The sequence below is a fragment of the Clostridium sp. AM33-3 genome (assembly GCF_003480315.1).
GTDB lineage: Bacteria > Bacillota > Clostridia > Lachnospirales > Lachnospiraceae > Brotaphodocola.
The window spans coordinates 1429-51311 of sequence record NZ_QUIV01000014.1 but is presented as its reverse complement, the minus strand read 5'-3'; the positions used below and the strand labels follow the sequence as shown (position 1 = coordinate 51311).

General features: G+C 49.4%; 43 protein-coding genes and 1 other annotated feature. Of the genes, 36 read left to right on the top strand and 7 right to left on the bottom strand.

Features of this window, described 5'->3' with window-relative positions; all coding sequences use genetic code 11:
- The first annotated feature begins 427 nt into the window (after positions 1–427).
- From DW819_RS09635 to DW819_RS09625, 3 genes are all read left to right on the top strand, one after another.
- The gene (locus tag DW819_RS09635) at positions 428–814 is read left to right on the top strand and encodes a metalloregulator ArsR/SmtB family transcription factor (protein ID WP_118533400.1); all 387 of its coding nucleotides are present in this window, start codon (positions 428–430) and stop codon (positions 812–814) included.
- An 86-nt stretch (positions 815–900) separates the two neighbouring features.
- The gene (locus DW819_RS09630) at positions 901–1125 is read left to right on the top strand and encodes a cation transporter (RefSeq protein WP_118733107.1); all 225 of its coding nucleotides are present in this window, start codon (positions 901–903) and stop codon (positions 1123–1125) included.
- A gap of 19 nt (positions 1126–1144) precedes the next feature.
- Positions 1145–3004, top strand: coding sequence for a heavy metal translocating P-type ATPase (locus DW819_RS09625; protein WP_118733106.1), 1860 nt, complete (start codon positions 1145–1147; stop codon positions 3002–3004).
- A 146-nt stretch (positions 3005–3150) separates the two neighbouring features.
- Here DW819_RS09625 and DW819_RS09620 read toward each other — a convergent pair whose 3' ends face one another.
- On the bottom strand, positions 3151–3885 hold the full coding sequence (locus DW819_RS09620; protein WP_118733105.1) for a GntR family transcriptional regulator: 735 nt from the start codon (positions 3883–3885) through the stop codon (positions 3151–3153).
- A gap of 265 nt (positions 3886–4150) precedes the next feature.
- On the opposite strand from DW819_RS09620, the gene DW819_RS09615 reads away from it, so the two are divergent.
- The 11 genes from DW819_RS09615 to leuS all read left to right on the top strand — a co-directional run bounded on the left by DW819_RS09615 (position 4151) and on the right by leuS (position 15446).
- On the top strand, positions 4151–5242 hold the full coding sequence (locus DW819_RS09615) for an SIS domain-containing protein (RefSeq protein WP_207665305.1): 1092 nt from the start codon (positions 4151–4153) through the stop codon (positions 5240–5242).
- A complete protein-coding gene (locus DW819_RS09610) occupies positions 5239–5652 on the top strand; it encodes a PTS sugar transporter subunit IIA (RefSeq protein WP_118733103.1) in 414 nt (137 codons plus the stop codon). Before DW819_RS09615 ends, DW819_RS09610 begins: the two co-directional genes overlap by 4 nt.
- Before the next feature lie 36 nt (positions 5653–5688).
- Positions 5689–6186: a PTS sugar transporter subunit IIB gene (locus DW819_RS09605; RefSeq protein ID WP_118733102.1), complete on the top strand. Its 498-nt coding sequence runs from the start codon at positions 5689–5691 to the stop codon at positions 6184–6186.
- Between the two features lie 12 nt (positions 6187–6198).
- A complete protein-coding gene (locus DW819_RS09600; protein WP_118733101.1) occupies positions 6199–6966 on the top strand; it encodes a PTS sugar transporter subunit IIC in 768 nt (255 codons plus the stop codon).
- A 2-nt stretch (positions 6967–6968) separates the two neighbouring features.
- Positions 6969–7787, top strand: coding sequence for a PTS system mannose/fructose/sorbose family transporter subunit IID (locus DW819_RS09595; protein WP_118533384.1), 819 nt, complete (start codon positions 6969–6971; stop codon positions 7785–7787).
- A 34-nt stretch (positions 7788–7821) separates the two neighbouring features.
- Positions 7822–8544, top strand: coding sequence for a putative N-acetylmannosamine-6-phosphate 2-epimerase (locus DW819_RS09590; protein WP_118733100.1), 723 nt, complete (start codon positions 7822–7824; stop codon positions 8542–8544).
- A 34-nt stretch (positions 8545–8578) separates the two neighbouring features.
- The gene (locus tag DW819_RS09585; protein ID WP_118733099.1) at positions 8579–9664 is read left to right on the top strand and encodes an SIS domain-containing protein; all 1086 of its coding nucleotides are present in this window, start codon (positions 8579–8581) and stop codon (positions 9662–9664) included.
- Positions 9665–9847: 183 nt separating this feature from the next.
- Positions 9848–11188, top strand: a complete 1341-nt coding sequence (glnA, locus tag DW819_RS09580; RefSeq protein WP_118733098.1) for a type I glutamate--ammonia ligase — start codon at positions 9848–9850, stop codon at positions 11186–11188.
- A 50-nt stretch (positions 11189–11238) separates the two neighbouring features.
- Positions 11239–11781: an ANTAR domain-containing protein gene (locus tag DW819_RS09575; protein WP_118533376.1), complete on the top strand. Its 543-nt coding sequence runs from the start codon at positions 11239–11241 to the stop codon at positions 11779–11781.
- A gap of 67 nt (positions 11782–11848) precedes the next feature.
- On the top strand, positions 11849–12670 hold the full coding sequence (dapF, locus tag DW819_RS09570; protein WP_118733097.1) for a diaminopimelate epimerase: 822 nt from the start codon (positions 11849–11851) through the stop codon (positions 12668–12670).
- A gap of 69 nt (positions 12671–12739) precedes the next feature.
- Positions 12740–12980, top strand: a binding site (T-box leader).
- A gap of 54 nt (positions 12981–13034) precedes the next feature.
- The gene (gene leuS / locus DW819_RS09560; RefSeq protein WP_118733095.1) at positions 13035–15446 is read left to right on the top strand and encodes a leucine--tRNA ligase; all 2412 of its coding nucleotides are present in this window, start codon (positions 13035–13037) and stop codon (positions 15444–15446) included.
- Positions 15447–15466: 20 nt separating this feature from the next.
- Here the strand turns inward: leuS and DW819_RS09555 are convergent, their stop codons facing one another.
- Both DW819_RS09555 and DW819_RS09550 read right to left on the bottom strand, forming a co-directional pair.
- Complete coding sequence (locus DW819_RS09555) at positions 15467–15754, bottom strand: hypothetical protein (protein ID WP_118733094.1); 288 nt, start codon at positions 15752–15754, stop codon at positions 15467–15469.
- On the bottom strand, positions 15751–16080 hold the full coding sequence (locus DW819_RS09550; RefSeq protein WP_118733093.1) for a hypothetical protein: 330 nt from the start codon (positions 16078–16080) through the stop codon (positions 15751–15753). The genes DW819_RS09555 and DW819_RS09550 overlap by 4 nt, the downstream gene beginning before the upstream one ends.
- A 166-nt stretch (positions 16081–16246) precedes the next feature.
- On the opposite strand from DW819_RS09550, the gene DW819_RS15690 reads away from it, so the two are divergent.
- Positions 16247–16396, top strand: coding sequence for a hypothetical protein (locus DW819_RS15690; RefSeq protein ID WP_177304230.1), 150 nt, complete (start codon positions 16247–16249; stop codon positions 16394–16396).
- A gap of 69 nt (positions 16397–16465) precedes the next feature.
- Here the strand turns inward: DW819_RS15690 and DW819_RS09545 are convergent, their stop codons facing one another.
- Both DW819_RS09545 and DW819_RS09540 read right to left on the bottom strand, forming a co-directional pair.
- On the bottom strand, positions 16466–16687 hold the full coding sequence (locus tag DW819_RS09545; protein ID WP_118733092.1) for a chorion class high-cysteine HCB protein 13: 222 nt from the start codon (positions 16685–16687) through the stop codon (positions 16466–16468).
- 107 nt (positions 16688–16794) lie between these two features.
- Positions 16795–17031 (bottom strand): polya polymerase, encoded by a 237-nt coding sequence (locus DW819_RS09540; RefSeq protein ID WP_118733091.1) that lies wholly within the window; start codon positions 17029–17031, stop codon positions 16795–16797.
- A gap of 303 nt (positions 17032–17334) precedes the next feature.
- Here DW819_RS09540 and DW819_RS09530 point away from each other — a divergent pair, with 303 nt between their 5' ends.
- Positions 17335–19281, top strand: coding sequence for a VanW family protein (locus DW819_RS09530; protein WP_118733089.1), 1947 nt, complete (start codon positions 17335–17337; stop codon positions 19279–19281).
- A gap of 317 nt (positions 19282–19598) precedes the next feature.
- Complete coding sequence (gene nifJ, locus DW819_RS09525) at positions 19599–23138, top strand: pyruvate:ferredoxin (flavodoxin) oxidoreductase (protein ID WP_118733088.1); 3540 nt, start codon at positions 19599–19601, stop codon at positions 23136–23138.
- 227 nt (positions 23139–23365) lie between these two features.
- Here the strand turns inward: nifJ and DW819_RS09520 are convergent, their stop codons facing one another.
- Positions 23366–23875, bottom strand: a complete 510-nt coding sequence (locus DW819_RS09520) for a small multi-drug export protein (RefSeq protein ID WP_118733087.1) — start codon at positions 23873–23875, stop codon at positions 23366–23368.
- Positions 23876–24176: 301 nt separating this feature from the next.
- Between DW819_RS09520 and DW819_RS09515 the strand changes: the two genes are divergently transcribed.
- On the top strand, positions 24177–26072 hold the full coding sequence (locus DW819_RS09515; RefSeq protein ID WP_118733086.1) for an LTA synthase family protein: 1896 nt from the start codon (positions 24177–24179) through the stop codon (positions 26070–26072).
- Positions 26073–26112: 40 nt separating this feature from the next.
- Positions 26113–27702 carry a cardiolipin synthase gene (gene cls, locus DW819_RS09510; RefSeq protein ID WP_118733085.1) on the top strand — a complete coding sequence of 530 codons (1590 nt, stop codon included), beginning with the start codon at positions 26113–26115 and terminating at the stop codon, positions 27700–27702.
- Between the two features lie 3 nt (positions 27703–27705).
- Here the strand turns inward: cls and citC are convergent, their stop codons facing one another.
- On the bottom strand, positions 27706–28779 hold the full coding sequence (citC, locus tag DW819_RS09505) for a [citrate (pro-3S)-lyase] ligase (protein WP_347560195.1): 1074 nt from the start codon (positions 28777–28779) through the stop codon (positions 27706–27708).
- A gap of 125 nt (positions 28780–28904) precedes the next feature.
- Between citC and DW819_RS09500 the strand changes: the two genes are divergently transcribed.
- The 17 genes from DW819_RS09500 to DW819_RS09420 form a co-directional block, all read left to right on the top strand.
- Positions 28905–29564, top strand: a complete 660-nt coding sequence (locus tag DW819_RS09500; protein ID WP_118733084.1) for an ATP-dependent Clp protease proteolytic subunit — start codon at positions 28905–28907, stop codon at positions 29562–29564.
- Positions 29565–29680: 116 nt separating this feature from the next.
- Complete coding sequence (locus DW819_RS09495; protein WP_347560194.1) at positions 29681–32692, top strand: DNA translocase FtsK; 3012 nt, start codon at positions 29681–29683, stop codon at positions 32690–32692.
- Positions 32693–32727: 35 nt separating this feature from the next.
- Positions 32728–34398, top strand: coding sequence for a formate--tetrahydrofolate ligase (locus tag DW819_RS09490; protein ID WP_118733083.1), 1671 nt, complete (start codon positions 32728–32730; stop codon positions 34396–34398).
- 80 nt (positions 34399–34478) lie between these two features.
- Positions 34479–35936 carry a UDP-N-acetylmuramoyl-L-alanyl-D-glutamate--2,6-diaminopimelate ligase gene (locus DW819_RS09485; protein ID WP_118733082.1) on the top strand — a complete coding sequence of 486 codons (1458 nt, stop codon included), beginning with the start codon at positions 34479–34481 and terminating at the stop codon, positions 35934–35936.
- A 26-nt stretch (positions 35937–35962) separates the two neighbouring features.
- A complete protein-coding gene (murF, locus tag DW819_RS09480; protein WP_118733081.1) occupies positions 35963–37339 on the top strand; it encodes a UDP-N-acetylmuramoyl-tripeptide--D-alanyl-D-alanine ligase in 1377 nt (458 codons plus the stop codon).
- A gap of 24 nt (positions 37340–37363) precedes the next feature.
- Positions 37364–39385: a primosomal protein N' gene (gene priA / locus DW819_RS09475; protein ID WP_118733080.1), complete on the top strand. Its 2022-nt coding sequence runs from the start codon at positions 37364–37366 to the stop codon at positions 39383–39385.
- A gap of 26 nt (positions 39386–39411) precedes the next feature.
- Entirely contained in the window at positions 39412–39891 is a 480-nt protein-coding gene (gene def / locus DW819_RS09470; protein ID WP_118733079.1) for a peptide deformylase, read from the top strand.
- 3 nt (positions 39892–39894) lie between these two features.
- Positions 39895–40836 (top strand): methionyl-tRNA formyltransferase, encoded by a 942-nt coding sequence (fmt, locus tag DW819_RS09465; protein WP_118733078.1) that lies wholly within the window; start codon positions 39895–39897, stop codon positions 40834–40836.
- 2 nt (positions 40837–40838) lie between these two features.
- A complete protein-coding gene (locus tag DW819_RS09460; RefSeq protein WP_118733077.1) occupies positions 40839–41561 on the top strand; it encodes a zinc metallopeptidase in 723 nt (240 codons plus the stop codon).
- A complete protein-coding gene (rsmB, locus tag DW819_RS09455) occupies positions 41554–42894 on the top strand; it encodes a 16S rRNA (cytosine(967)-C(5))-methyltransferase RsmB (RefSeq protein WP_118733076.1) in 1341 nt (446 codons plus the stop codon). The genes DW819_RS09460 and rsmB overlap by 8 nt, the downstream gene beginning before the upstream one ends.
- A gap of 9 nt (positions 42895–42903) precedes the next feature.
- Positions 42904–43956, top strand: a complete 1053-nt coding sequence (gene rlmN, locus DW819_RS09450) for a 23S rRNA (adenine(2503)-C(2))-methyltransferase RlmN (RefSeq protein ID WP_118733075.1) — start codon at positions 42904–42906, stop codon at positions 43954–43956.
- Between the two features lie 3 nt (positions 43957–43959).
- Positions 43960–44703, top strand: a complete 744-nt coding sequence (locus tag DW819_RS09445; protein WP_118733074.1) for a Stp1/IreP family PP2C-type Ser/Thr phosphatase — start codon at positions 43960–43962, stop codon at positions 44701–44703.
- A complete protein-coding gene (gene pknB / locus DW819_RS09440) occupies positions 44700–46919 on the top strand; it encodes a Stk1 family PASTA domain-containing Ser/Thr kinase (protein WP_118733073.1) in 2220 nt (739 codons plus the stop codon). The genes DW819_RS09445 and pknB overlap by 4 nt, the downstream gene beginning before the upstream one ends.
- Positions 46920–46933: 14 nt before the next feature.
- Complete coding sequence (gene rsgA / locus DW819_RS09435; protein ID WP_118733072.1) at positions 46934–47815, top strand: ribosome small subunit-dependent GTPase A; 882 nt, start codon at positions 46934–46936, stop codon at positions 47813–47815.
- Positions 47816–47839: 24 nt separating this feature from the next.
- The gene (rpe, locus tag DW819_RS09430; RefSeq protein WP_118733071.1) at positions 47840–48505 is read left to right on the top strand and encodes a ribulose-phosphate 3-epimerase; all 666 of its coding nucleotides are present in this window, start codon (positions 47840–47842) and stop codon (positions 48503–48505) included.
- A complete protein-coding gene (locus DW819_RS09425; RefSeq protein WP_118733070.1) occupies positions 48502–49158 on the top strand; it encodes a thiamine diphosphokinase in 657 nt (218 codons plus the stop codon). Before rpe ends, DW819_RS09425 begins: the two co-directional genes overlap by 4 nt.
- 134 nt (positions 49159–49292) lie before the next feature.
- A partial coding sequence (locus DW819_RS09420) for an ECF transporter S component (protein ID WP_118733136.1) occupies positions 49293–49883 on the top strand: 591 nt, incomplete at its 3' end.

Below are 49883 nucleotides of genomic sequence, written 5' to 3'. Positions count from 1 at the left end.
AACGCAGCCAGAACGCTACTATCAGATAAAAGCTGGATTACAGGCTTTCGTCAGCAACGTTCTGGCTGCGTTTATTATTATCGTAGAATAACCAATACAGCAGAAGGTTCGGTCAGACCCTGCAGAATCAGCAGATGCGTTGGAATTTTCTTCATGAGCGAGCATAGCGCCAGACCGGAGAGCATTGTCTGAGCGTGCAGCGCACGCGAGTTTTGCTCGCAGGTCTGGCAATAGGCGGCGGAGCGAATGAAGTACAAAATTTCACAGCATCTGCTGATTCTGCAGGGTCTGACCGAACCTTCGGACCTTATTGGTTGTTCTCTAAATTGCAATTTTAGAAAAGTTCGCCTACGCTCTTGACAATATTGTATGATATGGTAATATAAACATATGAATAGATGTTCATATAAAGAAACGGAGGAGTGCTATGACAGAGGCGGAAAAAATCCAGATTGAGCAGGAAGTGGAAGATGGTTCCTGTGAGTTCATGCATGTCCATGAGGAAATTGTGGAAAAGGTAGAAGGCGTGATGCCGGACGAGCAGCAGCTTCTGGATCTGTCGGAGTTTTTTAAGATATTTGGAGACTCCACCCGGATCAAGATTTTGTATGTGCTCAGCCAGTCGGAAATGTGTGTCTGCGATATTGCGACGCTTTTGCAGATGGGCCAGTCCGCTATTTCCCATCAGCTCAGAGTCTTAAAGCAGATGCGTCTGGTGTCTTTCCGGAGGGACGGAAAAACCGTATTTTATAAGCTGGCAGATGCCCACATCCAGACGATTCTGGCTCAGGGCATGGAGCATATCAGCGAGTAAAATTCTGCCGGGAAGCTGTGAATGGGAATAAAAACTCTGCGTCAGCATGGCACGGAGCATATTAAAAAGTAAAAGGAGAGAATATCATGAAGAAGATCATCAAATTAGAGGGCTTATGCTGCGCAAACTGTGCTGCAAAGATTGAGGAAGGCGTTAAGAAATTAGATGGTGTGAACAGTGCGAGCTTAAGCTTTATGACCCAGCGCCTCATCATGGAAGTGGAAGACGGAAGAGAAGATGAGCTGGTTGAGGCTGCAAGAACTGTAGCTGCAAAGGTTGAGCCGGAGGCAGAATTTAAGGTACTTCGCTAGTGCCGGAAAGGTATTTTCTATGACCAAGAAGCAGAAAAAAATGGTGGCCCGTCTTGTGGGCAGTGCTGTTTTCTTTATCGTCGCCATGATGCTGGAGAAAAAAACATTCTGGGCGTGGATCCCGTTTGTGCTTTCCTATCTGGCAGCGGGGTATGATATTCCGCTGAGAGCCTGTCGTAACTTAAAAAACGGTCAGGTGTTTGATGAAAACTTTCTGATGACCATTGCAACGCTCGGCGCGTTTGCCATTGGTTCTCTGGAAGAAGCCGTGGCGGTCATGCTGTTTTACCAGATTGGTGAGCTGTTCAATGATTATGCGGTCAACAAATCCAGAAAATCCATCACCGATTTGATGGATATCAACCCGGAATATGCCAATCTTCTTCGGGACGGAGAAGAAGAGCAGGTAGATCCTTACGAGGTGGAAATCGGCGACACCATTGTCATCCGACCGGGCGAAAAGGTGCCGTTAGACGGCATTGTCCTGGAGGGAAGATCCACACTGGATACAAAAGCATTGACGGGCGAATCTGTGCCGGTTGAGGTGGAAGCAGGGGAGAACATTGTGAGCGGTTCCATCAACCTGACAGGCCTTTTGAAGGTGCAGACCACCAGACTGTTTGACGATTCTACTGTGGCAAAGATCCTGGAGCTGGTAGAAAATGCAAGCTCCAGGAAGGCAAAGGCGGAGGCTTTCATCACCCGCTTTGCCCGTGTATACACTCCGGCTGTGGTAATTCTGGCGGCGATGCTTGCTGTGGTTCCTCCGCTGATCCTCGGCGGATGGAGCACCTGGATCTATCGCGCCTGCAGTTTCCTGGTTGTGTCCTGTCCGTGTGCACTGGTGATTTCCGTGCCGTTAAGCTTTTTTGGCGGTCTGGGGGCAGCTTCCAGACATGGTATTCTTATGAAGGGCAGCAACTATCTGGAGGCTATGGGAAGCCTGGATACAGCTGTCTTTGATAAGACGGGAACCCTGACTACCGGTAAATTTGAGGTAACTGATGTTTCACCGGTACAGGGAAGCAGGGAAGAACTTCTGGAGCTGGCGGCGCTTGGCGAACACAATTCCAATCATCCGATCGCACAGTCTGTGAAGCAGGCATATGGAAAAGAAGCTGATACCGGCCGCATTGGCCGGGTGGAAGAGATTTCCGGTCACGGCATTCATGCACAGGTTCAGATAAATGGTGAGTGGAAGGAGATCTACATCGGGAATCAGAAGCTGATGGACCGGCAGGGTGTTACCGTAAGCACGCCTGCGGCAGTACTGGGAACTACCCTGTATCTGGCAGAGGGAACCACTTACCTGGGTTCTATCGTCATTTCCGACAGTGTGCGTCCGGACGTTCCGGCCATGCTGGCAGGTCTGAAAAAGCAAGGCGTGAGCAGACTGGTGATGCTGACCGGAGATAAGGAAGAGGTTGGAAAGAAGGTTGCGGAGTCTATCGGCATTACCCATGTATTCGGCAATCTGCTTCCGGGTGACAAGGTAGCCAAGGTGGAGCAGCTGCTGGCAGAAAAGCCAGAGGGAAAGACCCTGGCTTTTGTGGGTGACGGCATCAATGATGCTCCGGTTCTGGCCCGCGCGGATGTAGGCATTGCCATGGGCGGTATTGGTTCTGACGCAGCCGTTGAGGCTGCGGATGTGGTCATCATGGATGATGAACCGTCCAAGATCGTGGATGCGATCTGCATTGCCAGAAAGACGGTGCGTATCGTAAAGCAGAACATTATCTTTGCGATTGCGGTTAAGATCGCGGTTCTGATCCTGGTAGCATTTGGCTGCGCGACTATGTGGGCGGCAGTGTTTGGAGATGTCGGAGTTTCTGTGCTGGCCATCCTGAATGCGATCCGTGCACTGAGCTATAAAAAATAACAATTACAAAACAAATAATAATAAACGACAATCAGAAGATGGCTGATAAAGCCTAAAAAACTGGCTTTTCCAGTTAGTACTGATTGTCGTTATTTTTTGTAGTGCAGACAATAGAAGTTCCGGGGCGGTATACAGAACAGGCATTTTTATATTCTGTTTTGTTTTGTAACATTATATGTATAAGTGTAAATATCACCGTTATAATAAGTTTCGATATATTCATAAGGATGCAAATATCCATCAATATGAGTATATGTGATGTGGGCCGAACAGAGCAACGCAATGTTATTGGCTGCTAGAAGTTCTTTTTGCCGGTCTGTTGGAAGCGTTGCTTTCAGTTCCAGTTGTTTTAATTCACGTTCCAGCCCAAGTGAATCAACAAATTCATAAAAGGATGCATTCAGACAATCGACATTGATGGCAGGAATGATTTTGGCCGAAACATAGGTGTAGCTGATTGCGATGGGCTTATCATTTCCTGTGCGTAAACGGACAAAATAATGAATGAAATCATTTCCGCTCAGTTCCAGCTTTTTGGCAATTGTAGGGATATCATCGGCACGGAGCAGCTCGTAGGATAAAAGCCTGGCCCCTGCTTTCACTCCAATGCTTTTCATATCCTCTGTGAAACTGGAACCGGTGCCGAGATTTTCTTTTTGAATATGTGGGGCAGTAACGAAGCTGCCGCGACCTGGAATTCGTTCAATATATCCGAGTGTGCTCAGATGGTTTAATGCTTTATTGATGGTCATTCGGGAAAAATTAAAACGTTGGCAAAGCTGTTCTTCTGTCATAATCTGATCGCCAATCTGCAAATTCTTTCTGGAAATTTCCTGCTTGATATAATCTTCAACCTGTTTGTATTTTGCTGTTTTCTGCATAACATCACATTCCTTTTGTCTGTTCATTGATATTGATCTATACATATAGTCAGTATATCACATTTAGTAAAGAAAATGAAGTTTGAATATGAAATATATTAGAAAATACTGATAAAAATATATACAAATAAACGAGAAAAGTATTGATTTTATCAAAATAATGTAGTAATATATGTATATATAAAGTATAAAACGACGAATAATAGAAAAGATATTTGCAAAAACGCAACAAAATGAACAGGAGGAAATTATGGAGACACCAAGCATGATTGGTTATATTCAGGACCAGGGGCGTGCCTTGAAGGCCACATTTGAAAACAGAGCAGTTTATTGTAATCCGTTTTGTCAAATTTTTCAGGAACGTGATATTCGGAAAATCTATCTTCTGGGTTCTGGAACCAGTTACAATGCCGCAACGGCAATTAAACAGTATCTGGAAATGTATCTTCCTGTGGAAGCAGAAGTGATGATTCCTACAGTATTTACGAACCACGCGAAAATTAATCGAAATTGTATATACAATCAAGATGAGATATTGGTGGTCGGTATTTCTCAGTCAGGCACCAGCGTATCAACCATTGAGGCCATGAAAAAGGCGAAACAGGAAGGGTACTATACAGTTGCCATCACTGAGGCAACAGAAAGTCTGATTACCAGAGAGGTCGATCGAGTTGTAAAGCTGACGTGCGGAAAGGAAGAAATTCCGGTTGAGACGAGAGGATATAGTGTAACATTGCTTCAAGGGTATCTGACAGCATTGGAAGTTGCACATTCTAGAAAAAAACTGGATGATACAGATTTCGAATTGCGGATCACCAGAACAGCAGAATTTCTGGAACATTATCCGGAAATTATGGAGCAGACAGAGAAATGGTATTTGGCAAATCAGAAAGAGCTTCTTAACATGAGAAAGGGCTGTGTTGCCGCCTATGGCCTGAATTACTGTACGGCCATTGAGGCAGAATTGAAGCTGTTTGAGACGTTTAAACATCCAGTACGTGGGTATGAAATGGAAGAAATGATCCATGGTCCACAGATGGCATTTGATGAAGATACTTATGTTTTTCTTGTCGCCTCCGAAGAAAAAGAATTGGAGCGGGTACCACGGTTCATTCAATTCTTTGAGGAGAATCACATTACAGAACATGTTTTTGTAATCACTGCGAATGAGATGAAACTGAAAGAAAAAGATTTATGCTTTTATGCACCGATTCCGGCAGAATTAAGCCCACTTGTTTTTACGCTTCCGTTTCAGATTATGGCTGCGAGAAATTGTATTGCAGTGGGTATCGATACAGCAAAACGTCCCAAGAATAGAAAAGCATTTGCGCATATTTATATGGAGGAACAGTCATGAACCAGTTCATTATTGTAACACATGCAACACTGGCAGGAGGATTTGCAGATGTTGTGAGGTTTTTTAAATCAGATTTGGAGAATGTTCAGTTTATTAATGCTTATGTGGAGTCGCAGGAATTTGAAAAAGAGTTTCGGACTGCACTGGAAAAGGTAAAGGGCGAGAATGTGATTGTTCTTAGCGATATCATGGGAGGAAGTGTCAATCAGGTGGCAACAAGGCTGATGCAGGAATTTTCTTATCAGCTGATTACAGGGATAAATCTTCCACTTCTGATTGAACTGACCTTTATGCCAGATGGAATAACCGCGGAGCAGATTCGGAACAGCGTTGTCAATGCAAGAGAACAGATTGTATATGTCAATGATTTTGTCCGGCAGGAAGAAGTGGGCGGTGAAGAGGAATTGTAATGAGATAAATAAGATAAAAAGTAGGAGGGAATGCGTATGATTATTATGGTAAGGGCAGATGATAGGCTGATTCATGGAATGGTGGCGGTGTCCTGGACATCCCATTTGCAGCCTCAGACGATTCTGGTGGCCAACAATGTGGCTGCGAAAGATTCCTTTAAAGCCATGACGATGAAAATGGCAAAGCCGGCGGGGGTGAATCTTGTAATCAAATCTCTGGATGATTCTGTCAAAGCACTGAATAATCCAATCAATGACAAAAAGAAAATTTTTCTTGTAACGGAAACAGTCAAAGATGCGGCTTATATTTATGAACGCACTGCTGGTTTCGGACATCTGAATGTCGGAACGGCAGGAGTAAACAAAAAGGAGGGAGAAACCTACATAGCAACATTGCCTCAGGTGTTTATGACGGAGGAGGAATTTCGGTTTGCCAAAAAGATGGCAGACAGAGGCGTGGAGATTTTTGCACAGATTACTCCGACCAGGGAACGGATGGAATTTAAAGACATTGAGAAAATTTTCGGCAAGTAGGAGGGATATGTTATGATTCAGGGATTTTTGGTAGCATTAGTAGCAGCACTTGTGTATATGGAATCCAGAATTGGAGGCCAGCATATGCTGGACCGTCCGATCATCATTGGACCACTGGTTGGTGTGATTCTTGGAGATCCGGTGACAGGCCTTATGGTAGGTGGCTCACTGGAACTGGTGTGGATGGGTCTTGTTGGTATTGGAACATCCACACCACCGGATGTAGTAGTTGGTTCCGCATTGGCTACGGCATTGGCCATCAAGACAGGAGCAACTTATGAAACGACACTGGCGCTGGCTATTCCAATTTCTCTTCTGGCTCAGGTCGGAGCAATCGGTGTCTGCATTCTGAATACTGTTTTTGCACATCGTGCAGATGCATGCGCGGAGAAAGGTGATTACCGCGGAGTAGAAATTTCAAACTGGATGGGATCTGCACTGTATTTTATTTTTAAATTTTCCATGGTATTCATCGGGTTTATGATTGGCTCCGATCTGATCACAAAGCTGGTAAGCAATATCCCGGAGATTATTCAGAAAGGTCTTGGGCAGTCGGGCAACCTGCTTCCGGCACTTGGTGTTGCTATGCTGATTCAGATGACATGGGATAAAAAGTTTGGAGCGTTTCTGTTCCTTGGGTTTGCCCTTGCTGCATTCTTAAATGTAAGTACCATTGGTGCTGCAATATTTGGTGTGGTATTCGCAGTCTTATACTTTATGCTGTCTGGCAATATGGGACATACAGCAACTGTAAATTCAGATGAAAGTGAGGAGTTATAGGCATGGGGGAAGAAAAGAAATTAAGTTCAAAAACATTAAAAAAGGTATTTAACCGTCATTATCAGCTTCTTGGATGCTTTAACTATGAACGTCAGATGTCGACTGGATATGCATGGACCATGATGCCAGCTTTGAAAGAACTTTACAAAGATAATCCAGAAGAAATGAAGTCAGCAGTCAAACGCCATTTGGAATTTTACAATTGCGCGACCACTCCAAGCCCGTTCATCATCGGCATTTCCTGCGCAATGGAAGAGCAAAATGCCAGTGCGGAACCGGGGGAATATGATCCGTCATCCATTACATCGGTTAAGGCTGCTTTGATGGGACCGCTGGCTGGTATCGGTGACAGTTTCTTCTGGGGAACGTTTCGCGTGATTGGTGCCGGTATTGCAGCTCCGCTGGCTGTAGCCGGAAACTTTATTGGACCTCTTTTGTATTTTCTGATTAATGTGATACCATCTGAAGTTGTCCGCCGTTTTGGTTTTAAGATTGGCTACGAGGGAGGTAGCACATTCCTGACTCAGATTTCAGAGGATGGAACTCTGCAGAAATTGACGGAATCAGCCAGAATTATGGGACTTGTTGTGATCGGAGCCATGATTCCGGCCATGGTAAAATGTGACATTGCCACTGTGCTGAACATCAATGGGGCTGAGATTGTCCTGCAGGATATGATTGATCAGGTATGTCCGAAACTTCTTCCAATGCTGTTGGTATTTATTTGCTATAAGCTTTTAAAGAAACGTGTATCTGGAACTGTGATTATGATCGGTCTGCTGCTCTTTGGCATCATTGCTGTAGCTCTTGGAATTTTATGATACTATTCAATTTTTGGAAAGACAGGTGTGAAAAATGGAAAAGAAAGAATTGATTGACAGTTTAAAAGATGGACTGATTGTTTCCTGCCAGGCTGTACCGAGTGAACCACATTATATGCCTGGAATCACAACCATGTATGCGGAATGCGCAAAATGGGCTGGTGCAGTTGGTCTTCGTGTGAATTCTCCGGATGATATCCGGGCCATCAAGGCGAAGGTAGACCTGCCAATTATTGGCATCTGGAAAATTGACCGCAATATCAAGGATGTGTATCTGACTCCAAGTCTGGAAGCTGCGCAGGCAGTATGGGATGCAGGTGCTGAGATTATTGCGATTCAGGCAACGAATCATTACCGGGATGATGGAAAATTGGCTTACGAGACCATCAGGGAAGTGAAAGAACATATTCCGGATGCCCTGATCTTTGCAGATGTTGCTACTGCAGAAGATGCTCGGATTGCAGCTTCTTATGGAGCGGATTTTGTTGCTCCTACATTATATGGATATACAAAAGCTGGATGCTTTGACAAACTGGAAATTAAGGACGCGCCGGATTATATCCTGTTAAGGGATATTGTAGATGCGGTGAAAGGAACTGATACAAAGGTAATTATGGAAGGAAAGGTATCAACACCGGAGATTGCAGTTCAATGCCTGTATATGGGAGCTCATGCTGTTGTTGTTGGAAATGCAATTACCAGACCACATATTACAGCAAAGAGATTTGCGCGGGCACTTGCCAGATTTCATGAATAGACAGCAGAGAATAGTAGAATAAGGGGAGTATAAAATGGAATATAGAGAATGGGACATGTATGATTATATTCTGGAGTCAAAAGCAGCAGTGAGAAATATTGTAGAAAATCAGGATACAATTTTTGAACAGGCTTTGAATTACTGTAAAGAAAAAAAATTTGAGCAGATTTATATTCTGGGATCTGGAACCAGTTATCACGCATCTGTAGCTGCAAAGAAAATTGTAGAAGACAAACTCGGCGTAAAAGTAATCAATATGTATCCGATGGAGTTTGTTGATAATGAACAGGTTTTTAATCCGAATACTCTGGTGATTGGTGTGTCTCATGCAGGAAGAAGCAGCAGCACAATACGGGCCCTGGACAAGGCGCGTGAACTTGGCTTTCTGACCATAGCTATGACGGCCGAGAGGGAGCGGCCGATTACGGAGCATGCAGATTGTTGTGTTTATATTGAAATCGGAGATGAATTTGCAGGACCAAAGACAAAGGGATATATTGGTTCTATCGCAACCATCGCAATGCTGGGATTGAAACTTGCAGTACAGAATGAGAAAATTGAGGAGAAAGAAAAGCAGGATCTGGAAAAACGGATGCTGGATACATCCGATCAGATCCCGGATATCGCAGAGCGTGCATGGGCCTGGTACCGAGAGAATGCAGAGAATTTGAAAAAATGCCGGCGCTTGATTGTGCTTGGATATGAATCCTGCATGAGCGCAATGCTGGAAGGAACCTTAAAGATTCTGGAGGCAGTCCGCTACAGCGTAGTTGGCTATGAAATGGAAGAATTTATGCACGGAGTATATCATTCTATTGACCAGGATACGTATCTTCTGTATCTGGGGTGTCCGGGAAAACATTACCAGCGGATGGTCAATATGATGAAGTACTTTGGGGAAAGAGACCACGCTCATAATTATATGGTGACTTCGGAAAAAGAGCAGGAGAGCAAAGAAAATTTTGTTTATCCGTTCCAGAATGATCCGTATTTTGCATCCATGGAGTATGTTGTCCCATTGCAGGTAATTGCACGCAAGCTTTCCCTGGATCTTGGAATTGACTGTAATATTTCCAGCGATCCAAATTTCCATAAAAAAATGGGAAGTTATACCTACTAAGTGAAAATGATATCGTGAAACGTAGTTGACATCAGTTGACAAAAAATGATGAAACTGCTATCATCAGTTACATGATGAAACAAGGGCGTTTCAGGAAAGCTTCGCAAGGAGCTTTCTTGACGCTCTTGTTTTTTTATTATAATATGAATGATATATCTCATTACAGTATGGAAGGAGATTGACATGAGCAGATATACGAAAAAAGATATCATCCGTATGACAGAGGAAGAGGATGTGGAGTTTATCCGTCTTCAGTTTACGGATATTTTTGGAATGCTGAAAAATGTGGCGATTACAGCAGGACAGCTGGAAAAGGCATTAAATAACCGCTGCATGTTTGACGGTTCCGCAATTGAAGGCTTTGTGCGCATTGAGGAATCCGATATGTACCTGTATCCGGACCTGGATACCTTTGCAATTTTTCCATGGAGACCGCAGCAGGGCAAGGTGGCACGCCTGATGTGTGACGTATACCATCCAAACGGCGAGCCGTTTGAAGGCGATCCGCGTTATGTGTTAAAGAAGGTTCTGAAAGAGGCTGCGGATATGGGCTATGAGTTCCACGTGGGACCGGAGTGTGAGTTCTTTTTATTCCATACAGATGAGGAAGGACGCCCGACCACCAATACCCACGAGAACGCCAGCTATTTTGATGTGGGTCCCATCGACCTGGCTGAGAATGTACGCCGCGATATCGTTCTGAATCTGGAGGATATGGACATTGAGGTGGAGGCATCCCACCACGAATTATCTCCGGCCCAGCATGAGATCGATCTGGAGTACACGGAGGGACTGGCTGCGGCAGACAACATTATGACCTTCAAGATGGCTGTAAAGACCATCGCAAAGCGCCATGGTCTTCACGCAACTTTCATGCCGAAGCCGAAGGCAGGCATGAACGGCTCCGGCATGCACATCAACATGTCTCTGGCTGATGCCCGTGGAAAAAATCTGTTCGTAGATGACAATGACAGTCTTGGTCTGAGTAAGGTGGCGTATCAGTTTATGGCAGGGATCCTGGCACATATCCGGGAGATCACCCTGCTCACCAATCCTCTGGTCAATTCCTATAAGCGTCTGGTTCCTGGGTATGATGCGCCGGTCTGCGTGGCATGGTCTGCCCATGCAAACCGCAGCGCACTGATCCGTATTCCGAGTTCCCGCGGGGAAGACAGCACCCGCATCGAACTGCGCTGCCCGGATTCCGCAGTAAACCCGTATCTGGCACTGGCAGCCTGCCTGGCAGCAGGTCTGGACGGCATTAAAAAAGAAATGACACCTCCGGCCAGTGTGGACTGCAATGTATTTGCCATGACAGATGAAGAAATCCGCACTCTGGGGATTGAACAGCTTCCTCAGACCATGGGTGAGGCCCTGGAAGCTTTTGAGGGCAGCACATTCGCAAGAGAGGTGCTCGGAGATCATATTTACACGAAGTATCTGGAAGCAAAGAGTGCAGAGTGGAAGAAGTTTCGCGCGGAAGTAACGGACTGGGAAGTGCAGGAATACCTGTACAAGTTCTAGCGGAGCAGTTTTCAGAAGTTCCCTGATATCAAAACCCGGAGGTGAGCGTTTTGGCAAATATTATTGTGGCATTTTCTAAGCCGGAAGACGCAAAAAGCATAAAAAACATATTGATGAAAAACGGGTTTGAGGTGGTCGCTGTCTGCACATCCGGAGCACAGGTTCTTTCCCAGATGGAAGATTTAAATGGAGGGATCGTAGTGTGTGGCTATCGTCTGACAGATATGCTGTACTCGGAACTGAGGGAATGTATGAGCGCGGAGAATGCCATGCTGATGATCGCGTCTCCAAATAAGTGGTCTGCGGACGCACCACAGGATGTGGTGTGCCTGCCCATGCCATTAAAGGTACATGATCTGGTGGGAACCCTGGAGATGATCGTGCAGGCCCAGGCGAGAAGAAAAAAGAAGCTGCGCCAGCAGCCGAAGCAGAGAAATGAGAAGGAGCGCGCTGTTATTGATCAAGCCAAGGCACTTCTCATGGAGCGCAACAGCATGACGGAGGAGGAAGCACACCGGTACATACAGAAATGTAGCATGGACAGCGGAACCAATATGTATGAGACAGCCCAGATGGTCATCAGTCTGATGTAAGGTGAAGGTATCATGGAATAAATCAGCAATACAGGTAACGTAAACAAATATAGAAATGGAGCGGTTTATGAAATTTACAAAAATGCAGGGAATCGGAAACGATTACGTCTATGTCAATTGTTTTGAGGAGCATGTGGAGGATCCGGCGCGCGTAGCGCAGCTTGTGAGTGAACGTCATTTTGGAATCGGGTCAGACGGCCTGATCCTCATCTGCCCGTCCGAGGTGGCAGACTGCCGCATGCGGATGTTCAATGAGGATGGAAGTGAGGGCAGCATGTGCGGCAACGGTATCCGCTGCGTGGGAAAATATGCTTACGATCACGGTATTGTTGACAAGCCGCAGATTTCGGTTGAAACTCTTGGCGGCATCAAATATCTGGATATGAGGATAGAAGGCGGAAAAGTGAAAACCGTAAAAGTTGATATGGGCATTCCGCAGCTGACCAGTGAGCTGCCGGAGAAAATCCAGGTGGATGGAAAAAAACTTGAGTTTACCGGAATTGATGTTGGAAACCCGCATGCCGTTTATTATGTGGATGATGTAGACAGTCTGGATCTGGAAAAAATCGGTCCGGCTTTCGAGATGCACGAGCGCTTTCCGGACCGCGTCAACAGCGAGTTTATCCGGGTTATTGACCGCAGACACCTGCAGATGCGTGTGTGGGAGCGGGGCAGCGGCGAGACCTGGGCCTGCGGGACCGGTGCAACGGCCAGTGCTGTGGCCAGCATGATGCTGGGCCTGGTGGAAAACACCGTGGAGGTGCAGCTGATCGGCGGAAATCTGGAGATTACCTGGGACCGTGAGAGCGGGCATGTCTATATGACCGGTCCGGCTGTGGAGGTTTTTACCGGTGAGATCGACCTGACACAGTATGAAGAGAAAAATTGAATCTAAAATCCACCCCTTGACACGGATTTCCAATTATGCTAGATTAAAAAGCAGTGGTAATATACAATCTTAAATGCGATGAAAAGAAAAAGTATGCGTGATGAGGTTTTCAGAGAGCTGTCGGATGGTGCGAGGCAGCAACAGCGGGCGCAGAAACTGGTCTTGGAGCAGCCCGCCGAACACATTTTTAAAGCAGTAAGTAGGCCGGGACGGATATCCACCGTTATCGGAATCAAGCGCATGCGAACGCATGAAGCAGAGTGGTACCGCGCAAGGAGCAAAAAGTGGAAGAATATCCTGCGTCTCTGACAATATCAGGGATGCAGGTTTTTTATTTCTTAAATTGCAATCAGGAGGAAGAATCATGGCAAGTTACAACCATAGCGCTATTGAGAAAAAGTGGCGTGAAAACTGGGCTCAGAACCCGATCAATGTCAATGATGGCAAAAAACCGAAATATTACTGTCTGGATATGTTCCCATATCCGTCCGGAAGCGGACTTCATGTAGGTCACTGGAGAGGTTATGTGATCTCTGACGTATGGAGCCGTTACCAGATGTTAAAGGGTCATTATGTCATTCATCCGATGGGCTGGGATGCATTCGGCCTTCCGGCAGAGAACTATGCAATCAAAATGGGTGTGCATCCGGCAAAATCTACCGCTGAGAATATCAAGAACATTAAGCGCCAGATCAACGAGATCGCAGCTATTTATGACTGGGATATGGAAGTGAATACCACCGATCCGGGATTCTATAAATGGACCCAGTGGATCTTTGTACAGATGTTTAAAAAAGGCCTGGCTTATGAGAAAGAGTTCCCGATCAACTGGTGTCCGTCCTGTAAAACCGGTCTGGCAAACGAAGAAGTAGTAAACGGCTGCTGCGAGCGCTGCGGTTCTCCGGTTACCAAGAAGAACCTGCGTCAGTGGATGTTAAAGATCACCGCTTACGCAGACCGCCTGTTAAACGACCTGGACAAGCTGGACTGGCCGGAAAAGGTTAAGAAGATGCAGAGCGAGTGGATCGGCAAATCCTACGGTGCCGAGGTGGATTTCCAGGTCGAGGGAAGAGATGAGAAGATCACCGTTTACACTACCCGCCCGGATACTCTGCACGGCGCAACCTTTATGGTACTGGCTCCGGAGCATGCTCTGGCTAAGAGCCTTGCAACTGACGAGACCAGAGAGGCTGTTGAAAAATATATCTTTGATTCCTCCATGCGTTCTAATGTGGACCGTATGCAGGATAAGGAAAAGACCGGCGTATTTACCGGAAGCTATGCCATCAACCCGTTAAATGGCGCAAAGGTTCCGATCTGGCTGTCTGACTATGTACTGGCAGATTATGGTACCGGTGCGATCATGTGCGTACCGGCACATGATGACCGTGACTTTGAGTTTGCAAAGAAATTCAATATTCCGATCATCCAGGTTATCGCAAAGGATGGAAAAGAAATTGAGAATATGACCGAGGCTTACACCGAGGCAGTCGGTACCATGATCAATTCCGGTGACTGGAATGGCATGGAGTCTTCTGTATTAAAGAAAGAGGCTCCGGCTATGATCGAGAAGATGGGCTTTGGCAAGAAGACCGTCAACTATAAGCTTCGTGACTGGGTATTCTCCAGACAGCGTTACTGGGGCGAGCCGATCCCGATCGTACATTGTCCGAAATGCGGCAACGTGGCTGTTCCGGAGGAAGAGCTTCCGTTACGTCTCCCGGAGGTCGAAAGCTACCAGCCGACCGGTACCGGCGAATCACCGCTGGCTGCAATTGACGAGTGGGTAAACTGCAAGTGTCCGCAGTGCGGCGGCCCGGCAAAGAGAGAGACCAACACCATGCCGCAGTGGGCAGGTTCTTCCTGGTACTTCCTGCGTTATGTGGACAACCACAACGACAAAGAACTGGTTTCCAGAGAGAAGGCTGACAAATATCTGCCGGTTGATATGTACATCGGCGGCGTAGAGCACGCAGTCCTGCATCTTCTGTACTCCCGTTTTTACACGAAGTTCCTGCACGATATCGGAGTGGTAGACTTTGATGAGCCGTTCAAGAAGCTGTTCAACCAGGGCATGATCAATGGCAAGAACGGCATCAAGATGAGTAAATCCAAAGGAAACGTGGTTTCCCCGGATGACCTTGTAAGAGATTATGGCTGTGATGCTCTGAGAATGTATGAGCTGTTTGTAGGACCGCCGGAGCTGGACGCAGAGTGGGATGACCGCGGCATTGAAGGCGTTTCCCGCTTCTTAAGCCGTTTCTGGAACCTGGTTCAGGACAGCAAGGACAAAGATATCGCAGAGACAAAAGAAATGGTCCGCCTGCGCCACAAGCTGGTATTTGACATTGAGCAGCGCTTCAACCAGTTCAGCTTAAATACCGTTGTATCCGGCTTCATGGAGTACAACAACAAGCTGATCGAGCTGGCTAAGAAGACCGGCGGCATCGACAAAGAGACCTTAAAAACCTTTACCGTCCTGCTTGCTCCGTTCGCACCGCATATCGGTGAGGAAATCTGGCAGCAGCTTGGCGGAACCGGCAGTGTGTTCCATACCCAGTGGCCGGAGTGCGATGAAGAAGCCATGAAGGACGATGAGATCCAGATCGGTGTTCAGGTCAACGGCAAGGCAAGAGGCGTTGTGACCATCCCGGCAGATGCCTCCAGGGATGTTGCCCTTGCAGCAGCAAAAGAGGCTGTGGCTGACAAGATCACCGGAACGATCGTGAAAGAGATTTATGTACCGGGCAAGATCATCAACATTGTCTGCAAGTAATATATGAATATGGCTGGCTGTCAGGAAGACCTGGCAGCCAGCTTTTTTGCGAAAAAATGAAGCATTTCTACCTTTTTCTTTTCATCCGGCGGCATGCCGGAGGTGATGATGGAGATCAGGAGAGCTGTTTCCTGGTCAGTGAAGGTGATATAATTTTTCCGGGCATCGGCCTGAAGTGAGAGCAGGGCAGGCAGCAATTCGGATTTCGACCGGGCAGAAATCTGTGCCGCGATTTTTTCTATGTACTGAAGTTTGACCGGATCCATCCCGGCCAGTCTCGGATCATTTTTCCATTCGTCTGGATTCATAATACCTCCTTCATGATCTGAAAGTTTTCCAGCATCTCAATCATTTCCCGTTCTCTTGGACCGGCATAGGGCTTGATAATCTGCAGAAGCTGTATGGGGGTAGCGGGCTTTGGCGTGGAGGGAGAAAGACCCATGGCAGAAATCTCCTCGCCGTCAAAGAGAGACTGGGCACGCTGCAGCTCCTGTATCTTAACCAGGAGAGAGACTGCACGCTGCTGGGAAACCGGAAGATAGGGGATTGCTGCTTTCAGCATCTGAAGCTTCGGATCAGCAGTCAGATAATCAAAGTCCGTCAGCTTGAACTGGTTTTCATTCTTTTCCTTCATGGAAGGGATCCTTGTTCTTTTTGAAACAGTATATGCGGGGGCGGTTCATATCATGCTGCGGTTGGCGCGCATAGTATAAAGTGTAAGACGAAATGCCGTAAAGAAGGCTGCGTGTTACTGTCTGCATAGCGGCCTCAAAGAAAAACGGCGACAGGAGCGAGGTAACATGAAAACAAGACTGGTCATAGATGGAAATGCGGTATATGAGATCGATGAGGAATGTGAGGCATGTCTCTGCCGGGAAAGCTCACACGCGGAAACGGATAAGCGGATTGGAAAAATGGAAAAGCGAGAAACGGAGGAGGCAGACTCCTGAAATCGGATGCTATAGATAGAAAAAACTCCCCCTCAGTCTGTGAGGGGGAGTTTTGCGTATCTGCACTGTTTAACAGAAGCTGCCGCATCCACTGTTGCCGCCGCAGCAGCATAACAGCAGAATGATCCAGATCCAGTTACAGCTGTTATTATGTTCGCATCCACATCCGGAACCAAAACCGTTGCCGCCGCAGCAGCACAAAATCAGGATCAGCCAGATGATGTTGCAGCCGTTTCCTCCTGAATTGCAGTCACATCCGCATCCGCAGTTTGTAGCAGCCAGATCGCTCATATGAAAAACCTCCGAAAAGATATTTACAATCCATCATATGAACGGCGGCCTGTCAGTGTTTCCGCTTTTTGAAAAAGAATGTTCCGTGGAATATCCCGGCGGAAAAATTATTCACCCTGATACATGTATTTGATCAGGCGCTCAATGTCGTCCTTATCCTGTGCTACGATATCAAGCTCCTTAATGAAACCGTTGGAGAACATGGTAGCCATGGAAAGGTACTGGGACAGCTTGGATTTTAAGTTGATGCGGTCGCCCTCCGGAGATACCAGCTCAACCGGTCCCTTGCACTGATCTACAATCTTAAAGAAGCTTTCTACATCGTTGATATTCTGAATTTTCATTTAGGATTCCTCCTTTGTTTGATGAATGACTTGGTTATCTTTTTGACAAATAAAAGTATAGCAAAAGTTTAACAATCCTGCAAGCGCCAGAATTTCCAAAAAATGTATGAGATAAAATACAGATTCAATGCAGAAATACAAGGGCGGGACAGAGGACAATGAAAAAACATCGTCAAAAAACATAATAAAAATTTCACTGTTTTTTCAAAAAATTAGTGGTTCTTTTTTTGAATGGATATGCTATACTGTTTTAGTGCATATTTGCGATGAGATTAATAATATAGAAGAAACACAGGTGAAATCATGAATCAGTATGAGAATGGCAGAAATTCCGGAACAGGGCGCTCCAGGGCCAGGAGTACATCTTATTCCGGCAGCGGAAGAAGTACTTCTGCTGGGAGACAGACAAGAACAGCGGCCGGAAGCGGGAAAGGCAGCGCCTCATCTTCCCGGAGTACTTCCACAAGGAGCACTGCCGGCAGAGGCAGTTCAGGAAGCAGTGTAAGGCGGACTTCAGGAAACAGCAGGTCTGCTTCCTCACGCTCCGGATATTATTATAATGAAGCAAGGCCTTCTTCTTCCGGCCGGCATGGAGGAAGACGCGGCGGTCCGGATTTTGGAAAACTCGCGATTGGCGGCGTGATCCTGATCCTGGCAATTTTCTGCGTTACATTTCTTATAAAGAAAGCAGCCGGTTCCGGAAAAGCGGATACAGAACAAGAAACAGAAATCACGGTTCCTGAGACAGAACTGGAAAAAGAGGTTACGGTAGACGGCATCAACATCACCGGCATGTCCAGAGATGAGGCTAAAGCGGCAATCCTTAAGGATTTTCCGTGGGGAATGAAGGTTACCTGGCAGGATCAGAGCTATGATGTGAATGACCTTATGGCAGAAAAGGTGGATTCCCTGCTGCAGGAAATTTACACCGGTGAGCCGAAGGAAAGCTATACGCTGGATACGGCAGGCCTGGAAGATGCGGCAGCAAAGGAAGCGGAAACGGTTGCCGGTCTCTGGAATAAGAAAGCAAAGAACGGCAGTATTTCCGAGTATGATGCATCCTCTGACAAGTTCTTATTTAAGGGAGCAGAAAACGGACTGGCCGTAGATCAGGAAAAGTTAAAGACAGATATTATTGCAGCTTTAAGCCGCAAGGACTTTACGGCCACCATTGCCGCAACGGTTAATGAGGTGGAGCCGGAGTTTTCTGAGGCAGCTGCAAGAGAAAAATACAAGACCATCGGAACCTTTACCACCAATACTACTTCTAATCAGAAGCGAAACACCAATGTGAAGCTGGCGGCTAAGGCTATCAATGGAATTGTACTTCAGCCGGGTGAAGAATTTTCGTTTAATAACCGTGTCGGCGAGCGTACAGAGGCAAAGGGCTATCAGGCAGCTGCTGCATATAACAATGGTGAGGTTGTACAGGAAATCGGCGGCGGTGTATGCCAGGTTTCTTCCACAATGTACAATGCAGTAGTAAAGGCAGGACTGAAAACAACCATGCGCCGATCCCATACCTTTGAACCATCCTATGTAACTCCGGGAACAGATGCAACGGTAAGCTGGGGTGGTCCGGACTACAAGTTTGTGAACAATTCCAGTGCAGCCATCGGTATCCGCGCAAGCTATTACAACCAGACCTGTACCGTATCCATTTATGGAATTCCGGTTCTGGAAGACGGTGTGACTCATTCCCTGAAGTCCACCAAACTCAGCGAGACGGACCCGCCTGCCCCGACTTACGAGGAAGATCCGACACTGGCTCCGGGAGCAGAGAAGGTAAAGAGCAACGGCAGCAAGGGCAGCAAGTGGGAAACCCGCCTGATCGTTGCCAAGAATGGTGAGGTGGTAAGCCAGGATGTGGATCACAGCGTTACTTATAAGGGACATACCCCTGTTATCTTAAGAAACAGTACCGGAACCACTGCGGCAGGAACTACCATGGAAGGAGATAGTTCTGCTGCATCCTCCGCAGAACTGACAGGAGAAACTACGGTGGCTGAGAACCACAAGACAAGTGAGTCTGCGACTACGGCAGCTTCTCATGGCGCAGCAGCTGATAAGACCACGGCAGCAGACAAGATCACAGCGGCAGAGACGACTGCAGCGGCAGCTACAACAGCGGCTTCCCAGCAGCCGGGTTCCCATCCGACTGCGGCAGGTTCCGGTAATAGCTCCGGCAATGCGCCGACTGCGGCAGACAGCGGAAACGCGCCTACCATCGCGCCAAATCCGGGTGCCTGAAATCGAAATCAGGTTTATTGAGAAAATGTAAATTATTTCACAAAACAGGAGTGCTTTTCGCAGGCACTCCTGTTTCTTTTTCTGACAAAAGCAGCACAAATAAGCGCTTGCTAACTTACATTTTGTGCGGATTGTATGCAAAATAATACGCGGATTTTCTGTTTTCGTGTTTGCAAAACGATAAAAAGTTGCTATAATAAACACAGGTCAGTCTCCTTATGCGGGGAGACTTCACTTTCCGGCGCAATTTTTGCCTGGAAACTTCCTGGCTTTTTGCCAGGTTAAAAGCATATTCACATTTGTAGGAGGATAATCAAATGGCAAGAAAAATGAAAACCATGGATGGTAATCAGGCCGCTGCTCATGCTTCATATGCATTTACTGAAGTTGCTGCTATGTACCCGATTACTCCGTCTTCCGTAATGCCTGAGCATACGGATGAGTGGGCTACTGAAGGCAGAAAGAACATCTTCGGCCGTACAGTACAGATCACTGAGATGCAGTCCGAGGCTGGTGCAGCTGGTGCTGTTCACGGTTCTCTGGTAGCAGGCGCTCTGACCACTACCTATACCGCTTCCCAGGGTCTTCTTCTGATGATCCCGGATCTGTACAAAATCGCTGGTGAGCAGTTACCGGGCGTTATCGATGTATCTGCACGTGCAGTATCTTCTCACGCTCTGAACATCTTCGGTGATCATTCCGACGTTTATGCATGCCGTCAGACCGGCTGCGCTATGCTGTGTGAGTCCAGCGTACAGGAAGTTATGGACTTAACTCCGGTTGCTCATCTGTCTGCAATCAAGGGTAAGGTTCCGTTCATCAACTTCTTCGATGGATTCCGTACCTCTCACGAGATCCAGAAGATCGAGGAGTGGGATTACGATGATCTGGCTGAGATGGCTGACTGGGATGCAATTGCAGAGTATCGTGCAAAAGCATTAAACCCGAACAACCCGTCCCAGAAAGGTTCTGCACAGAACCCGGATATCTTCTTCCAGGCTCGTGAGGCATGTAACTCTTACTACGATGCTCTTCCGGGCGTTGTACAGATGTACATGGACAAAGTTAATGCTAAGATCGGTACCGACTACAAACTGTTTAACTACTACGGTGCTGAGGATGCTGAGCAGGTTATCATCGCTATGGGTTCCGTTAACGATACCATCGAGGAGACCATCGATTACATGAGAAAGACCACCGGCGCTAAAGTTGGTGTTGTAAAAGTTCGTCTGTACAGACCGTTCTGCGCAGAGGCTCTGATCGATGTTATCCCGGATACCGTTAAGAAGATCACTGTTCTTGACAGAACCAAAGAGCCGGGTTCCTTAGGCGAGCCGTTATACCTGGATGTTGTTGCAGCATTAAAGGGCAGCAAGTTCGACCAGGCTGAGATCTTCTCCGGCCGTTATGGTCTTGGTTCCAAAGATACCACTCCGTCTCAGATCGTTGCTATTTATGAGAACAGCACCATCAAGAGATTTACCACCGGTATCGTAGATGATGTTACCAATCTGTCCCTGCCGGTAGGCGCTCCGCTTGTTACCACTCCGGAAGGAACCACCAACTGTAAGTTCTGGGGTCTGGGCGCAGACGGTACCGTAGGTGCTAACAAGAACTCCATCAAGATCATCGGTGACAATACCGATATGTACGCACAGGCTTACTTCGATTATGACTCCAAGAAATCCGGCGGTGTTACCATGTCTCACCTTCGTTTCGGTCATAAGAAGATCAAATCCACCTACCTGATCCATCAGGCAAACTTCGTAGCATGCCACAACCCGGCATACGTTCGTAAGTACAACATGGTTCAGGAGCTGGTTGACGGCGGTACTTTCCTGTTAAACTGCCCGTGGACTCACGAGGAGCTGGACAAGCACCTTCCGGGACAGATGAAGAAATTCATCGCTGACCACAACATCAACTTCTACACCATCGACGGTGTTAAGATCGGTATCGAGACCGGCATGGGCCCGACCCGTATCAACACCATCTTACAGTCCGCATTCTTCAAACTGACCGGTATCATTCCGGAGGAGAAAGCAATTGACCTGATGAAGGCTGCTGCTCAGAAGACCTACGGCCGTAAGGGTGAGGACGTTGTTAAAAAGAACTGGGCTGCTATCGATGCTGGTGCTACTGGCGTTGTTAAGGTAGAGGTTCCGGAGAGCTGGAAGAACTGCGAGGATGAGGGCCTTGATTACAAGACCGTTTCCGGCGACAGAAAAGACGTTGTTGATTTCGTTAACAACATCCAGACCAAAGTCAGCGCTCAGGAAGGTAACAACTTACCGGTATCTGCATTCAAAGAGTATGTAGATGGTAACACCCCGTCCGGTTCTGCTGCATTCGAGAAACGTGGTATCGCTGTAGACGTTCCGGTATGGAATTCCGAGAACTGTATCCAGTGTAACTTCTGTTCTTATGTCTGCCCGCACGCTGCAATCCGTCCGGTTGCTATGACCGAGGAAGAGGCTGCTAAGGTTGAGGGCGCTACCTTACCGTTAACTGGTATGCCGCAGTACAAGTTCACCATCGCTGTATCTGCACTTGACTGTACCGGTTGTGGTTCCTGTGCAAACGTATGTCCTGGCAAGAAGGGCGAGAAAGCTCTTACCATGGATAAGCTTGACAAGCACCTTGACGAGCAGAAGACCTTTGATTATACAGTAACCCTGCCGATCAAAGAGGATGTTGTTGCTAAATTCAAAGAGACCACTGTTAAGGGTTCCCAGTTCAAACAGCCGTTACTTGAGTTCTCCGGCGCATGTGCTGGATGTGGTGAGACTCCGTACGCTAAGCTGATCACCCAGCTGTTCGGTGACAGAATGTACATCTCCAACGCAACCGGATGTTCTTCTATCTGGGGTAACTCTTCACCGTCTACTCCTTACACCGTAAACGCTAAGGGCCAGGGTCCGGCATGGGATAACTCCCTGTTCGAGGATGCTGCAGAGTTTGGTTACGGTATGTTACTGGCTCAGAACGCAATCCGTGATGAGTTAAAGGAGAAGGTAGAGCAGGTTGCAGCAAACGAGAACGCTTCTGAGGAAGTTAAGGCTGCATGCAAAGAGTACTTAGATACCTTCACCGTAGGTGCTACCAATGGTACTGCTACCGATAAGTTAGTTGCAGCTCTGGAAGGCATTGACTGCCCGACCTGCAAGTACATCGTAGCAAACAAGAACTATCTGGCTAAGAAGTCCCAGTGGGTATTCGGTGGTGACGGATGGGCTTACGATATCGGCTTCGGCGGCGTAGATCATATCCTTGCTTCCGGTAAGGACATCAACGTTATGGTATTCGATACCGAGGTTTACTCCAACACCGGCGGTCAGTCCTCTAAGGCTACCAAGACTGGTGCTGTAGCTCAGTTCGCAGCTGGCGGTAAAGAGACCAAGAAGAAAGATCTTGCAAGCATCGCAATGTCTTACGGCTATGTATACGTAGCTCAGATCTCCATGGGTGCTGATTACGCTCAGACTGTTAAGGCTATCGCTGAGGCAGAGGCATATCCGGGTCCGTCCCTGATCATGGCTTACGCTCCGTGTATCAACCATGGTATCAAGAAGGGCATGAGCAAAGCTCAGACCGAGGAGAAACTGGCAGTTGAGACCGGTTACTGGAACAACTTCCGTTACAACCCGGCTGCTGAGAAGAAGTTCAGCCTGGACAGCAAGGCTCCGAACATGGAAGGCTATCAGGACTTCCTGAAGGGCGAGGTTCGTTACGCATCTCTGGCTATGAAGAATCCGGAGAGAGCAGCTACCCTGTTCGCTAGAAACGAGGCAGAGGCTAAGGAGCGTTACGAGTACCTGACCAAGCTGGTTAAGCTGTACGGTGACGACAACGAGTAATCGTTCGTGAGAAATTCAATATAAATCGTTCATAGCTGTCCCGGTCCGCCGGGCAGCATGAGCGGGTCAGTTCCGGATGGAATGACTTGTGCTGTAGCGGAAAAAAGCTCCCGGCCTGCGAAAGCAGGTTCGGGAGCTTTTTTGTACAGATGGAATCAGGAAACGCCAGTCGAAAAATGCAGGGGACCAGAGCATTTTTTGACTGGCGTTTCCAGTAACTGTATCATTTAGGCGAAAAGTGCACCAAGCAGTCCGTAGGATAAAAGAGACATAATCACGGTAGCCATGATAATTCCAATTAGGATGGCACCGATGGCTTTGCCGAATTTCATGTGGAGAAGAGCGGCCACCAGGGAGCCGGTCCATGCACCGGTGCCAGGAAGCGGGATGCCTACAAAAAGAACCAGGCCCCAGAATCCGAATTTTTCAATCTGTCCCTTGTTTTTATCGGCTTTTTGCCGGATCAGAATAGCAAACTTTCCAAGTCCGGGAATGCGTTCCATGACATTCAGGATTTTTTCAATGAGCAGCAGGATGAATGGAATCGGGAGCAGATTTCCAATCACGCAGATGGGAATGGCCCGCAGGATCGGAACATTCAAGAGGGCAGGGGAGGCAGCGAGCAGTCCGCCTCGCAGCTCCAGAATCGGGATCATGGAGATGATAAAGATGATCACTTCGCCGGATACTTTTCCCCCAAGCAGGGAAGCAAGTCCCTGTACCAGAGTATCAGTCATAACATATCCTCACTTTTCTGTATGGAATTGTGTGAATTTGCCGGAAAATCAGGATATATCCTGCAATAGCGCCGGCAAAAAAGACACATACGTTTTATTATAGGAGAAAGTACAGAAAAATTCAATTGCTTCCGCAGATTCGTTTATAAAAAAAACTATGTTGATTTTCCCCAGAATATGCTAAAATGTAACGAGTGCAAGAGAGCCATAAGCATGCTTGCATGCTTATGGCGAACGACGAGGCAATCGAGTGACGAAGTCACGAGAACGAGTGCAAGAGAGAAAGGACAGGCAATAAGCTATGAAGCGGTTGTGGAAGATACTGGGGATTCTGTTAGGAACGGCATTACTGCTCAATGTGGTAACAGAGATTTTGAACCGAAAATCCTTTGTGGGAACAGTTCGTTTTATGATTCATGCGCCGATGGTATTCTTGCTGGATACGCTGCTGCTTCTGACCCCGTTTCTGCTGGTATTTTTTACAAAACGCAAAGTGTTTTTGGCAGTTGTACTTTTTGTGACCGGATTTACTGCGGCAATTACCAACAGTGTGCTTCTGGTGTTCCGGACAACACCGTTTACCGCGGCAGATCTTCGCCTGGTGAAATATGCGGCAACACTTCTGACAACCTATCTTACCTGGTGGCAGATTATTCTGATGGCGGGGGCTGCTGTGGCAGCTATCCTTTTTTGCGTGCTGCTCTGGCGAAAGGCACCGGTGGATCAGCATAAAGTAAACTTTACGGAGTCCGGCTGTGTGGCTGCTGTAACCATGCTGGTAATCTGGGGGACACTGAATTTTTCAGTTGCATCCGGCCGTGTGGCACTTCATTTTGGAAACATCGGCCAGGCCTACAAGGATTATGGAGTGGCGTACTGTTTTGCCAACTCTTTGTTGAATACCGGGATTGACAAGCCAGACGGTTATGACATAGAAGCGGTGGATCAGCTTGAGAGCGAGGAGCAGACTCAGGCAGAGGTTCCGAAAACCATAGAAGGACGTTATCCGAATATCATCATGCTTCAGCTGGAATCCTTTTTTGATCCGACACTATGGCGGAATAATCCGGTGCAGGGTGATCCCATTCCGATGTTCCATTTCCTGGAACGAAATTTCCCATCCGGATATTTAAGTGTTCCGTCTGTAGGAGCCGGCACAGCCAATACAGAGTTTGAATGTATCAGTGCCATGAATCTGGATTTCTTCGGCCCGGGTGAATATCCGTACAAGACAATCCTGCAGAAAACGGCCTGCGAGAGTATGGCCTTTGATATGAAAAATCTGGGCTACAAGGCTCATGCGGTGCATAATAATGAGGCAACCTTCTATGACCGCCACAAGGTATTTGCCCAGCTTGGATTTGATACGTTTACCCCCATCGAATACATGTATGACATTGAGCGGAATCCGACTGGCTGGTGTAAGGACAAGGTGCTGGTGGGAGAAATTGAAAAGGTGCTGGATTCCACGATCGGAAGTGATTTTGTATACACGATTTCCGTGCAGGGGCATGGAAAATATCCGTCTTTTGAGTATTACTGCGAGCAGATCCATGAGATGGATGAATTTGTGGGGCAGCTGATCAATATGCTGAATACCCGTATGGAACCGACCGTTCTGGTGCTGTATGGAGACCACCTGCCGGGTTTTGAGTGGACAGCTCAGGAGATGGAGAATGAAAGCCTCTTCCAGACAAAATATGTTGTGTGGAACAATGTGAATCTCCCGGCGGTGAAACGGAATGTAGAGGCATACCAGCTTGCGGCGCATGTGCTGAATATGCTGGATATCCATGAAGGAACCATGCTGCGTTTTCATCAGCGGCATCTGGATGCCCGGGATACGGATACCCAGAGCTACCTGGATGCGATGAAGCTCCTCCAGTATGATATCCTGTATGGTGATCATGAGGTTTATGGAGGAGAATCTCCGTATCAGGCAACACAGCTGGAGTTTGGGGTTACACCGATCATCCAGGGAACCACGGTGCATAATACGGATCAGGTGATCGAATTCGGAGGACCGTTCAACAGCTGGTCTAAGATCTGCGTGAACGGGAAGGCCGCAGATACCCAGTATTATTCAAAGACCAGGCTGATCGCAAAGGGTGTGGAACCAAAAGAAAAAGAAGAAATTACAGTACAGCAGGTGGGACGCGATAAGATCCATCTTGGAACGGCAAGAAAGAAACAATAAATGATACCGGAAGAAGAGCAGTAGACAGGAGACTAGAACTATGAATATTCAGGAAGAATGGGAACTGTATAAGCCGAAAAAGAAGACCTGGGGACGTTTTCTGCGGGTAATATTCGGGCGAACCACATTTGTGATCACGGCCCTTCTGATCCAGCTTGTGATCCTCTGCCTGAGCTTTCAGTGGCTGCGGGAACATGTATTTTACCTGTATGGCGGTTTTGTTGGACTGAGTGCGGTTGTTGTGATCTACATTATTAATAAAAACCAGAATCCGTCTTATCAGCTCTCCTGGATCATTCCTGTGCTGGTGTTTCCGGTGTTCGGCGCATTGTTTTATCTGTTTGTGGAGACACAGCCGGGAACTAGGGCCATTGACCGGAGACTGAAAGAAATTATAAAGGAAACGGAACCGATGTTGAGACAGCGGCCGGAGGTTATGGAACGTCTGTACCGTGAGAGCCGGGGAACTGCGCGGCTGGCCTACTATATGAACAGGTATGGAGGATATCCAATCTGGGAAAACACCAGCGCACAGTATTTTCCGCTGGGAGATGACATGTATCCGGTGCTTCTGGAGGAACTGAGAAAAGCAGAGCGTTATATTTTCATGGAATATTTTATCGTGGAAAAGGGCGAAATGTGGGACAGTATTCTGGAAATCCTGAAAGAGAAGGCGGCCGCCGGTGTGGAAGTGCGTTTTATGTACGATGGCATGTGCAGTCTTACCCTGATGCCTTACGGATATCCAAAGCAGCTGGAAAAATACGGAATCCACTGCAAGATGTTTTCTCCGGTGCGTCCGGTCCTTTCTTCCTATCAGAATAACCGTGACCATCGTAAGATCACAGTCATTGATGGCCACACTGCCTTTACCGGCGGAGTGAATCTGGCAGACGAGTACATTAACCGCAAGGTGCGGTTTGGGCACTGGAAGGATACAGCCATTATGCTGAAGGGTGATGCGGCCACCGGATTTCTGATGATGTTTCTGCAGATGTGGAATATTACGGAACACCGGACGGATGATTATGCCCGGTATCTGTACCGGCCGGCTGCTTCAAACCCGAAAGAGCCGGACGGTACCGGCTTTGTGATGCCATACGGGGACAGTCCGCTGGATAACGAGACAGTAGGACAGCATGTTTATATGGATATCTTAAACGAATCCCGCTATTATGTGCATATCATGACACCGTATCTGATCCTGGACAGTGATATGATCACTTCACTGACGTTTGCGGCAAAGCGCGGTATTGAGACGATCATCATCATGCCGCATATTCCGGACAAGATCTATGCGTACCTCCTGGCCCGGTCTTATTACGCGGAGCTTCTTCAGGCCGGCGTGAAGATCTATGAGTATATGCCTGGGTTTGTACATGCCAAGGTATTTACCAGTGATAACACGAAAGCCGTGGTAGGTTCCATTAACATGGACTACCGGAGCCTGCATCTGCATTTTGAGTGCGCCGTGTACCTGTTCAGGAATCCGGCTGTACAGCAGGCCGAAGCCGACTTCCAGGAAACTCTGAAACACTGTCAGGAGATCACCCTGGAAGACTGCAGAACTTATCCGATGCCGAAGAAGATCGCGGGTAAGGTGCTGCGGCTGTTTGCGCCGTTGATGTAAAATTTAGTAATGCCGTACCTCTGCGGCTGACCGGATCTTCTGAATGACAGGTTCGGCGGCCTCGGAGGTGAAATACCGGAAGGTGCATGCTGGCACCTTCTTTTTTAGTGCTTCAAAGTTGCCGTCTCTGATCAGGCAGCGGACCTCGGAGGCACTGATGGCACCGTCCTCATCGGCCTTTCGCGGAATGACATGGCAGTTAAGTCCTGCGGATGCCAGTTCTTCTGCCATCACCTGATTGTAGATTCCGGTTACCTGGCTGAAGGGTTCTTCGCCCACGAATCGGTCGGTCACGGACAGGGCCTTGGCAATGCGCAGAAAGACCTGAATATCTAGCTTAGCGTGGGAGCGGATGACGGTGTCGGAGTCTTTTAAAAAGTAGGATGGAAAGGTGGCGTTGGAAATCATGTAGGGGCCGGTTTCGTGGCAGATCACATTTGGAAGATCTGCAGAGCCCTCTGCCACCAGCTGTCTGCGGACGGAGAAGGGAACGAGAGAGGCATCTTCGGATACCACAAACACATGCAGCAGATCTACTGCGGCTGCAGCCTGTTCGACCAGATAGCGGTGGCCCAGGGTAAATGGGTTGGCATTCATGATGACGGCACCGATTTTCGCGTCCTGTTCTTTTTCACTTTCGAGGAAAGCAGAAGTTTCTCTCTGTAGACGTTTCAGGTAGTCAGAAAAGCCGGTCCTGCGGTTTTCCATGAAAACTACCTTGCCCTCTACCCGGGCAATCTCGTAAAAGCCCAGATCACCAAAGAAACGCGCAGTATTACATTTTGTATACAGAAAGAGACTGGTGTTGCCGCGGCTATACTGAAACTCGATCAGATGGGAGATGATCTGGTTCATCAGGCCTTCCCCCTGGTGTTCGGAAGAAACAGCCATGCAGCGCAGTGTGTTGGCAAAACAGGAGCCGGTTGCCACAAGATCGTAATTATCATCGAACAGTCCGATGCTGTAATCAAGATTTTTGTCCCGTTCGATTCCTTCATTTTCTAATAATGCGTTCATCTGGCGCACAGCGCGCTTATCGGTGGGTAAAATTCTGCTTACGGTATAGTCTGACATCATTCATAATTCCTCCGGATTTCATATTGCCCCTAGTATAACGCATTCGCGGAGAAAATGCGAATATATCCTGAGTTATGGGGGATATTTGTAAATATCTATAGTATGGAAGAAAAGGAGATCCTTATATGAATAACGAAGAAAATGTGAATCAGAACGATGCCCGGGCTATCCTGGATGGCAGCAACGGCAAACACAAAATCTGTCTGCTTTCCATTATCGGAGAAGTGGAAGGCCATGAAAACCTTTCCGGCAATACGAAAACCACCAAGTATGACCAGATCCTGCCAAAGCTGGCGCAGCTGGAAGATGACGACAGCGTGGAAGGCCTTCTGGTATTGCTAAATACTTCTGGAGGCGATGTAGATGCAGGCCTGGCGATTGCGGAGATGATCGCCTCTCTTTCCATGCCGACGGTATCACTGGTCCTGGGCGGCAGCCATTCCATCGGAGTGCCGCTTGCAGTGTCAACAGATCATTCCTTTATTGTGCCGACCGGGACCATGATGGTGCATCCGGTGCGGATGAGCGGGACCGTGATCGGAGCTTCCCAGACTTATGAGTATTTTGAGATGATCCAGGACCGGATCCTGACTTTTGTGAGTGAGCACGCAGAGATCGCCTACGATCAGGTGAAGAAGCTGATGCTGAACACGGAAATGCTGACGAAAGATCTCGGTACTGTGCTGGTAGGCCAGGATACGGTAAAGACCGGACTGATCGATGAGGTTGGAGGGATCCGGGAGGCACTTAGATATTTGTATCAGCAGATAGAAGCAGGAGCGTAAGCTCTGTCGGAAGCGTTTGGGGATCATGCAGGATCATGCGTCCGGTTTTACGTGGCTTGCATTTCCTGATATTTTTTTGTATACTAACTACATTGGGAAAGAGGAGGCCGAAGTTTGTGGCAGCGAAGAAACAGCAAAACCGAGTAAATTCAGACAGAACGGGAAAAGCGGCAGGCAGCAGAAAGTCTGTGCGTTCCGGGGCACAGGGGGCGTCAGAAGGACGCAAACCGGGCAGACCGAGACGGGTTCAGGAGCCGGAACCGGAGCAGGAGGGACTGCTCCGTGCAGAGGTCATTGTGTTAGGGTCATTTGCTCTGGCTGTGCTTTTATTTTTGAGCAATTTTCATTTATGCGGATTTGCAGGTGATTTCTTAAGAGGAATCCAGCTTGGCCTGTTTGGCCTTCCGGGCTATGTGGCTCCGCTGGTTCTCTTTATCGGAACCTGCTTCTATCAGGCCAACCGCGAAAACCGGATTGTACTGCAAAAGACCATTGCAACGGCCGCAGCATTTTTCCTGCTATGTGGTTTCTCACAGATGATGTTTGGGCAGCAGCCGGAAGCAGGAAAAGGCATTTTTGAATATTACCGCTTTTCAGCGGCATCCGGTATGGGCGGCGGTCTGTTTGGCGGCCTGCTGTTTGGCGGAATCCGTGCATTTATCGGAAGCATCGGAGCATTTCTGGTCATGGCGGTTGGAATGATCATCTGCATGGTGTGCATCACCCAGCGCTCTTTTGTGAAAGCGGTAAAACGTCACAGCGATGTGGCCTATCAGCATGCAAGAGAAGATATGGAGCGGCGCCGTGAGCTTTATGCCGAGCGTCAGGAAGAACGAAGGCGTCTTCGGGAGGAGCAGCGGGTGCGGGGCGTGAATTTGGGTTCCACGAAGCTGTCAGCTTCTGACAATGAAGATGCAGTGGATATGCCGCAAGAAGGCTTCGAAGATGGCTGGGATGGCAGCAATGAAGAAGATTACGGGAAAAGCAGTGAAGATGGCGGCAGCGCAGAGCTGCAGGCCGGCAGTCAGGCTGCGGATGAGGCGTCAGAGGAGGCTCCGGCTCCCGGAACATCGCGCGGGCGGCGCCTGTTTCCTGAGGAAGCCATGGAACCGGATCTGTCGGATATTTTTACAGGCAGTATTACCATGCCGGAAGATGACTATGATCTGGAGGCAGCGGCAAAGCGCCTGACGGAGTCCGGTTTTGGACAGTTTGAACAGGCGGGTGAGGTTTTTACCGGCGGTGCCAGAAGACTGGATGAAGAATCCGCGGTGAATCCGGCGCATGATCAGACAGCGCAGTCAGAGCATCAGCGGGAACCGGAGCAGATTCAGGATGAGGCTCCGTGGGATGAGCCTGCAAAAGCAGAACATGAGGAGTGTACATATACCCGACCGCAGGATCCTGCATGGCAGGAGGCAGCCCCGGAGGAGTATCTTCCGGAGCCGGATGTGGCATACACTGTGAAGACGGAGCAGAACACCGATTTCGCAATCCCGGAAGGAAACAAGCATGTGGTAACAGCCGGCGGCAAGGTGATCGATACCGATACCGAGGCTCTTCAGAAGAAGCTGGAGTCCGCAAAGAAAGCAGCGGCAGCGGAGAAATCAGAAGAAGCCGCAGACAGCGAAGTGGCCGTGGAGCAGCAGATCCGGGAACAGGCAGAGGAACCGAAGAAGGAATATATATTTCCGCCTCTCAGCCTCTTAAAGCGCGGCGGCAGAAGCTCCGGCGGTTATTCTGAGCAGGAGTACCGGGACACTGCCGTGAAGCTGCAGCAGACACTGCGAAACTTCGGCGTTGGTGTTACCGTGACCAACATCAGCTGCGGGCCATCGGTTACCCGCTACGAGCTTCACCCGGAGCAGGGAGTGAAGGTCAGCAAGATCGTGGGACTGGCCGATGACATCAAACTGAGCCTGGCTGCGGAGGACATCCGCATCGAGGCTCCGATCCCCGGAAAGTCTGCTGTGGGTATCGAGGTGCCGAATAAAGAGAAAACGTCCGTATTCCTGCGCGATCTGTTAGAATCCGATGCGTTCCAGAAGCATCCGTCCCGTCTGGCCTTTGCAGTCGGCAAGGATATCGGCGGTCAGGTTGTGGTGACCGATATCGCCAAGATGCCGCATCTTCTGATCGCGGGTGCTACAGGCTCCGGTAAGTCTGTCTGTATCAATACCATCATCATGAGCATCATCTACAAGGCAGATCCGGAGGATGTCAAGCTCATCATGGTAGACCCGAAGGTCGTAGAGCTCAGTGTATATAATGGTATCCCGCATCTTCTGATCCCGGTCGTGACAGATCCGAAGAAAGCCTCCGGCGCATTAAACTGGGCGGTAGCAGAGATGACAGACCGCTACAAAAAATTTGCCAGGTACGGTGTACGTGACCTGAAAGGCTACAATGCGAGAATTGACACTATTCAGGATATCGAAGATGAGAATAAACCGAAGAAGATGCCGCAGATCGTCATTATCGTGGACGAGCTGGCGGATCTGATGATGGTGGCTCCGGGTGAGGTGGAGGATGCCATCTGCCGTCTGGCCCAGCTGGCCCGTGCAGCAGGCATTCATCTGGTCATTGCGACCCAGAGACCGTCTGTCAATGTCATCACCGGTCTCATCAAGGCCAACGTGCCGTCGCGAATCGCGTTTTCAGTTTCTTCCGGCGTGGATTCCCGCACAATCATTGACATGAATGGTGCGGAAAAGCTGCTCGGAAAGGGCGACATGCTCTTTTATCCGGCAGGCTTCCCGAAGCCACAGCGTGTACAGGGCGCTTTTGTTTCGGATTCCGAAGTCCAGCAGGTGGTGGACTTCCTCACCGAGCAGGGGCTTACGGCCCAGTACAGCCCGGAGGTGGAAAACAGTATGAATTCGGCTCCTTCTGCCCAAGCATCCGGCCCGTCTAACAGCCGGGACGAGTACTTTGAGCAGGCAGGCCGTTTCATTATAGAAAAAGAAAAGGCATCCATTGGAATGCTGCAGCGTATGTTTAAGATTGGGTTCAACCGCGCCGCAAGGATCATGGACCAGCTGGCAGAGGCCGGTGTGGTCGGCGAGGAAGAGGGAACAAAGCCCCGCAAGGTCCTTATGACCATGGAAGAATTCGATCAGATCATTTAACCCAACACTACACACGAAAAGGGAGGATTCTGGCTATGAAAACAGATATCGAAATCGCGCAGGAGGCGGTAAAGCTTCCAATCAAAGAGGTTGCAGAGAGTTATGGTATTGTTGAGGATGATCTGGAACTGTATGGCAAGTACAAGGCAAAGATCACGGATGAACTATGGCAGCAGGTAAAAGACCGTCCGGACGGAAAACTGGTTCTGGTAACTGCCATCAACCCGACTCCGGCAGGAGAAGGAAAGACTACCACAAGCATCGGCCTGGCAGACGCTCTTACAAGACTTGGAAAAAAGACCATGATCGCACTTCGTGAGCCATCTCTGGGACCGTGCTTCGGTATTAAGGGCGGTGCCGCAGGCGGTGGATTTGCCCAGGTGGTTCCGATGGAAGATCTGAACCTTCATTTTACCGGAGATTTCCATGCCATCACTTCAGCCAACAACCTTCTGGCAGCACTTCTGGATAACCACATCCAGCAGGGAAACGCACTTCAGATCGACACAAGACAGATTCTCTGGAAACGCTGCCTGGATATGAACGACCGTGTGCTGCGCAATATCGTTGTCGGCCTTGGCGCGAAGGCAGACGGTGTGGTGCGTGAGGATCACTTTGTGATCACCGTAGCTTCCGAGATCATGGCAATCTTATGCCTGGCCAACGACATGAATGACTTAAAGAAACGTCTCGGCAAGATCATTGTTGCATATAATTATGCCGGAGAGCCGGTTACCGCAGCACAGTTAAACGCAGTGGGTGCCATGGCGGCCCTGTTAAAGGACGCGATCAAGCCGAATCTGATCCAGACTCTGGAGCATACCGGTGCACTGGTACACGGTGGACCGTTTGCAAACATTGCCCATGGCTGCAACAGTGTGCGCGCTACCAAGACAGCCTTAAAGCTGGCAGATGTTGTGATAACCGAGGCTGGCTTCGGTGCGGATCTGGGTGCAGAGAAATTCCTGGATATTAAATGCCGCAAGGCAGACTTAAAGCCGGATGCAGTAGTTCTGGTTGCAACTGTGCGTGCGCTGAAGTACAACGGCGGAGTGCCGAAGACGGAGCTTTCCGCAGAGAACCTGGATGCCTTAAAGAAGGGTATTGTGAATCTGGAGAAGCACATTGAAAATCTGCAGAAATTCGGTGTGCCGGTGGTAGTCACCTTAAACTCCTTTGTGACCGATACGGAAGCAGAGTATGCGTTTATCCGCGATTTCTGTGAGGAGCGCGGCTGTGAGTTCGCCCTTTCTGAGGTATGGGCAAAAGGCGGAGAGGGCGGAGAAGCTCTTGCCCAGAAGGTTCTGGATACCCTTGCAAATAAGGAGAGCCATTACCATGCCCTGTACCCGGATGAGATGAGCTTAAAGGATAAGGTAAAGACCATTGCCACCGAGATTTACGGCGCAGATGGTGTTTCCTACGCACCGGCTGCCTCTAAGGCGCTGGCGCGCATCGAGGAGATGGGCTTTGGCAATCTTCCGGTCTGCATGGCCAAAACCCAGTATTCTTTGTCTGACGACCAGACCAGGCTGGGACGTCCGACCGGCTTTACCATCAACGTACGTGATGCCTATGTATCTGCAGGCGCCGGTTTTGTGGTAGTACTGACGGGTGCTATCATGACGATGCCGGGACTGCCGAAGAGACCGGCAGCAGATGGCATTGATGTAGATGAAAACGGCATGATCACCGGATTATTCTAATAATAGAAGAAGGATCCGGCAGGCGCTGGTATCATAAGGGCCATGCCGGATCTGTTGACTGAGAAAGGATAGGCAAGAGTATGACGATAAAAGACTGGTTAGAGGGACTTTCCTATAAGCTGGTCCAGGGAAGCCTGGACGTGGAAGTAAATGAAGTTGTGTACGACTCCAGAAAGGCAGCTCCGGGCGCAGTGTTTGTCTGCATGAAGGGCACCAAGATTGATTCCCATGATTTCATTTATCAGGTGACGGAGGCAGGCGTAAAGGTGCTTGTGACCGAGCATCCGGTGGAAGCACCGGAAGGCGTGACCGTCGTGGAAACCGAAAACGGAAGAGAGGCGCTGGCTCTTTTATCGGCTGCCCGCTTTGGCTATCCATCACGGAAGCTGACTATGATCGGGGTGACCGGAACCAAGGGAAAGACCACCACCACCCATATGATCAAGACGATTTTAGAGACATCCGGCAAAAAGACCGGCATGATCGGAACCAACGGTGTTTATATCGGGAAAGAGCATTTTCCGACGGTGAATACCACACCGGAGTCTTACGATCTGCACCGCTATTTCGCAAAAATGGTGGAAGAGGGCTGTGAGTGCTGCGTGATGGAGGTTTCCTCCCAGGCCATGAAAATGCACCGTGTGGCCGGAATCCATTTTAACTATGGTCTGTTTACAAATATTTCCCCGGATCATATCGGAAAAGATGAGCATGCGGATTTTGCGGAATATTTGTATTATAAGAAACAGCTGTTTTACCAGTGCGACCGTGCCCTGATCAATGTAGATGACGAGCATATTGAGGAAATCGTAAAAGATATTCCGTGTCCGTGGACCGGCTTTGGCCTGAAGGCGGGCGCAGGCTTCCAGGCAGAGAATATCCACTATGTCTCCGAGCCGGATTTTGTAGGTGTGGAATTTGACATCAAGGGTGAGCACCAGATCCCGGTACGCGTCAGCATTCCGGGCAAATTCAATGTATACAATGCGCTGGCAGCTGCGGCCGTTACCCTTTGGGTAGGCGTACCGGCAGAAAAGCTGCAGCATGCTCTCGAGCATCTGAAGATCAATGGCCGTATGGAGATTGTATACACCTCTGAAAAGTGCTGTGTGATCGTGGATTACGCGCACAATGCAGTCAGCATGGAGAGTCTCCTGGCAACGCTGCGTGAATATCATCCGAAGCGCCTCGTTGTGGTATTTGGCTGCGGAGGAAACCGATCCAAAGACCGCCGTTACTCTATGGGAGAGATTGGCGGCCGCATGGCAGATCTGTCCATCATAACCGCAGATAACTCCCGCTTTGAAAAAGTCGAGGATATCATTGCGGATATCCGCGGCAGCATCGAGAAGACCGGTGGAAGCTTCCTGGAGATTCCGGACCGGAAAGAGGCCATTGCCTACAGCATCACACATGCAGAGCCGGGCGATATGATCGCTATCATCGGTAAGGGCCATGAGGATTATCAGGAAATTAACGGCGTGCGTTACCCGTTCCTGGACCGCGCCGTGGTGGAAGAGGTTGTGAAGAACCTGTAGAAAAGAAACAGAAAAGAGATCCGGAAATGGAAAATATAACGGTTAAAGATATCGTGGCTGCCACAGGCGGCCGGCTTCTGTGCGGCAATGCGGCCCAGAAGATCGAACATTTGAGCATTGATTCAAGAACCATGAAAGGAAATGACCTGTTTGTACCGCTGATCGGAGAAAAGGTGGATGCTCACCGCTTCATCGGGCAGGCATTCGATACAGGCGCAGCAGCGGTTCTTACTTCGGAGCATGAAAGCGCAGCGGATACAGAGCATGCGTGGATCCGGGTTGCAGATACCAAAAATGCGCTGCAGGATATCGGACGTTATTATCGCAGCCGGTTAAGCCTGCCGCTGGTAGGCATCACCGGAAGCGTGGGAAAGACGACTACCCGTGAGATGGTGGCGGCAGCACTTTCCGCAAAATATCAGGTGTATAAGACACCTGGCAACTCCAATAGCCAGGTAGGTGTGCCGATCACCCTGTCTGAGATTACTTCAGCCGATGAGATCGGTGTGCTGGAGCTTGGCATGAGCATGCCGGGGGAGCTGACAGTCATTGCAAAGATCGCGCAGGTGGATATGGCGGTAATCACCAATGTGGGAATTACGCACATTGAGCAGTTGGGAAGTCAGGATAATATCTATCATGAGAAACTGACGATTCAGGATGGTCTGAAAGAAGGCGGCATTCTCTTTTTAAATGGAGATGACCCACGCTTAAAGGAGACCAGAGCCAAGGACGGCTGCAGAACCGTATATTACGGAACCGGAGATAATTCCGAGTACCGTGCGGAGGATATCCGCAGCGAGGACGGATATCCGGTATTTACTGCAAACTGCCGCGGAGAAAAATATATGGTGCGCTTAAGCATCATGGGACGTCATAATGTACTCAATGCCATGGTGGCTCTGGCCGTGGCGGATCTGAGCGGAGTTCCGCTTTCCGGTGCAGTCAAGTGCCTGGCTGCTTTTACCGGTTTTCAGAACCGTCAGCAGGTCATGCAGAAGCATGGCATTACCGTCATTGATGACACTTACAATGCAAGCCCGGTTTCCATGAAGGCAGGACTGGAGGTTCTCGAGGCAACGGCAAAGGGACGCCGCATCGCAGTGCTTGCAGATATGAAGGAACTGGGGCCAGATTCTCCGAAGTTCCACTATGAGGTAGGAAGCTGGATGAAATCCCATCCGGTGGATATTTTGTTTACATACGGGGAACTGGCGGAGCAGATTGCCCGGGGCGCAAAGCGGGCCGGAATGAAGGCGGAGTATATCCATTTCGAAGAAAACCGTCGTGATGCGCTGGCGGAAGCAATCAGGGCAAAGCTGCAGCCGGGAGACTGTGTCCTTCTAAAGGGGTCAAACAGCATGAAACTCGGAGAAGTGGCTGCAAAGCTGCTGAAAGATTAAAACAGGCAACAGACAGGAGCAGATATGGCAGATCAGTATGCCAGCATCATTATAGATATTTCCCATGAAGACGTAGACCGGGTATTCCAGTACCGGATCCCGCCGGCACTTTTGCCGGAGATCCGGGTCGGGGTGCAGGTCTGCGTCCCTTTTGGTTCAGGAAACAGAACACGAAACGGCTATGTGGTGGAACTCACCGACCGACCGGATTATGATAAAGAGAAAATAAAAGAGATCATCAGCGTGACCGAAAAGAGCATCACCGCGGATACCCGGCTCATTGAGCTGGCCTGGTGGATGAAAGAGCAATATGGCTCTACCATGAATCAGGCGTTAAAGACGGTACTTCCGGTGAAGAAAAGGGTGAAGGCACGGAATAAAAAAATAGTGGAGACTGTGGCGGAGCAGGAAAACGATCCATCACAGTGCAGTCAGGAGGTTCTTCTGAATCCGGAGCAGCAGTCCATTGTGGATGATTTTATTACTGCCTATGACTCCGGAGACCACAGACCATGTCTCATCCATGGTGTCACAGGCAGCGGCAAGACAGAAGTCTACATGGCCCTGATCGACCATGTGCTGCTGCAGGGAAAGCAGGCCATTGTGCTGATCCCGGAGATTGCCCTGACCTATCAGACCGTGAGCCGCTTTTACAGCCGCTTTGGAAACCGCATCTGTGTCATGCATTCCAGGCTTTCCGCAGGAGAAAAGTGTGACCAGTTTGAGCGGGCCGCAAAAGGTGAGACGGATATTATGATCGGCGCACGGTCAGCGCTCTTTACTCCCTTTCCCAATCTGGGACTCATCATCATAGATGAGGAGCATGAGGGGGCATACAAGAGTGAGACCACGCCGCGTTATCATGCGCGGGAGGTGGCGGAAAAGCTGGCACAGCTAAGCGGCGCGGCCCTGGTGCTTGGTTCTGCAACACCGTCGGTGGAGGCGTATTTTAAGACAGAGGACAAAACCTACCGGCTGTTTACGCTCGCAAAACGCGCAAAGACCGGAAGTGAGATGGCGGCAGTGGAGGTCGTGGACCTGCGAAAAGAAATGGAAAACGGAAATAAATCCATATTCAGTGAGCGGCTCCAGGAGCTGATCCGGGACCGGCTGGAAAAAAAAGAGCAGGTCATGCTGTTTATTAACCGGCGCGGCTATTCCAGCTTTGTCTCCTGCAGAAGCTGCGGCGAGGCTGTGAAATGCCCTCACTGTGATGTCTCCCTGACGCTGCACAACCGCCAGCGGCTGGTGTGCCATTACTGCGGCTACCAGATCCCCATGCCAAAGCTGTGTCCGAATTGCGGATCTCCGTATCTTGCGGGTTTTGGTATTGGTACGCAGAAAATCGAGGAGATGGCGGCACAGATGTTTCCGGAGGCAAGGCTTTTACGGATGGACCTGGACACCACCTCGAAAAAAGGCGGTCATGAGAAAATCTTATCTGCTTTCGCAAAGGGCAGGGCAGACATTCTCATCGGCACCCAGATGATCGTAAAGGGGCATGACTTTCCGGGAGTGACCCTGGTAGGCGTTCTGGCAGCGGATGTATCTTTGTATGCGCCGGATTTCGAGGCGGCAGAGCGTACCTTTCAGCTTCTGGTCCAGGCGGCAGGGCGTGCCGGGCGGGGCAGGAAAGCTGGGATTGCGCTGATTCAGACCTATATGCCGGAGCATTACAGCATCCAGACGGCGGCAGCCCAGAACTATGCAGCCTTTTACCGTCAGGAGATGGGGTACCGGAAGCTGATGCATTATCCTCCGGTCTGCCATATGCTGTGTATGCAGGTAGCCGGAGAAGACGAGGAGCTTATGAGCCGGATCATGGACGCCATCGCGCAATCTGTACAGAAACATTTCGGAGAAACTGCCGAGATCATCGGTCCGGTTTTTGCTCCTGTATACAAAGTTCATGATATCTACAGAAAAATTTTATATATGAAACATGAAAACTATGATATACTAATAAAAATCCAGAAGTATGTCAAAATGCGCTGGGATGAAACAGAAAGCTGCAAAAAACTGACGCTGCAGTGCGATTTCACATAAATGCGATACAGAAAGGACAGAGATAAATGGCAATCAGACAGGTAAGAACCATCGGAGACGATATTTTAAGAAAGGAATGCAAACCGGTCAAAGAGATCACCCCGCGTATTGCGGAGCTCATTGAGGACATGTTTGAGACAATGTACGAGGCCAACGGTGTTGGTCTGGCAGCACCGCAGGTGGGTATCTTAAAGCAGATCGTGGTCATGGATGTGGATGACGGCAATCAGTATGTACTCATCAATCCGGAGATCATCGAGCAGAGCGGAAGCCAGACCGGTCAGGAGGGGTGCCTGAGTGTGCCTGGAAAGGCAGGCATGGTAACCCGCCCAAATCATGTGGTAGTACGTGCATACGATGAAAACATGGAGCAGTTTGAGTTAGAGGGAGAGGAACTGTTAGCCCGCTGCATCTGCCATGAGTGTGCGCATCTTCACGGTCAGCTTTATGTAGACCTGGTAGAGGGCGAACTGATGGATACGACTGTGGAACCGGAGGAAGAATAATTTATGAGAATCATATTTATGGGAACACCGGATTTTTCGGTGCCGACATTAGAAGCGCTGGTGGCTTCCGGGCATGAGGTTGTTGCAGTAGTCACTCAGCCGGATAAGCCAAAGGGCCGCGGAAAGGAGATCCATATGTCTCCGGTCAAGGAATGCGCCCTGCAGCATAACATCCCGGTTTACCAGCCGGTGCGTGCAAGAGATGAGGCGTTTGTGGAAGAAATGCGTGCATTAAACCCGGATGCCATGGTTGTGATCGCCTTTGGCCAGATCCTTCCAAAGTCCCTTTTGGATCTGCCGAAGTATGGCTGTGTGAACATTCATGCGTCCCTGCTGCCGAAGTACCGCGGAGCAGCACCGATCCAGTGGGCAGTCATTAACGGCGATAAGGAGACCGGCATTACTACCATGATGATGGATGTGGAGATGGATACCGGTGATATGCTCGAAAAAACGGTCGTAAAGCTGAATCCGGATGAAACCGGGGGAAGCCTTTTTGACCGGTTAAGTCTTCTGGGCGGCAGTCTGATCCTTTCTACGTTAGGCAAGCTGGAAAAGGGGGAGATTACCCCGCAGCCGCAGGATCATGAAAAGGCAACCTATGTAAAGAAAATTTCCAAATCCATGGGAGATATTGACTGGACCATGGATGCGGTTTCAATCGAACGTCTGGTGCGTGGCTTAAATCCGTGGCCGAGCGCGTTCACAAGATGGAATGGCAGAATGCTAAAGATCTGGGAGGCGAAGGTGCTTCCGGATCCGGCTGTGAAAGCCCCCTGCGGCAGCGTGATCAGTGCCGGTGAGGAGGGCCTGAAGATCCAGACCGGAAATGGCGTGTTATGTGTCACCAGCCTTCAGTTAGAAGGAAAGAAGCGGATGGATACCGCGGCATTTTTACGTGGATACCAGATCGAACCCGGCTGTATCATGGAAAGGAGTGAGTAGTCATGTACGGTGGCTATGGTTACTACGGGCTGGGCTACAGCCTGTTTGATCCGACAATGATCCTTGTTTATATCGGTGCCCTGTTATCACTGTGGGCATCATCCAAAGTGAACAGTACGTTCCAGCGCTATTCCCGTGTGCGCAGCATGACCGGGATGACCGGCGCGGAGGCAGCAAAACGCCTGCTGCAGTCCCAGGGCATCTACGACGTGACGGTCCGGCCGGTGCGGGGACAGCTTACTGATCACTATGATCCGCGGACGAAGACGGTCAATCTGTCGGAGTCTGTTTACGGCAGCACATCCATCGCAGCCGTTGGCGTGGCAGCCCATGAGTGCGGACATGCCATTCAGGACAATGTGGGGTATGCGCCGCTGCGCCTGCGTTCCGCTTTTGTGCCGATCGCAAACCTTGGCAGCAAAATTTCCCTGCCCCTCATCATCCTGGGCTTTTTTATCGGACTGACTCCGTTCATTGAGATTGGTATCTGGATGTTTGTGCTGGCTGTATTATTCCAGATCATCACCTTGCCGGTAGAGTTCAATGCTTCCTCCCGCGCGGTGCAGCTGGTGGACAGCCTTGGCATTCTCCGGGGGGACGAGGTAGATGGCACCCGGAAGGTGCTGGGTGCAGCAGCGCTCACCTATGTGGCAGCCGCGGCTGCTTCCATTTTACAGCTTGCGCGGCTGATCATCCTGTTTGGAGGACGCAGACGAAATGACTAAGCAGAGTGGCCCGACGAAGGAGCGGGAACTGATCCTGGATATTCTTATGGAGATCCTGGAAAACGGCGGTTACAGCCATGTAGTATTAAAAAAAGCACTGGATAAGCACCAGTATCTGGAAAAACAGAACCGTGCGTTTGTCACAAGAGTTGTGGAAGGAACGATCGAGTATCTTCTCACCATCGATGCAGTGATCGATCAGTGCTCCAAAATAAAAGTGAAGAAAATGAAACCGGTGATCCGCACCATTCTCCGTATGTCTGTGTACCAGATCTTACAGATGGACCGGATCCCGGACAGTGCAGTATGTGATGAGGCGGTGAAACTTGCGGTAAAACGGAAGTTCCACGGCCTGAAAGGTTTTGTGAACGGTGTACTGCGCACCATTTCCAGGGAAAAGGAAACTTTTGTTTTCACCGACTGGTCACGAAAGTATTCCATGCCGGACTGGATTATTGAACTGTGGAAACAGCAGTACCCGGCAGAGACTGTGGAGCGCATGATGCAGGCATTCTTAGAGGAACGCCCGACTTGCGTACGCTGTAACCTGGACCGGGCTTCCATGGAACAGATCCTCGCGAGTCTGGAACAGGATCGTGTCACCGTGCAGAGGAATCCGCTGGCAGAGCATGCCCTGCTTCTTTCCGGATACGATTATCTGGATGCCGTTAAGGCCTTTCGGGAAGGCTGGATCACAGTGCAGGATGTGAGTTCATCCTTTGTGGGAGAGGCGGCAGATCCGAAATCCGGAGACAGGGTTCTGGATGTGTGCGGAGCTCCCGGCGGAAAGAGTCTGCATATTGCGGATAAGCTCGCCGGAACCGGAGAGGTCCTTGTCCGCGATTTAACGGAGCAGAAGATCCTTCTGGTGGAGGATAACATCCGCCGGACCGGATTTACCAATATCCGGGCTGAGGTGTGGGACGCACTGGAGGAAGATCCGTCCTGGGATGAGCAGGCAGATATCGTAATCGCGGATCTCCCGTGCTCAGGGCTCGGCATCATCGGCAGGAAGCCGGATATCAAGTACCAGGTGACAAAGGAAGACCTGGAAGAACTGGCAGAACTCCAGCGGGACATTCTGTCTGTAGTCTGGAAATATGTTAAGCCGGGCGGAAAGCTGATCTACAGCACCTGTACCATCGATCATCTGGAGAATGAAGATCAGAGAAACTGGATTTTAGAAGCGCTTCCGTTTGAACCGCTGAGCCTGGAAGGAGCGTTTGGAAGCCAGGTGGCAGAAAAAACCATGAAAGACGGATATATTCAGCTTCTTCCGGGCAGATACCCATGCGATGGGTTCTTTATCTCCGCGTTCCGGAGAAAGGAGTAGCAGATTATTATGGAAAAGCTAGATATCAAATCCCTGACTCTGGAGGAGCTGACTGAGCTCATCCGGCAGATGGGAGATAAACCATTTCGGGCAAAACAGATTTACCAGTGGCTTCATCAGAAGCTGGTGACGGATTTTGATGAGATGAGTAATCTGTCCAAGCCGCTGCGCGAAAAATTAAAAGAACAGTTTACGCTGACTGCACTGTATCCGGCAGATGTGAAAATCTCCCAGATTGACGGCACCCGCAAATATCTGTTCCGTCTGGAGGACGGCAATGTCATTGAGAGTGTGTGGATGCAGTATCATCATGGCAACAGCGTTTGTATATCCTCTCAGGTAGGCTGCCGTATGGGCTGCCGCTTCTGTGCTTCTACGTTGGACGGTCTTGAGCGGAACCTGACAACGGCAGAGATGCTGGACCAGATTTACCGGATCCAGACGCTGACCGGGGAACGAGTTTCCAATATCGTGATCATGGGTTCCGGAGAACCGCTTGACAACTATGACAATGTGATCCGTTTTCTACGCATGATCTCAGATGAAAACGGGCTGAATATCAGCCAGAGAAATATTACGCTCTCAACCTGCGGTATCGTGCCGAATATCTTAAGGCTGGCAGAGGAGAATATCCAGATCACCCTGGCTTTGTCACTGCATGCACCGAATGACGAGGTGCGAAAGACTCTGATGCCGATCGCAAACCGCTATAGCTTAAAGGAAATCCTGCCGGCCTGCCAGACCTATTTCGAGAAGACCGGCCGCCGTCTGACCTTCGAGTACAGTCTGGTAAGTGGCGTCAATGATAACCTGGATGAGGCGAAGGCACTTACGTCCCTGCTCAAAAACATGCACGGTCATGTCAATCTGATCCCGGTCAATCCTATTAAAGAGCGGGATTACCGCCAGTCAGACCGGAAGGCGATCGAAGCGTTCAAGTCTTATCTGGAGAAGAACGGCATCAACGTGACGGTCCGCCGGGAAATGGGACGCGATATCAATGGCGCCTGCGGCCAGCTGAGAAAGAGCTTTCTGGAAGAGGAAAGCAAAGGAGGAATCTGAAGCATGGAGGCATATGCACTGACAGATGTAGGCCAGAAGCGGAGCATGAATCAGGATTCTGTTTACGCCTGCACAAAATCCATCGGATCCCTGGAGAATCTGTTTATTGTGGCGGATGGCATGGGCGGACATCAGGCGGGGGATTTTGCCTCCAACTTTGTGGTGGAAAATCTGGTCCGTTTTTTTGAAATGCCGTACCCGGAACGGGACGTTCATGGAATTTTAAAAGAGGGGATCCGGAAGGTAAACCGCGATCTTTATGAGTGTACCAGCCGGGATCCGAAGCTGAACGGAGCCGGAAGTACCCTGGTGTTGGCTACCATCAAGGGTAGCGTGCTTTATGTGGCAAATATCGGAGACAGCCGTCTTTATCTTCTGCGGGAAGCACTCGAACAGATCACAAAAGACCATTCCTATGTGGAAGAACTGGTTGCCATGGGAAAACTAAAGCGCGGCAGCCGAGATTATCTGGAAAAGAAAAATATCATCACCAGAGCTGTAGGTGTCAGCGCGCAGGTCGATACAGACCTGTTTGCGCTGAAACTAAAGAGTGGTGACCAGATCCTCATGTGCTCGGACGGGCTGAGCAATATGGTGGATGAACTGGAAATCGAATATATTATTCGTTCCGAGGATGGAGTAGAAAGCCGGGCAAAAGCCCTGGTGGATGCAGCAAACCGCAGCGGCGGACTGGATAACATTTCGGTTGTTCTTGTGGAACCGCAGATAAGTGAGGTGAGCTTATGATACTGAGACCCGGAACATTTTTGCAGGACCGCTATGAAATCCTGGAGCAGATCGGCTCAGGCGGCATGTCTGTGGTCTACAAGGCCAAATGTCATAAATTAAATCGTCTGGTGGCCATCAAGGTCCTGAAGGAAGAATTCTGCAACGACAGCAGCTTTGTCAGCAAGTTTAAGATGGAAGCCCAGTCTGCTGCCGGGCTTTCCCATCCGAACATTGTCAGTGTTTACGATGTTATCGATGAAGGAAAGCTTCATTACATAGTCATGGAGCTGATCGAGGGGATTACCCTGAAAAGCTATATCCAGAAGAAGGGGCGGCTGGAAATTAAAGAGACCATCGGCATTGCCATTCAGGTAGCACAGGGCATTGCGGCGGCACATGAGCAGCATATCATTCACCGGGATATCAAGCCGCAGAATATGATCATTTCCCGGGATGGCAAGGTGAAGGTGGCAGATTTCGGCATTGCAAGAGCAGTGTCGGCACAGACCATGACCTCCTCGGCCATGGGATCGGTCCATTATATTTCACCGGAGCAGGCCAGAGGCGGCTTCAGTGATGAGCGGAGTGACATATATTCCCTTGGAGTGACCATGTATGAGATGGTGACCGGACGTGTCCCCTTTGATGGAGACAATACGGTGGCCATTGCCCTGGCGCACCTGGAGGATGCTGTGGTGCCGCCCAGTGTTTACAATCCGGAGATTCCAATGAGTCTTGAACGGATCATACTGACCTGTATGGAGAAAAAACCGGAACGCCGTTACCGCAGTGCCCAGGAGGTGATCACAGATCTGCGGGCAGCACTGATCTGGCCGGCATCCGAGGGCGGAAACCGTCCGGCAGATGCCGAGGAACGTGCCTTAAATGGCGAAACGGTTCAGATCAGCAGTGAACAGCTGTCTCAGATCAAGCAGTTTCGGCGTCCGGAGCGCATGGAGCAGGAACACCGGGAAAATTATGACCGGGAGGCAAAAGCTGCCTGGGACGCTTATCAGGAAGAAAACAGTCAGGGAGAAGACAATCAGGAAGAACCGCTGCCAGCTCAGGGGAGAAAGTCGTCTAAACCTTACAGACCGCAGGCAAAACACCGGAAACGGAACGAGGAGGATGACCAGGCGAATCCGCATATTGAGCGGCTTTTGGCAGGTGCAGGTATTGTTGCTGCCATTGTGGTGGTAGCAGTGCTGATTGTGGTATTCTCAAAGCTCGGCGCTTTCTTTAAAGCGGGAAGCGGAATCCTGGGAAATTCCCAGACAGAAAGCAGCCAGGCAGAGGCCGGGGAACTGATCTTAAAGGATACGGAAGTCAACATGCCATCCGTACTGGGACTTTCTGAGAACATGGCAGAGAGTACCCTTAAGGAGCATTCTCTGACCATGAAACGAACCTATGAATATTTTGATGATGTTGAAAAAGGCATTGTGGCCAGACAGGATCCGGAGGCAGGAACTGTTGTGTTAAAGGGTGGCCAGGTGAATGTGGTGATCAGCAACGGCACCGACAAGCTGGAGCTGAGCAAGCTTGGCATCACGGATCTGGATCAGACTACCGCAGTCAGCTTTCTGGAGAGCAAAGGACTGAAGGTCCAGGTGGTGGAAGAGGAAAACGAGAACATCAAGGCAGGAACCGTCATGCGGTATGAGCCGGAGCTGGTGGCTGATGGTGGTACGGTCTATCTGTATGTCAGCAGTGGTCCGCATGTGGATAAGGTCCCGGCCCCCTATCTGGTAGGCAAGTCGGAGGAAGAGGCCATTGCGCTTCTGGCGGAGAATGATCTGATGCCAGGCAATACATCCACCCAGTCCAGCGATACGGTGGAAAAGGGCTCTGTCATCAGCCAGTCCGTGACATCCGGCACTCAGTTGGCAAAAGGAAGCAAGATCGATTATGTGGTCAGCAGCGGTCCGGAGGTGAAGCATCAGCGTTATGTAGCGTCCATCAATCAGGTATATGATTTAAGCAGCCTGATCGGACCGGGAGCCGGAAGCTCCAGTGTTACCATTCAGATCCGTCTGCACCAGGGAACTGCGGATAATCCGCATTACAAGATTCTGACCCAGTCTACTACCATCAAGGGCGACGTGCTCCTTCCGGTCAATTTCACAAGCATTGAGAGCATGGACGGGACGGATCAGGGAACCCTGGAAATTGTAGATGTGAATTCCGGCGCGGTCATTAAGACTTACCAGCTGACATTCTTCCCGATGGATTAAAAAGGATCATATATATGACAGGAAAAATCATTAAAGGAATCGCAGGCTTTTATTATATCCACGACGGACATGATAAGGTATATGCCTGCAAGGCAAAAGGAGTTTTCCGCAACCGGGGCATCAAGCCGGTCGTGGGAGACAACGTGGAATTTACGGTGCTGGACGAGACAGCCCTGGAGGGAAATATCGATAAGATACTTCCACGGAAAAATGTGCTGATACGTCCGGCATCGGCCAATGTGGACCAGGCACTGGTGGTTTTTGCAATTACCCAGCCGGATCCGAACTTTAACCTGCTGGACCGTTTTCTGATCATGATGCTAGTTCAGGATATTCCTGTGACCATCTGTTTTAATAAGACAGATCTGGAAAACGGGGCAAAGCAGCAGGAGTACAGAAGCATTTATGAGCAGGCCGGATATCCGGTCATGTTTGTCAGCACGTACGAGAAATCCGGTGTGGAGGCTGTGCGGGATTATCTGCGCGGGAAGACCACGATCCTGGCCGGTCCGTCCGGTGTGGGCAAATCGTCCCTGACCAATCTTCTTCAGCCGGAGGCAGCGATGGAGACCGGAAGCATCAGCGAGAAGATTAAGCGCGGGAAACATACCACCCGTCACGCGGAGCTTTTCTGTGTGGAGGAGGATACGTATCTCATGGATACACCGGGATTTTCTTCTATGTATCTGGAAGAGATCGAACCGCAGGAACTGAAAGATTATTTCCCGGAATTTGAGGCTTATGAGGCGGAATGCAGATTCCAGAGGGACTGCGTCCATATCGGGGAGCCGGTGTGCGGCGTGAAAGCGGCACTGGCTGAAGGAAAGATCAGTCAAAGCCGGTACGACAATTATGGGCTGCTATACCAGGAACTGAAGAACCGCAGAAAATATTAAGAGAGAATCAAGGAGTAACACATCATGTACATTTTAGCACCATCCATTCTTGCAGCAGACTTTGGAAATTTGAGAAAGGAAATTCAGACTGTGTCCGAGGCAGGCGCCCAGTACATCCACATTGATGTGATGGACGGTATGTTTGTGCCGAGCATTTCCTTTGGCATGCCGGTCATTCAAAGTGTCCGTTCCTGTACGGACAAGGTTTTTGACGTTCATATGATGGTGGAGGAGCCGGGACGCTATGCGGCTGATCTGAAAGCAGCAGGTGCAGATCTCCTCTGTGTACACCAGGAAGCTTGCCGTCACTTAGACCGCACCATCAACCAGATCAAAGAACTTGGCATGAAGGTGGGGGTGGCCTTAAATCCGGCTACTCCGGTGGAAACCCTTTCCTGTGTCCTCGATCAGGTGGACATGATTCTTCTTATGTCCGTGAATCCGGGATTTGGAGGGCAGAAGTTTATTCCCTATACCCTAGATAAGATCAGAAAGCTGCGTGCTATGTTAAATGAACGCGGCCTGCAGACCGATATTCAGGTAGACGGCGGTGTGGGTCTTGGCAATGTCCGGGAACTGATGGATGCAGGAGCTAATGTCTTTGTGGCAGGCAGTGCAGTGTATAAGAACGATGCAGCGGCTAATGTAAAGGCATTTTTAGAAATCTTTCATGAGGAAGCAAACAAATGAGAAGATGTCTGATCATAACGGGCGGAAAGCTGGACCTGGCTTTCGCCCGCTCCTTTTTGGAGAAAGAAACATTTGATAAGATCATTGCAGTGGATGGCGGTCTGAAAGCCGTGAAAGAACTGGGGCTGGTGCCGGACTATATTGTCGGGGACTTTGATTCTGTATCAAACGAGATACGGGAAGAATTCCGCCAGTACCCGTTTATTGTATGGGAGCAGCATAAGCCGGAGAAGAATGAGACAGACACAGAGCTTGCAAGAAACCGGGCTCTGACCCTTTCCTGTGATGAAATCGTGTTCCTGGGTGCTACCGGTGGCCGTATTGACCATATGATCGGCAACATCCATGCACTGAAAACCTGTATAGAGCGGGGAATTGCCGCTTATATCGTGGATGCGCAGAATCGTCTGAGCCTGCTGGATGGTGCCCGTACCTTTTCCAGGGAGACGCAGTGGGGAAAATATGTTTCTTTTGCTCCCTACACGGAAGAGGTGACCGGAATTACACTGACCGGATTTAAGTATCCGCTCAAGGATAAGACCATTTACCGTGGTGAAGAAGTGGGGCTTTGTATCAGCAATGAGATCGCGGAGGATACCGCTGCAATTACCCTGGAAGAGGGCATTCTGATCTGTATCGAATCCCACGATTAAACTGGACTGGCTAAAAATATTAAAACTGGCTATTAATATCATTCCACTTGCGTGATATGATAAGCGGCATACAAAGACTGCCTGAAAAATCTGAGGCGGTCCTGTGTCCTACAAAAGCAGCAAGGAGAATGATTATGAAAAACAGAGAAAACGACAAAGTATACAAGCTGGTGCTTACAGCGCTGATGGCGGCCCTGTGTTATGTGGCCTTTACATTCTTAAAAATTCCGATCCCGACTCCGGGCGGTGATACTACGGCACTGCATATCGGCAATGCATTCTGTGTTCTCGCAGCCCTGCTTCTTGGCGGCGGCTACGGTGGTGTGGCAGGTTCCCTGGGGATGACCATTGCGGATCTTCTGGATCCGGTGTATATCACCAGTGCTCCGAAAACCTTCATCCTGAAGCTCTGCATCGGTCTGATCGCAGGTTTTGTAGCACATAAGATCGCACACATCACAGAGGATCATGACAGCAGATATATCATGAAGTGGTCGCTGATCGCATCCGTTGCAGGCCTGGGCTTCAACGTTGTTATGGATCCGATCGTCGGATATTTCTACAAGAACTATATTCTTGGTGTAGAATCCTCCGCAGCAAAGATCATGGCAACCTGGGCAGCAGGAGCAACCCTGGTCAATGCGATTGTCGGAACCATTGTAGTTGTAGTGGTGTATATGGCAGTGCGACCGGTATTGAAAAAAGCAGGACTATTCATGAAAATC

Excerpts from the sequence above, each read along its gene's own strand:
- DW819_RS09635 (WP_118533400.1), top strand. The coding sequence starts at position 428 with ATGACAGAGGCGGAAAAAATCCAGATTGAGCAGGAAGTGGAAGATGGT.
- DW819_RS09630 (WP_118733107.1), top strand. The coding sequence starts at position 901 with ATGAAGAAGATCATCAAATTAGAGGGCTTATGCTGCGCAAACTGTGCT.
- DW819_RS09625 (WP_118733106.1), top strand. The coding sequence starts at position 1,145 with ATGACCAAGAAGCAGAAAAAAATGGTGGCCCGTCTTGTGGGCAGTGCT.
- DW819_RS09620 (WP_118733105.1), bottom strand. The coding sequence starts at position 3,885 with ATGCAGAAAACAGCAAAATACAAACAGGTTGAAGATTATATCAAGCAG.
- DW819_RS09615 (WP_207665305.1), top strand. The coding sequence starts at position 4,151 with ATGATTGGTTATATTCAGGACCAGGGGCGTGCCTTGAAGGCCACATTT.
- DW819_RS09610 (WP_118733103.1), top strand. The coding sequence starts at position 5,239 with ATGAACCAGTTCATTATTGTAACACATGCAACACTGGCAGGAGGATTT.
- DW819_RS09605 (WP_118733102.1), top strand. The coding sequence starts at position 5,689 with ATGATTATTATGGTAAGGGCAGATGATAGGCTGATTCATGGAATGGTG.
- DW819_RS09600 (WP_118733101.1), top strand. The coding sequence starts at position 6,199 with ATGATTCAGGGATTTTTGGTAGCATTAGTAGCAGCACTTGTGTATATG.
- DW819_RS09595 (WP_118533384.1), top strand. The coding sequence starts at position 6,969 with ATGGGGGAAGAAAAGAAATTAAGTTCAAAAACATTAAAAAAGGTATTT.
- DW819_RS09590 (WP_118733100.1), top strand. The coding sequence starts at position 7,822 with ATGGAAAAGAAAGAATTGATTGACAGTTTAAAAGATGGACTGATTGTT.
- DW819_RS09585 (WP_118733099.1), top strand. The coding sequence starts at position 8,579 with ATGGAATATAGAGAATGGGACATGTATGATTATATTCTGGAGTCAAAA.
- glnA (WP_118733098.1), top strand. The coding sequence starts at position 9,848 with ATGAGCAGATATACGAAAAAAGATATCATCCGTATGACAGAGGAAGAG.
- dapF (WP_118733097.1), top strand. The coding sequence starts at position 11,849 with ATGAAATTTACAAAAATGCAGGGAATCGGAAACGATTACGTCTATGTC.
- leuS (WP_118733095.1), top strand. The coding sequence starts at position 13,035 with ATGGCAAGTTACAACCATAGCGCTATTGAGAAAAAGTGGCGTGAAAAC.
- DW819_RS09555 (WP_118733094.1), bottom strand. The coding sequence starts at position 15,754 with ATGAATCCAGACGAATGGAAAAATGATCCGAGACTGGCCGGGATGGAT.
- DW819_RS09550 (WP_118733093.1), bottom strand. The coding sequence starts at position 16,080 with ATGAAGGAAAAGAATGAAAACCAGTTCAAGCTGACGGACTTTGATTAT.
- DW819_RS15690 (WP_177304230.1), top strand. The coding sequence starts at position 16,247 with ATGAAAACAAGACTGGTCATAGATGGAAATGCGGTATATGAGATCGAT.
- DW819_RS09545 (WP_118733092.1), bottom strand. The coding sequence starts at position 16,687 with ATGAGCGATCTGGCTGCTACAAACTGCGGATGCGGATGTGACTGCAAT.
- DW819_RS09540 (WP_118733091.1), bottom strand. The coding sequence starts at position 17,031 with ATGAAAATTCAGAATATCAACGATGTAGAAAGCTTCTTTAAGATTGTA.
- DW819_RS09530 (WP_118733089.1), top strand. The coding sequence starts at position 17,335 with ATGAATCAGTATGAGAATGGCAGAAATTCCGGAACAGGGCGCTCCAGG.
- nifJ (WP_118733088.1), top strand. The coding sequence starts at position 19,599 with ATGGCAAGAAAAATGAAAACCATGGATGGTAATCAGGCCGCTGCTCAT.
- DW819_RS09520 (WP_118733087.1), bottom strand. The coding sequence starts at position 23,875 with ATGACTGATACTCTGGTACAGGGACTTGCTTCCCTGCTTGGGGGAAAA.
- DW819_RS09515 (WP_118733086.1), top strand. The coding sequence starts at position 24,177 with ATGAAGCGGTTGTGGAAGATACTGGGGATTCTGTTAGGAACGGCATTA.
- cls (WP_118733085.1), top strand. The coding sequence starts at position 26,113 with ATGAATATTCAGGAAGAATGGGAACTGTATAAGCCGAAAAAGAAGACC.
- citC (WP_347560195.1), bottom strand. The coding sequence starts at position 28,779 with ATGATGTCAGACTATACCGTAAGCAGAATTTTACCCACCGATAAGCGC.
- DW819_RS09500 (WP_118733084.1), top strand. The coding sequence starts at position 28,905 with ATGAATAACGAAGAAAATGTGAATCAGAACGATGCCCGGGCTATCCTG.
- DW819_RS09490 (WP_118733083.1), top strand. The coding sequence starts at position 32,728 with ATGAAAACAGATATCGAAATCGCGCAGGAGGCGGTAAAGCTTCCAATC.
- DW819_RS09485 (WP_118733082.1), top strand. The coding sequence starts at position 34,479 with ATGACGATAAAAGACTGGTTAGAGGGACTTTCCTATAAGCTGGTCCAG.
- murF (WP_118733081.1), top strand. The coding sequence starts at position 35,963 with ATGGAAAATATAACGGTTAAAGATATCGTGGCTGCCACAGGCGGCCGG.
- priA (WP_118733080.1), top strand. The coding sequence starts at position 37,364 with ATGGCAGATCAGTATGCCAGCATCATTATAGATATTTCCCATGAAGAC.
- def (WP_118733079.1), top strand. The coding sequence starts at position 39,412 with ATGGCAATCAGACAGGTAAGAACCATCGGAGACGATATTTTAAGAAAG.
- fmt (WP_118733078.1), top strand. The coding sequence starts at position 39,895 with ATGAGAATCATATTTATGGGAACACCGGATTTTTCGGTGCCGACATTA.
- DW819_RS09460 (WP_118733077.1), top strand. The coding sequence starts at position 40,839 with ATGTACGGTGGCTATGGTTACTACGGGCTGGGCTACAGCCTGTTTGAT.
- rsmB (WP_118733076.1), top strand. The coding sequence starts at position 41,554 with ATGACTAAGCAGAGTGGCCCGACGAAGGAGCGGGAACTGATCCTGGAT.
- rlmN (WP_118733075.1), top strand. The coding sequence starts at position 42,904 with ATGGAAAAGCTAGATATCAAATCCCTGACTCTGGAGGAGCTGACTGAG.
- DW819_RS09445 (WP_118733074.1), top strand. The coding sequence starts at position 43,960 with ATGGAGGCATATGCACTGACAGATGTAGGCCAGAAGCGGAGCATGAAT.
- pknB (WP_118733073.1), top strand. The coding sequence starts at position 44,700 with ATGATACTGAGACCCGGAACATTTTTGCAGGACCGCTATGAAATCCTG.
- rsgA (WP_118733072.1), top strand. The coding sequence starts at position 46,934 with ATGACAGGAAAAATCATTAAAGGAATCGCAGGCTTTTATTATATCCAC.
- rpe (WP_118733071.1), top strand. The coding sequence starts at position 47,840 with ATGTACATTTTAGCACCATCCATTCTTGCAGCAGACTTTGGAAATTTG.
- DW819_RS09425 (WP_118733070.1), top strand. The coding sequence starts at position 48,502 with ATGAGAAGATGTCTGATCATAACGGGCGGAAAGCTGGACCTGGCTTTC.